Origin of the sequence: Bradyrhizobium sp. SZCCHNS1050 (genome assembly GCF_032484785.1) — a bacterium.
Taxonomy (GTDB): Bacteria; Pseudomonadota; Alphaproteobacteria; order Rhizobiales; family Xanthobacteraceae; genus Bradyrhizobium.
Window position 1 is genome coordinate 114,822 of record NZ_JAUETR010000001.1, and the last position, 57,671, is coordinate 172,492.

49 protein-coding genes and 1 pseudogene (2 of these 50 cut by a window edge) are annotated in these 57,671 nt (G+C 66.8%); 20 read left to right on the top strand and 30 right to left on the bottom strand.

Annotation, left to right across the window (positions count from 1 at the left end; all coding sequences use genetic code 11):
* The 4 genes from QX094_RS00510 to QX094_RS00525 form a co-directional block, all read right to left on the bottom strand.
* Window positions 1-2,245: the 5' portion of a bifunctional [glutamine synthetase] adenylyltransferase/[glutamine synthetase]-adenylyl-L-tyrosine phosphorylase gene (locus QX094_RS00510; RefSeq protein ID WP_316187451.1), read on the bottom strand. The gene continues 713 nt to the left of window position 1, outside the view; the window shows 2,245 of its 2,958 coding nt (coding positions 1-2,245); its start codon is at window positions 2,243-2,245; the stop codon falls past the left edge of the window.
* Entirely contained in the window at window positions 2,242-3,702 is a 1,461-nt protein-coding gene (locus tag QX094_RS00515; RefSeq protein WP_316175916.1) for a sensor histidine kinase, read from the bottom strand. The genes QX094_RS00510 and QX094_RS00515 overlap by 4 nt, the downstream gene beginning before the upstream one ends.
* The gene (locus tag QX094_RS00520) at window positions 3,686-4,366 is read right to left on the bottom strand and encodes a response regulator transcription factor (protein WP_315716199.1); all 681 of its coding nucleotides are present in this window, start codon (window positions 4,364-4,366) and stop codon (window positions 3,686-3,688) included. The genes QX094_RS00515 and QX094_RS00520 overlap by 17 nt, the downstream gene beginning before the upstream one ends.
* A gap of 285 nt (window positions 4,367-4,651) precedes the next feature.
* Complete coding sequence (locus tag QX094_RS00525) at window positions 4,652-6,235, bottom strand: Do family serine endopeptidase (protein ID WP_316171132.1); 1,584 nt, start codon at window positions 6,233-6,235, stop codon at window positions 4,652-4,654.
* Between the two features lie 1,402 nt (window positions 6,236-7,637).
* Between QX094_RS00525 and QX094_RS00530 the strand changes: the two genes are divergently transcribed.
* A complete protein-coding gene (locus QX094_RS00530; RefSeq protein WP_316187454.1) occupies window positions 7,638-8,363 on the top strand; it encodes a hypothetical protein in 726 nt (241 codons plus the stop codon).
* Between the two features lie 86 nt (window positions 8,364-8,449).
* Here QX094_RS00530 and QX094_RS00535 read toward each other — a convergent pair.
* The 11 genes and pseudogenes from QX094_RS00535 to QX094_RS00585 form a co-directional block, all read right to left on the bottom strand.
* Window positions 8,450-10,452: pseudogene (locus QX094_RS00535) on the bottom strand (methyl-accepting chemotaxis protein).
* A gap of 568 nt (window positions 10,453-11,020) precedes the next feature.
* Entirely contained in the window at window positions 11,021-12,364 is a 1,344-nt protein-coding gene (locus QX094_RS00540) for a HAMP domain-containing methyl-accepting chemotaxis protein (RefSeq protein WP_316171134.1), read from the bottom strand.
* A 330-nt stretch (window positions 12,365-12,694) separates the two neighbouring features.
* Window positions 12,695-13,180, bottom strand: a complete 486-nt coding sequence (locus QX094_RS00545) for a cytochrome c-type biogenesis protein (RefSeq protein ID WP_316184532.1) — start codon at window positions 13,178-13,180, stop codon at window positions 12,695-12,697.
* 5 nt (window positions 13,181-13,185) lie between these two features.
* Window positions 13,186-15,165, bottom strand: coding sequence for a heme lyase CcmF/NrfE family subunit (locus tag QX094_RS00550; protein ID WP_316184533.1), 1,980 nt, complete (start codon window positions 15,163-15,165; stop codon window positions 13,186-13,188).
* Window positions 15,162-15,680 carry a cytochrome c maturation protein CcmE gene (gene ccmE, locus QX094_RS00555; protein WP_315753052.1) on the bottom strand — a complete coding sequence of 173 codons (519 nt, stop codon included), beginning with the start codon at window positions 15,678-15,680 and terminating at the stop codon, window positions 15,162-15,164. Before ccmE ends, QX094_RS00550 begins: the two co-directional genes overlap by 4 nt.
* A 31-nt stretch (window positions 15,681-15,711) precedes the next feature.
* Window positions 15,712-16,815: a c-type cytochrome biogenesis protein CcmI gene (gene ccmI, locus QX094_RS00560; RefSeq protein WP_316187456.1), complete on the bottom strand. Its 1,104-nt coding sequence runs from the start codon at window positions 16,813-16,815 to the stop codon at window positions 15,712-15,714.
* A 138-nt stretch (window positions 16,816-16,953) separates the two neighbouring features.
* Complete coding sequence (locus QX094_RS00565; RefSeq protein ID WP_315716145.1) at window positions 16,954-17,223, bottom strand: hypothetical protein; 270 nt, start codon at window positions 17,221-17,223, stop codon at window positions 16,954-16,956.
* A 106-nt stretch (window positions 17,224-17,329) separates the two neighbouring features.
* Window positions 17,330-18,796 (bottom strand): hypothetical protein, encoded by a 1,467-nt coding sequence (locus tag QX094_RS00570; protein ID WP_316187458.1) that lies wholly within the window; start codon window positions 18,794-18,796, stop codon window positions 17,330-17,332.
* Window positions 18,797-18,906: 110 nt separating this feature from the next.
* Window positions 18,907-20,283 (bottom strand): sensor histidine kinase, encoded by a 1,377-nt coding sequence (locus QX094_RS00575; protein ID WP_315716143.1) that lies wholly within the window; start codon window positions 20,281-20,283, stop codon window positions 18,907-18,909.
* Window positions 20,284-20,345: 62 nt separating this feature from the next.
* Window positions 20,346-21,020 carry a response regulator transcription factor gene (locus QX094_RS00580; protein WP_006614547.1) on the bottom strand — a complete coding sequence of 225 codons (675 nt, stop codon included), beginning with the start codon at window positions 21,018-21,020 and terminating at the stop codon, window positions 20,346-20,348.
* Window positions 21,021-21,308: 288 nt separating this feature from the next.
* Window positions 21,309-21,461 carry a hypothetical protein gene (locus tag QX094_RS00585; protein WP_315739841.1) on the bottom strand — a complete coding sequence of 51 codons (153 nt, stop codon included), beginning with the start codon at window positions 21,459-21,461 and terminating at the stop codon, window positions 21,309-21,311.
* A gap of 257 nt (window positions 21,462-21,718) precedes the next feature.
* Here QX094_RS00585 and QX094_RS00590 point away from each other — a divergent pair, with 257 nt between their 5' ends.
* The 4 genes from QX094_RS00590 (at window position 21,719) to QX094_RS00605 (ending at window position 26,066) form a co-directional block, all read left to right on the top strand.
* Complete coding sequence (locus tag QX094_RS00590; RefSeq protein ID WP_316187460.1) at window positions 21,719-22,693, top strand: Ku protein; 975 nt, start codon at window positions 21,719-21,721, stop codon at window positions 22,691-22,693.
* Between the two features lie 467 nt (window positions 22,694-23,160).
* On the top strand, window positions 23,161-24,162 hold the full coding sequence (locus QX094_RS00595; RefSeq protein WP_315716140.1) for a LysR family transcriptional regulator: 1,002 nt from the start codon (window positions 23,161-23,163) through the stop codon (window positions 24,160-24,162).
* 180 nt (window positions 24,163-24,342) lie between these two features.
* A complete protein-coding gene (locus QX094_RS00600; RefSeq protein WP_316171139.1) occupies window positions 24,343-24,573 on the top strand; it encodes a hypothetical protein in 231 nt (76 codons plus the stop codon).
* Entirely contained in the window at window positions 24,570-26,066 is a 1,497-nt protein-coding gene (locus QX094_RS00605; RefSeq protein ID WP_315753059.1) for a porin, read from the top strand. The genes QX094_RS00600 and QX094_RS00605 overlap by 4 nt, the downstream gene beginning before the upstream one ends.
* A 199-nt stretch (window positions 26,067-26,265) precedes the next feature.
* Here the strand turns inward: QX094_RS00605 and QX094_RS00610 are convergent, their stop codons facing one another.
* Window positions 26,266-26,430, bottom strand: coding sequence for a Flp family type IVb pilin (locus QX094_RS00610; RefSeq protein ID WP_315716136.1), 165 nt, complete (start codon window positions 26,428-26,430; stop codon window positions 26,266-26,268).
* 386 nt (window positions 26,431-26,816) lie between these two features.
* Here QX094_RS00610 and QX094_RS00615 point away from each other — a divergent pair, with 386 nt between their 5' ends.
* The 4 genes from QX094_RS00615 to QX094_RS00630 all read left to right on the top strand — a co-directional run bounded on the left by QX094_RS00615 (window position 26,817) and on the right by QX094_RS00630 (window position 34,109).
* Window positions 26,817-28,349, top strand: coding sequence for a thymidine phosphorylase family protein (locus tag QX094_RS00615; RefSeq protein WP_316175907.1), 1,533 nt, complete (start codon window positions 26,817-26,819; stop codon window positions 28,347-28,349).
* A gap of 46 nt (window positions 28,350-28,395) precedes the next feature.
* Window positions 28,396-29,988: an MBL fold metallo-hydrolase gene (locus QX094_RS00620; RefSeq protein WP_316187463.1), complete on the top strand. Its 1,593-nt coding sequence runs from the start codon at window positions 28,396-28,398 to the stop codon at window positions 29,986-29,988.
* 257 nt (window positions 29,989-30,245) lie between these two features.
* Window positions 30,246-32,363 (top strand): OmpA family protein, encoded by a 2,118-nt coding sequence (locus QX094_RS00625; RefSeq protein WP_316187465.1) that lies wholly within the window; start codon window positions 30,246-30,248, stop codon window positions 32,361-32,363.
* Window positions 32,364-32,375: 12 nt separating this feature from the next.
* Window positions 32,376-34,109: a cell envelope biogenesis protein TolA gene (locus QX094_RS00630; protein WP_316187466.1), complete on the top strand. Its 1,734-nt coding sequence runs from the start codon at window positions 32,376-32,378 to the stop codon at window positions 34,107-34,109.
* A gap of 196 nt (window positions 34,110-34,305) precedes the next feature.
* Here the strand turns inward: QX094_RS00630 and QX094_RS00635 are convergent, their stop codons facing one another.
* Together QX094_RS00635 and QX094_RS00640 are read right to left on the bottom strand one after the other, a co-directional pair.
* A complete protein-coding gene (locus QX094_RS00635) occupies window positions 34,306-35,889 on the bottom strand; it encodes an MDR family MFS transporter (protein WP_316187468.1) in 1,584 nt (527 codons plus the stop codon).
* Between the two features lie 168 nt (window positions 35,890-36,057).
* Window positions 36,058-36,570 carry a YcgN family cysteine cluster protein gene (locus QX094_RS00640; RefSeq protein WP_315753066.1) on the bottom strand — a complete coding sequence of 171 codons (513 nt, stop codon included), beginning with the start codon at window positions 36,568-36,570 and terminating at the stop codon, window positions 36,058-36,060.
* A 342-nt stretch (window positions 36,571-36,912) separates the two neighbouring features.
* Here QX094_RS00640 and QX094_RS00645 point away from each other — a divergent pair, with 342 nt between their 5' ends.
* The 5 genes from QX094_RS00645 to QX094_RS00665 all read left to right on the top strand — a co-directional run bounded on the left by QX094_RS00645 (window position 36,913) and on the right by QX094_RS00665 (window position 42,591).
* Window positions 36,913-39,192 (top strand): PBP1A family penicillin-binding protein, encoded by a 2,280-nt coding sequence (locus QX094_RS00645; protein WP_315716129.1) that lies wholly within the window; start codon window positions 36,913-36,915, stop codon window positions 39,190-39,192.
* A 14-nt stretch (window positions 39,193-39,206) separates the two neighbouring features.
* Complete coding sequence (locus QX094_RS00650) at window positions 39,207-39,788, top strand: DUF1214 domain-containing protein (protein WP_315716128.1); 582 nt, start codon at window positions 39,207-39,209, stop codon at window positions 39,786-39,788.
* Entirely contained in the window at window positions 39,785-40,369 is a 585-nt protein-coding gene (locus QX094_RS00655; protein WP_316175904.1) for a DUF1254 domain-containing protein, read from the top strand. The genes QX094_RS00650 and QX094_RS00655 overlap by 4 nt, the downstream gene beginning before the upstream one ends.
* A 119-nt stretch (window positions 40,370-40,488) precedes the next feature.
* Window positions 40,489-40,992: a CYTH domain-containing protein gene (locus QX094_RS00660; protein ID WP_316175903.1), complete on the top strand. Its 504-nt coding sequence runs from the start codon at window positions 40,489-40,491 to the stop codon at window positions 40,990-40,992.
* A gap of 108 nt (window positions 40,993-41,100) precedes the next feature.
* Window positions 41,101-42,591 (top strand): acetyl-CoA hydrolase/transferase family protein, encoded by a 1,491-nt coding sequence (locus tag QX094_RS00665; protein WP_315716125.1) that lies wholly within the window; start codon window positions 41,101-41,103, stop codon window positions 42,589-42,591.
* Here QX094_RS00665 and QX094_RS00670 read toward each other — a convergent pair.
* Window positions 42,578-43,426 carry an MBL fold metallo-hydrolase gene (locus QX094_RS00670; RefSeq protein WP_315716124.1) on the bottom strand — a complete coding sequence of 283 codons (849 nt, stop codon included), beginning with the start codon at window positions 43,424-43,426 and terminating at the stop codon, window positions 42,578-42,580. The two genes, QX094_RS00665 and QX094_RS00670, sit on opposite strands and share 14 nt — an antisense overlap.
* Window positions 43,427-43,523: 97 nt before the next feature.
* Between QX094_RS00670 and QX094_RS00675 the strand changes: the two genes are divergently transcribed.
* Window positions 43,524-44,423 carry a LysR family transcriptional regulator gene (locus QX094_RS00675; RefSeq protein ID WP_316175902.1) on the top strand — a complete coding sequence of 300 codons (900 nt, stop codon included), beginning with the start codon at window positions 43,524-43,526 and terminating at the stop codon, window positions 44,421-44,423.
* Here QX094_RS00675 and QX094_RS00680 read toward each other — a convergent pair.
* On the bottom strand, window positions 44,420-45,181 hold the full coding sequence (locus tag QX094_RS00680) for a hypothetical protein (RefSeq protein WP_315716122.1): 762 nt from the start codon (window positions 45,179-45,181) through the stop codon (window positions 44,420-44,422). The two genes, QX094_RS00675 and QX094_RS00680, sit on opposite strands and share 4 nt — an antisense overlap.
* 19 nt (window positions 45,182-45,200) lie before the next feature.
* Window positions 45,201-45,389 (bottom strand): hypothetical protein, encoded by a 189-nt coding sequence (locus QX094_RS00685; protein WP_315716121.1) that lies wholly within the window; start codon window positions 45,387-45,389, stop codon window positions 45,201-45,203.
* Window positions 45,390-45,787: 398 nt separating this feature from the next.
* Here QX094_RS00685 and QX094_RS00690 point away from each other — a divergent pair, with 398 nt between their 5' ends.
* Window positions 45,788-46,741, top strand: coding sequence for a DUF2336 domain-containing protein (locus tag QX094_RS00690; protein WP_315716120.1), 954 nt, complete (start codon window positions 45,788-45,790; stop codon window positions 46,739-46,741).
* Window positions 46,742-46,773: 32 nt separating this feature from the next.
* Here QX094_RS00690 and QX094_RS00695 read toward each other — a convergent pair whose 3' ends face one another.
* Genes QX094_RS00695 through QX094_RS00705 form a run of 3 tightly spaced genes read right to left on the bottom strand, consistent with a single transcriptional unit; the run spans window position 46,774 to window position 49,617 of the window.
* The gene (locus QX094_RS00695) at window positions 46,774-47,124 is read right to left on the bottom strand and encodes a DUF1491 family protein (protein WP_315716119.1); all 351 of its coding nucleotides are present in this window, start codon (window positions 47,122-47,124) and stop codon (window positions 46,774-46,776) included.
* Window positions 47,125-47,174: 50 nt separating this feature from the next.
* A complete protein-coding gene (locus QX094_RS00700) occupies window positions 47,175-47,861 on the bottom strand; it encodes a peptidoglycan-binding domain-containing protein (RefSeq protein ID WP_315716118.1) in 687 nt (228 codons plus the stop codon).
* Window positions 47,854-49,617, bottom strand: a complete 1,764-nt coding sequence (locus tag QX094_RS00705) for a PAS domain-containing sensor histidine kinase (protein ID WP_315768132.1) — start codon at window positions 49,615-49,617, stop codon at window positions 47,854-47,856. The genes QX094_RS00700 and QX094_RS00705 overlap by 8 nt, the downstream gene beginning before the upstream one ends.
* A 451-nt stretch (window positions 49,618-50,068) precedes the next feature.
* Here QX094_RS00705 and QX094_RS00710 point away from each other — a divergent pair, with 451 nt between their 5' ends.
* Together QX094_RS00710 and QX094_RS00715 are read left to right on the top strand one after the other, a co-directional pair.
* Window positions 50,069-50,530, top strand: coding sequence for a DUF5330 domain-containing protein (locus QX094_RS00710; RefSeq protein WP_315753074.1), 462 nt, complete (start codon window positions 50,069-50,071; stop codon window positions 50,528-50,530).
* Between the two features lie 74 nt (window positions 50,531-50,604).
* Window positions 50,605-51,030, top strand: a complete 426-nt coding sequence (locus tag QX094_RS00715; protein ID WP_315753075.1) for a SufE family protein — start codon at window positions 50,605-50,607, stop codon at window positions 51,028-51,030.
* A 9-nt stretch (window positions 51,031-51,039) separates the two neighbouring features.
* Here the strand turns inward: QX094_RS00715 and QX094_RS00720 are convergent, their stop codons facing one another.
* Both QX094_RS00720 and QX094_RS00725 read right to left on the bottom strand, forming a co-directional pair.
* A complete protein-coding gene (locus QX094_RS00720) occupies window positions 51,040-51,456 on the bottom strand; it encodes a MucR family transcriptional regulator (protein ID WP_315716114.1) in 417 nt (138 codons plus the stop codon).
* A gap of 230 nt (window positions 51,457-51,686) precedes the next feature.
* Window positions 51,687-52,607 (bottom strand): hypothetical protein, encoded by a 921-nt coding sequence (locus tag QX094_RS00725; protein ID WP_315716113.1) that lies wholly within the window; start codon window positions 52,605-52,607, stop codon window positions 51,687-51,689.
* A gap of 441 nt (window positions 52,608-53,048) precedes the next feature.
* Between QX094_RS00725 and QX094_RS00730 the strand changes: the two genes are divergently transcribed.
* Window positions 53,049-54,701, top strand: coding sequence for a glycosyltransferase family 39 protein (locus QX094_RS00730; RefSeq protein WP_315716112.1), 1,653 nt, complete (start codon window positions 53,049-53,051; stop codon window positions 54,699-54,701).
* Window positions 54,702-54,806: 105 nt separating this feature from the next.
* Window positions 54,807-55,586 (top strand): class II aldolase/adducin family protein, encoded by a 780-nt coding sequence (locus tag QX094_RS00735; protein ID WP_315768135.1) that lies wholly within the window; start codon window positions 54,807-54,809, stop codon window positions 55,584-55,586.
* Between the two features lie 108 nt (window positions 55,587-55,694).
* Here QX094_RS00735 and QX094_RS00740 read toward each other — a convergent pair whose 3' ends face one another.
* The 4 genes from QX094_RS00740 to groL all read right to left on the bottom strand — a co-directional run.
* Entirely contained in the window at window positions 55,695-56,228 is a 534-nt protein-coding gene (locus tag QX094_RS00740) for a hypothetical protein (RefSeq protein ID WP_315768137.1), read from the bottom strand.
* A gap of 90 nt (window positions 56,229-56,318) precedes the next feature.
* Window positions 56,319-56,768: an Hsp20 family protein gene (locus QX094_RS00745; protein ID WP_315716109.1), complete on the bottom strand. Its 450-nt coding sequence runs from the start codon at window positions 56,766-56,768 to the stop codon at window positions 56,319-56,321.
* Between the two features lie 251 nt (window positions 56,769-57,019).
* Window positions 57,020-57,250, bottom strand: coding sequence for a hypothetical protein (locus tag QX094_RS00750; protein WP_315716108.1), 231 nt, complete (start codon window positions 57,248-57,250; stop codon window positions 57,020-57,022).
* 261 nt (window positions 57,251-57,511) lie between these two features.
* Window positions 57,512-57,671 carry the 3' portion of a chaperonin GroEL gene (groL, locus tag QX094_RS00755; RefSeq protein ID WP_315716107.1) on the bottom strand. Its footprint extends 1,463 nt past the window's final position, so only the last 160 of its 1,623 coding nucleotides appear in the window; the start codon falls outside the window, past its right edge; the stop codon is at window positions 57,512-57,514.

Sequence of the window (57,671 nt, forward strand, 5' to 3'; positions counted from 1 at the left end):
CGAAGTAGTGCGCGCCCTGCAGCGAGCGCTCGCCGTCGGAATCCGGCGCATCGCCGTCGAAGTCGTAGAGCAGGATCAGGTCGAGATCGGACGAAGCCGTCATTTCGCGCGCGCCGAGCCGCCCCATCGCGACGATCGCGGTCTCCTGGCCCTCGATGCGGCCGTGCTGGGCGGCGAAGCGCTCCGTCACGAGATCATGCACGGTGTGCACGATGCCCTCGGCGACGTCGGCGAACGCGGTGCCGGCCTGCTGCGCCGACACCGTGCCGGAGAGGATGCGCGTGCCGATCAGGAACAGGCTCTCCTGACCGAACAGCCTGAGACGATCGAGAAACTCCTCATAGGTCCCGGCATCCTTTAGCGTCGACGCCAGCCGCTCTGACAATTCGCGCCGGTCGGGAATCGCGCCGAAGAAGCGCGGATCGATCAGGCCGTCCATCAGCCGCGGCTGCCGCGCCAGCATGTCGCCGAGCCGGGGCGCCGCCCCGAGCACGAGCGCGACGAGCGCCACGAGGTCGCGGTTCTGCCCGAGCAGGGTGATCAGGCGGCCGCCGAGTTGCAGCGCCTGCAGGAAGCGGTCGAAGGCCACGACGGCGCGATCCGGCTCGTCGGCATGCGCGAGGCCATCGATCAGCGCGGGCAGGAAATCGGTGAACGCGGTGCGCGTCGCATCCGTGCGGAACACGCGGTACTCGCCCGCCAGCCATTGCTGCAGGGTCTTGGCGACCATCACCGGATCGCGGAAGCCCAATCCGGCAAGATGCTCCATCAGGCGCGGCTCGTCGGGACCGGCGCCGTAGTTCACCGCCGGCAGGCTGACGGTGCCGGTGGGATCGCCCTCGAACAGCCTGGCGTAATGTCCCTGCACGACGTCGAGATGGAACAGCAGATCGGTCGCGAACCGCTCGCGGCTGTCGTAGCCGAAGAAGCATGCGAAGCGGCTCACGCCCTCGACATCGTCGGGCAGGCTGTGGATCTGCTCGTCCGCCATCATCTGCAGCCGATGCTCGACCCTGCGCAGGAACTCATAAGCCGTGGTGAGCTCGTCGCGCGCCTGCTCCGTGATCCACTTGCTGGCGGTGAGCACGTCGAGCGCCTGCAAAGTCGGACGGACGCGCAGCTCGGGATGACGGCCGCCGGCGATCAACTGCTGAGTCTGGGCAAAGAACTCGATCTCGCGGATGCCGCCGCGCCCGACCTTGACGTTGTGGCCTTCGACCGCGATCTCGCTGTGGCCGCGATAGACCTGCATCTGCCGCTTCATGTCGTGGACGTCGGTCAGCGCCTGGAAGTCGAGATGCTTGCGCCATACGAACGGCGACAGCTCCGCCAGCATCGCCTCGCCCGCGACGACGTCGCCGGCACAGACCCGCGCCTTGATCATCGCGGCGCGTTCCCAGGTGCGGCCCTCGCGCTCGTAGTAATGCAGCGCTGCCTCGGTCGACATCGCCACCTGCGTCGAGGCCGGATCCGGCCGCAGCCGGAGATCGACGCGGAATACATAGCCGTCCGCGGTGCGGCTCTGCAGCAGCCGCGCCATCGCTTGCGTCACGCGGACGAAGAACGGCTGCGGCTCGATGTCGCGCGCCAGCGAGTTGATCTCGGGATCGAAGAACACGATCAGGTCGATGTCGCTCGAATAGTTGAGCTCGCCCGCCCCCATCTTGCCCATCGCGAGCACGAACAGGCCGCTGCCCTGCTCCGGATCGTCGGCATCGACGGGCGCGAGCCGGCCGCGCACCGTCTCCAGGCGCAGCAGATACCGCAGCGCCATCTGCACCGAGGACACCGCGACGTCGGTCAGCCCCGCCGTCACCTGCATCACCGGCCAGACGCCGCCGATGTCGCACAGCGCGATCAAGAGCGCCGCCTCGGATTTCAGCCGGCGCAGCAGGCTCATCACCTCGGCTTCGCTGGAAGCGGCAAACACCTCGCGGCCGGTGCGCGCGATCAGCTCGGCGAGATGCGCCTGCGGCTCGCAGCGCAAGAGACGGTCGAGGCGATGGCCGTCGGCGCGGACGAGATCGAACAGATAGGGCGAGCACTCGGCAATCCCGAGCAGGATGGTTCGCGGCCAGCCGTCGGCGAGCAGCTGGTGGAGCGAGGCGGCCAAGGACGGCTCGAGCTCGGCGAGCCACTCGTTGAGGCGCTGTTCGGCTTTGTCGGGCGCACGGACATGTGGGCCGGCAACGAAACGTTCGGCCAGCATCTGCCCGTCCGCGTTTCCCGGCGCGGATGAGATCATGCGGCCTTCTGTGGCACATCCTGCGCCGGCGCCGCAAGCTTCGCGGGCACGCCGGCACCAGCCGGCAGCACCAGCGTCGCGATCAGCCCCGGCCTGGCATCGCCGAGCCGGAGCTCGCCGCCATGCAGGGTCGCGACGGCGGACGCCAAGCTGAGACCGAGGCCGGAACCGGGCAAAGTGCGGCTCGCCTCCAGCCGCACGAAACGCTCGACGGCGCGCTTGCGCTCGGCCTCGGGAATGCCTTCGCCATGATCGGTGACGCTGAGCAGCACCTGTCCGCCCTCGCGCCGCGCCTCGATCAGGATTTCGCGGCTATCAGCGGCGGCGGCGGCATCGAGCGGCAGCGCCGCCGGCTTGCCGTATTTGATCGCGTTCTCGACGAGATTAGCGAGCGCCTGGCTGATCAGCTCGCGATTGCCATGCACCGGCGCCGCCGCAGCCTTGACCCGCAAGGTCATCTCATTGTCCTCGGCCAGCGGCTCGTACAATTCGTGGATGCCGCCGGCGACCTCGGCCGCATCGAACTCGACCATGTCGCCGCGCGCCTGCCCGGACTCCGCCCGCGCGATCATCAAGAGCGCGTTGAAGGTGCGGATCAGGCCGTCGGATTCCTCGATCGTGCGCTCCAGCGCGGCGCGATATTCGTCCTCGGAGCGCGACTTCGCCAGCGCCTCCTCGGCGCGGTTGCGCAATCGCGTCAGCGGCGTCTTGAGATCATGCGCGATGTTGTCGGAGACCTCCTTGAGGCCGGTCATCAGCGCCTCGATGCGCTCCAGCATCGCGTTGAGATTTTCCGCCAGGCGATCGAGCTCGTCGCCGCTGCGCCCGACCGGCAGACGGCCGGAGAGATCGCCATCCATGATCCGCCGCGTCGTGCCGGTCATGGCATCGATCCGGTGCAGCACGCGCCGCGCGACAAAGATGCCGCCGCCGATGCCGAGCACCACCACGACGAGCACCGACCATTGCGCCGCCTTGGCGACGATGCCGAACAGGCGGCGGCGCTCCTCGAGATCGCGGCCGATCAAAAGCCGAAAACCGCTGGAGAGCTGCGTGACATACACCAGCGCGCGATGGCTGTGCTCGGTGCTGTCGTCGAGCCGCCGGTAGAACGTCTCCGACCAGCCGGACGAGCCCATCACGCCCGGCGCCAGCGAGCCGACATTGCCGGCGATCGCCTGCCCGGTCGGCGTGGTGATGAGATAGAGATTGGCGCCCGGCCGCAGCGCGCGGCTCTCGATCGCGCCGACGATTCCGCGCAGGCCCCAGCGGGCGAAGATGTCGGTCATCTCGCTGATCTCGGAGGTGACCGTGGTCGAGATCTGCTCGGTGATGAGCCGGCGGGTGTTCCAGGCGAAATAGCCGAGCAGCGAGGCCGCGAACAGCGCAAACAACAGCAGATAGACCAGCGTCAGCCGGAACGCCGTGGTGCGGATCAGCTTACCGAAGGCCGTCACGGATCATGTACCCCGCGCCGCGGATGGTGTGGAGCAGCGGGCGGTCGAACCCCTTGTCGATCTTGGAGCGCAGCCGCGAGATGTGGACGTCGATCACGTTGGTCTGCGGATCGAAATGATAATCCCAGACGTTCTCCAGGAGCATCGTGCGCGTCACCACCTGGCCGGCATGCTTCATGAGATATTCGAGCAGGCGGAACTCGCGCGGCTGCAGGGTCAGCTCGTCCTTGCCGCGGGCGACGCGGTGCGACAGGCGATCGAGCTCGAGATCGCCGACCTTGTAGGTGGTCTCCTCGGCCGGGCCGCCGTGGCGGCGCGACAGCACCTCGACGCGGGCGAGCAGCTCGGCGAAGGCATAGGGCTTCGGCAGATAATCGTCGCCGCCGGCGCGCAGGCCCTTGATGCGGTCATCGACCTGGCCGAGCGCCGAGAGAATGAGCACCGGGGTGCGGTTGCCCTTGTCGCGCAGCGCGCCGATCAGCGACAGGCCGTCGCGCTTGGGCAGCATGCGGTCGACCACCAGCACGTCGTAATCCCCGCTGTCGGCCATGGCGAGCCCCTCCTCGCCGTCGCTGGCGAGGTCTGCGACATGTCCGACCTCGCGGAACGCCTTGACCAGATAGTCGGCGGACTCGCGGTCGTCTTCGATGATCAGGAGGCGCATTGCGGAAACGGGGGCGGCGGTCACGGTTCGATGTCCATCTACATGGACCGGCCGCCGTTTCCGTGCAAGGCGGCATGGGCCCGGGGTTGATCGGCAGCAAAGTGGGCGGTGAGGCTGGGGGACCTCACCGCCCGAGTTCCTTCCGACGGAGGGGGGCGTTGTCCAACGGAAGGTTTGCGGGAGCGGAACTTTAAGCCCGCCCCCAGGAAGAGCCACCGGCGCGGGGGCACATGCCGGCGGTCTCCCATCTCGTAAGGGCCTTCTCGTGAGGGCCTTGGCCCTCGCTCAGCCCTTGGCCAGCGGCACCGCGACGAAGCGCGACTGCCCGCCGCTCTTCACACGCATCAGCACGCTGTTCTTGTTGTCGGCCTTGGCGGCGTTGATCGCTTCGCGCACGTCACCGGCCGAGGTCACCGACTTGCCCGCGACCTCCAGGATGACGTCGCCTTCCTTGAAGCCGCGATCGGCGGCCGCGCTCTTCGGATCGACCTCGGTGACGACGACGCCGTCCTTGCCGGCGCCGGCGACGCTCGACGCGGGCGCCACGGTCATGCCGAGCTTCGGCACGTCGGCGCCGCGGGTCGGGCTCGAATTGTCGCCGCCGGTGTCGGCCTTGGCCTCGATCGTGTTCGGCAGCTTGCCGAGCGTCAGGTTGATGGTCTTGTCCTCGCCCTTGTGCAGGACGTTGAGCTTGACCGAGGCGCCCGGCGCGATGCCGCCGATGGTGCGGGCGAGCTCACGCGCGTCCTTCACCGGCTCGCCGTTGACCGCGGTGATGACGTCGCCGGACTGGATGCCCGCCTTCGCCGCCGGACCGTTGGCCTGGGGCTCGGCGACCAGCGCGCCCTCTGCCTTCTTCATGCCGAGGCTGTCGGCGATGTCCTGCGTCACCGGCTGGATCTGCACGCCGATCCAGCCGCGGCTGACCGAGCCGTTGTCCTTGAGCTGCGCCACCACGCTCTTCACCGTCGAGGCGGGGATCGAGAACGCGATGCCGACGCTGCCGCCGGAGGGCGAGTAGATCGCGGTGTTGACGCCGACGACGTTGCCGTCGACATCGAACGCCGGACCGCCGGAGTTGCCCTTGTTCACGGGCGCGTCGATCTGGATGAAATCGTCATACGGGCCGTTGCCGATGTCGCGGCCCACCGCCGAGACGATGCCGGCCGTCACCGTGCCGCCGAGGCCGAACGGATTGCCGACCGCCAGCACCCAGTCGCCGATGCGCGGCTTGCCGTCGGCGAGCTTGGCGAACGGGAAGTTCGTGCCGCCCTCGACCTTGATCAGCGCCAGATCCGTGCGCGGGTCGGTGCCGATCACCTTGGCGCTGTAGGTCTTGCCGTCGTCGGTCGTCACCTCGACCTTGTTGGCGCCGTCGACCACGTGGTTGTTGGTCACGGCATAGCCGTCGGCGGAGATGAAGAAGCCGGAGCCCTGCCCGGTCACGGCGCGGCCACCACCGCGGCCGCCGCGACCCGGCATGCCGGGAATGCCGTTCTCACCGCCGAAGCGGCGGAAGAAGCGCTCCATCGGCGAGCCCGGCTGGAACGGCGTATCGTCGTCGCTGTCGTCCTTGGCGACCTTCTCCGCGATGTTGACCTTGACCGAAATCACCGACGGCTTCACCCGCTCCACGATGTCGGCAAAGCCGACCGGGCGCGCGACCTTGCTGACCTCGTTGGCGACCTGCGCGTGCGCCGAGGTCGAGAACAGGTCGAGCGGCGCCCCCTGCGGCGACAGGCCATAGGCGGCGACGCCGAGGCCCGCGACGACGGAGGCCATCAGCGCGAACTTGCGCGCCGAGAACAGGCCGCGCCGGGGCTGGCGATAGGATGGAAGGGAGGACAGGTCGGTCGGACGGTCAGTCATACGGTTTTCTCCGCAAGCGATTTTGATCAAGGTCTAAACTCGGTCCCGGGCTGTGCGCCCCGTTCGCAAGTGAAGATGGGACTTGCCGCCTTACGGCGTGCTGGCTGCGGCGTTAAACTTCTGTAATGGATGGACACACAGACTGCGGCGGAATGGCGCGGATGCCGGACCGCGGATGAAAAGACGTTTGCGCCCAATAACTTGCCAAAGCCTCGGCCGCCCTCTGGCCGCCATCATTTTGGCCGCTCCAACCAAAGTCGCACCCAGCGACGGCCCGACCGGGCCGCTCGGCCGGGCGATGACAGTTAGGCGAAAGCCGCCGCTCCACTCCATCCTGTCATTCCCTGCGAAAGCGGCGAATCCAGCACGCCGAGCCCTCTCGGTTCAACAATGACCGCCGCGGCGTACTGGATCCCCCGCTTTCGCGGAGGATGACAGTGGAGTGTGAGGCACACCGCCTGTCCCAATCTCCGTCATTGCGAGCGCAGCGAAGCAATCCAGGGTGGTGGGCGGGACTCTGGATTGCTTCGCTGCGCTCGCAATGACGCGGAGAGATCTCGATCCACACGATCAAACAGCACTTGGAGAACATAACCGAGAGACGAGCCCCATCACCCTCGCGACGCATCCCGCGCCCGAGTCATGCCCTTGAATTCGCACCCTCGCAGCGAGGGCACAGGGAAGGCCGGGCGCTGGCCGCGCCCGTGGCCCGCCTGCGTCAAAAAATGCAGGCGGCAGGTACCACAGGTCTGGCCGAACACGCCCGGCCCTCCCTGCGCGATGGTGTTAACGCTTATACGTGCTCTCCCCGGGGACCGGCTTCTTGACCCCCGTCGCCGGCGGATCATCACCACCGGCTTGGCCTCAGCACCGGGAGGCCAGGACGACACGATTTCACGTCCGCAGTCAGCCGTTCGTCGGCGAGGCCAAAGCCACGCTGCGGCAACCCGCGTCCATCGCATTCCATCCCGACGTCCGTGACGATCGCGATACGCCCCCTCAGTGGAACGGAACGGACGGAGGATACGGGTGATTTGGGGTGAAAGGCAAGGTGATTTTTGATTTTCAGAATCAGTTGGCAGATTCTGAAGTACGATTGGGTTGAGTGACGCGATCCATTTGCGGAGCTTGGATGCCACTTAGCCGATCGTCATGCGACCATTCAGAATATAGACAACATGCGTACTGAGATCATAGGATGTTTGAACTATATCGATGCCTGCTTCGACGTTTCTCTCGGTATTCTGGCAAACGGAGCGCTTCGTCCGATAGCCATCAATGCGAGGGCCTATGACAGAGAGTGAAAAGAGCGACGTTCTTGGGTGTGTCCATTATTTTGCGATGTTTCAGGACTTCGGGTTTCTGTTGGATTCTGCATGGGTATGCGCGGGGCTTGTGAGCGATGAGCGACGAGACCATCCTTAAATTTCTGGATCCAGCGAACGTGGACGATGTCCTTGTGCGCGGTACAGTTCGGATTTCGACTCTTTCCTACTTCCGAAGCCTTGAGGGATCCCCCGGAATAGGTGATCCGGACGAGGCCACGACGATAGTTGACGCTACGGGAGCTGTGCTTACCGACAAAACGGAACAAGGCGCGTTCGAGCCATGGCGTCCGGAAGGTCACACTGGCATGATCCACACTCGCACGGGTGGAAAGGTCACCATGGGAGCGGGCGTCAGATTCGCATATCCTCATAGCGATAGGTTTATTTTCTGCGCGTCGAAAGGAGAAAGAAGCAAACTAATTCAAGCCATGTGCCGTGATGCTGAAAAGCCGTACGCAGCTTGCGTTCGGTTGATTGTTGCGTTGGATCTCTTCGCTCACCGGCTGTTCTGGAAAGGAAAAGTAGTTGAGATGGATGACAAACCGGTGCGTGAATTCTTCAGTCGCGTGAGTTCCGGTTCTGTGTCTTACGATGCTGTCGAGCGACATTATTCGCAGGGACAGGCAGAGCAGCCATCTCCATTTCGAAAGCATCCAAGCTTCAGCCATCAATCCGAAGTGAGAGTCGTTCTCACCCCTTCCAAAGAGCTGAGCTACAATCGCTTGACTGTAAAGCTTCCCCGTCCCGAAAAATGTTTTGCCGAAGAGTTCCGGGAGATCCAGGACGAGGAGACGAGTTAATTGTAGTCAGTCTCGGTGGACGATGGCGGATTGACTAATGCGCCCTACGCGCCCTCTAGTCGAAGCACCACGTACGCCGGCCGTTCTCACGCGGCCTGCAACGATCCCAAGAACCGGCTGACCTCCCGCTTCAATCGCCCGCTCTCCGCCGACAGCGACCTTGCTGCCGCCAGCACCTGCGACGACGCTGACCCCGTCTCCGACGCGCCGCGCTGCACGTCGTCGATGTTGCGGGAGACGCGCTGGGTGCCGTTGGCGGCGTGCTGGACGTTGCGGGAGATTTCCTGCGTGGCGGCGCCCTGCTCTTCGACGGCGGCGGAGACGGCCGCTGCGATCTCCGACAGGCGGCCGATGGTGCTGCCGATTTCCTTGATCGAGCCGACCGACTCTTCGGTGGCGGCCTGGATGCCGGAGACCTGCTGGGCGATCTCGCCGGTGGCTTTCGCAGTCTGCTCGGCCAGCGCCTTGACCTCGGCCGCGACCACCGCGAAGCCGCGGCCGGCTTCGCCCGCGCGCGCCGCCTCGATGGTGGCGTTGAGCGCCAGCAAATTGGTCTGGCCGGCGATGCTACTGATCAGCTCGAGCACGTCGCCGATGCGGGTCGCGGCCTTCGACAGGGTGCCGACGCGCTCATTGGTGCGGTTGGCCTGCGCCACGGCTTCGCTCGCGATGCGCGCGGATTCCTGCACCTGACGGGAGATCTCGCTGACCGAGGACGACAGCTCCTCGGCGGCGGAGGCCACCGTCTGCACGTTGGATGACGCCTCCTGCGAGGCAGCGGCGACTTCCGTCGACAAATCCTGGCCGCGTGCCGCGGTGCTGGTCAACGTGCCGGCGGAGGCTTCGAGCTCGCTCGAGGCGTGCGACACCGCATCGACGATCTCGCCGACGGCCTGCTCGAACTGGCGGGCGAGCTTCGCCATGTCGTCCCGGCGCTGCTGCTCCTGCCGCGCTTCGGCGTCCGCATGCTCGGCGCGCAGCCGCTCGGTCTCGGCCATGTTGTCCTTGAACACCTGGATCGCCGTCGCCATGGCGCCGATCTCGTCGCGGGCGCCGCGGCCGGGAATTTCGACGGCGACGTCGCCGCTCGCGAGCCGCCCCATCGCCCGCGTCATCGACGCCAGCGGGCCGACGATGCTGCGCGCGATCAGGACCGCGACGAGGCAGCCGAACAGGATGGCGGCGGCGCCGACCAGCATCTGCAGCGAGATGGTGCTGTCGATGGCGCCCTCGGCGCGCGCGCGAGAAGCGTGATAGTCGGCATTCACGCCCGTTTCGGCGGCCTTGAGCGTGTCGATGCTCCGGGCGATCAGCGGCTCGATCGCGGTGGCGTAGATGTCCTCGGACTTCAGTGCGGCGGCGGCGGTGGCCTCGAACGCGGTCTTGTTCAGCTCCAGCGAGGCCTTCACCGGCGCGATCGCGGCCAGCACGCCCGCCGGCGGCGACGCGCCCTCCAGCGTGGCGAGCCGCTGCTCGACATTGTCGACGCCGGCGCGGAAGGCGGAGGCGGACTTGGTGTCGCGCAGCGCCAGGAAGCGCCAGGTCGCGATGCGGACGAGCTGCAGGCGGGCGTCGATGTCCGCGACCGCGGTCATGACCTCCGGCTCCTTGCTGATGCGCGCGGCGATCGACAGCTTGGCGGCCTTGGCGGCGAGGTCCTCGCCGCCCGGCAGCAGCGCGGCGCGGCCGGTCTTCATCTGCTTGACCGCATCCTGCAACTGATCGCGCTGGGTCTTCATCTGCGCGATCTCGCCGGTGAGATCGCCATAGAGCTTGCGCTGCTCCGCCGACAGCCAACCGGCGGTGGCCGCCTGCAGCAGCGCCGTCGCCGCCGCCTCGCGCTCGGCCGCCTCCTTGAGCGCCGGCTCGTTGGCGTCGTGGATGTAGCGCAGGTTGGCGCGCTGGATCGCCTGCAAATGGTTGGAGATCTGCAGGATGCGCGCGGTCGCGTCCGACAGCGCCGACATGCTCGCGACCTGGTCGCGCACCGCCACAGATTCCACACCGCCACGGCCGCCATCACAGCGCCGGCGACGATGAGCGCCGCAAAGCCGGCGTAGAGACGCCCCCTGATCTTCAAGCTCATCATGTCCTCGTCCGCTCCCCCAAGAGCGGCAGGCGGGCGAACTGACGTCGCTACGCGCCTGCCCCGCAGCATCGGCCGCCTGTCCGGCGACTCAGAGCTATGCATGTGCACGATGAGCGGTATTTGCTAATAGCGGGTTAGACGGCCGCGGCTCGCAGCTGCCGGTGTGACGCGAGCGGCCTCCACCAACTCCGATGTCGTCCCTGCGAACGCAGGGACCCATACTCCGCGGCGGTTGTCGTGAAACAAGACTGGTCCGACATCCCGCACAACAGCATCTCCCTGTGGCTATGGGTCCCTGCGTTCGCAGGGACGACAGCGGAGGGCTGGGCGACGGCTTCGCGTCATGGCGGGGACGACGCTCTCGCCGCCGTCATTCCGGGGCGCGCGTGAGCGCGAGCCCGGAATCCATAGCCACGACTCGCAGTTGGTGGAGCAATACGCCGAAACGGCCCGTCGCCACCACAACCGCTCGTGGTTATGGATTCCGGGCTCATTCGCGTGCCGCGAATGCCCCGGAATGACGGCGGAGATGATGGCTGGCTGTTGTCGCGCGGCGCTAGCCGCCCGATCAACTTGCCTTCACGCTCACGATGAACGCATCGACCTCGCGCTTCAGCGTCTCGGCCTGTTGCGACAGCTCGCCGGCGGCGTCGCGGGCCTCAGAGGCGAGGCGGCCGGTTTCGGCGGAGGTGGAGCTGATCTGGGCGATGTGGTTGGAGACGTCGAGGGTGCCGCGGGCGGCTTCCTGGACGCTGCGGGAGATGTCCTGGGTGGCGTTGCGCTGCTGCGAGGTGTCGACCTCGATGCCGGACATGATGGCGCTGATCTCGCTGAGCGTGGTCGAGATGCCGTCGATGGCGCCGCGGGTCTCGGCGGTGATGCCCTGGATGCTGGCGACGTGGGCCGAGATCTCGTCGGTCGCCTTGCTGGTCTGGTTGGCAAGGTTCTTCACCTCCGAGGCGACGACCGAAAAGCCTCGGCCGGCCTCGCCGGCGCGGGCGGCCTCGATGGTGGCGTTCAGCGCCAGCAAATTGGTCTGCGAGGCGATCGCCTGCACCAGCTGGACGACGGCGCCGATCTTCTCGGCGGCGTCCGACAGCGCGTGGATGGTGTTCTTGCTCTTCTCGGCCTGCGAGGCCGCGCCCTCGGCGCGCTGGGTGGCGTCGGAGACGCGGCGGCTGATGGTGCCGATCGAGCTCGTCATCTCCTCGGTCGAGCCGGCCACGGTCTGGACGCTGCGATTGGCGTGGTTGGCGGCGGCCTCGACCGCATTCGCCTTGGCCGAGGTGTCGTTGGCGGCGCGCGACAGGGTCTCGGCATTGCTCTTCAGCCGGATGGCCGAGGACGCCACGCTGCTGACGACGCTGGCGACGAGGTCGTTGAAGGAATGGATGCGGCCGTCGAGAAAGCGCGAGCGCTCGCCCTGGCGCTGCGCCTCCTGCAATTCGCGCGCGGTGAGGCGCTGGCGCTCGATGCCGTTGGTCTTGAACACCTCGAGCGCGCCCGCGAGCTGGCCGATCTCGTTGCTGAGGCCGAGGCCGGGAATCGACGTGTCGTATTTCTGGTCGGCGACGTCGCGCATGGCCGAGACCATCGCGGCGAGCGGGCGCAGGATGCCGTTCTGCACGGCGGCATAGGTCATCAGGCAGACGGCGCTGGCGAACACGGCGATGGCCGCGCAGGCCATCAGGAAGTAGGAGAACGCCGACTGCGCCTGCTGATAGATCAGCATCGCATGATCACGGGCGGGACCGCTGAGATTGGCGAAGTCCGACGACAGGCTGGTGATCTGGTTGTTGAGATAGAGCACCGCGATGAAGCCGGTGCCGCCGCCGATCGCCAACAGCATGAGGAGAGAGGCGACGACGCCTCCCACGAGGAAGCGGATCGTCAGATTGCTGTTGGAGAACATCGGCTTTGCCCGGGTACGTCAGACGGAATGTCAACGCACACTTCCAGACAAAGGTAAAATAAGCTGAAAGCGCGGGTAGGTGCGGAGCACGGGAAAGCACGGGGGTTTTGCGGATCGACGGCGCGTTCTCATTTGCTGCGCACGCTTCTTACTCGCGACAGCCGGCATTCGCACCACGCGCGCTTTCAGCCCGCCTCTCTCCGTCGTCATGGCCGGGCTTGACCCGGCCATCCACGTCGTCCGGCACTCTGGGATCCACGTGGATGCCCGGGTCAAGCCCGGGCATGACGGAGTAACTAACTGGCAGGGGATCGTGGCGTTAGCGGATCATCACGTCGCCGGCGGCTGCTCGGCGGCCATCAGCGCGGCGAGGCGCGCCTCCTCCTCGGCCGTCAGCTTCGGCGTGGCCTCCGGGCCGCGCTGGCCGCGACGGCGGACCTGCCACCACAGCGCCAGGCCGCCGCCGAGCAGCAGCACCGGCGGCAGCAGCCACAGCAGGAGGGTCTGGCGCTCGAAGCGCGGCTTGAGCAGCACGAACTGGCCGTAGCGCGCGACCAGGAAGTCCAGCACCTGATTGTCACTATCACCGGCGGCGAGACGCTCGCGCACCAGCAGGCGCAGGTCGCGCGCCAGCGGCGCATCGGAATCGTCGATCGACTGGTTCTGGCAGACCATGCAGCGCAGCTCGCGCGACAGCGCGCGGGCGCGCTGCTCCTTGGCGGTGTCCGACATGACCTCGTCGGGCTGCACCGCATGCGCCACCGGCGAGCTCAACAGCAGCAGCGCGAGCGCGAGGAAGCCGAGACTGCGTCGCATCCGCCCTACTCCGCCGGCTGCAGCGCGCGCGCGGCGCGCGCCGGCCGCGGCGCGCCGACGCGCAGGCGCCGGTCGGACAGCGACAGCAGGCCGCCGAACGCCATCAGCACCGGACCGAACCAGATCAAGAGCACCAGCGGCTTGTGATAGATGCGCACGGCGAGGCCGCCGTCGGCGGTGGCATCGCCGAGCGAGACGTAGAGCTGGCTGACGCCGCGCGTCATCAGCGCGGCTTCCGTCGTCGACATGCCGCGGGTGGCGAAGCTGCGCTTGCTCGGCGTCAGGACGCTGAGCTGCCTGCCGTCCTCGCTGATGACGAAGGTGCTGACGACCTCGCTGAAGTTCGGGCCCTGGCGCTGGCTCATGCCGTCGAACTTGATCTGGTAGCCGGCGAGATTGCGCACGTCGCCCGGACGCAAGGTGCTGATCAGCTCGCTGTTCCAGGTGGTCTCGCAGACGATGCCGAGCAGCGCTATGCCGAGGCCGGCATGCGCGAACGCCGTGCCCCACACCGAGCGCGGCAGGCCGCGGGTCCGGTGCAGCGCCGTCTTGAACGGCACGCGGGCCACGCCGCTGCGCTCGACCAGATCGACGACCGAGCCGGTGATGACGAACACGCCGAGACCGATGCCGAGCGGCGCCAGCGCGCTGCCGCCGCGCGCCCAGGCCCAGACGATCGCGATCGCCACCAGCGCCGTGACGCCGGCCGCGAGCAGCCGTTGGGCCGCCGCGACGAGGTCGCCGCGCTTCCACGCCAGCATCGGGCCGAACGGCACCATCAGCAGCAAGAGCGCGAACAAGGGGCCGAAGGTGATGTTGTAGAACGGCGCGCCGACCGAGAGCTTGAAGTCGAGCGCCTCCATGATCACCGGGTACAGCGTGCCGAACAGCACGGTGGCGCAGGACACGGTGAGCAGCAGATTGTTCAAGACCAGCGCGCCTTCGCGCGAGATCGGCGCGAACAGCCCGCCCTGCTTCAGCGCGGTGGCGCGGCCGGCGAACAGCGTCAGGCTGCCGCCGATGAACAGCACGAGGATGCCGAGGATGAACACGCCGCGCGTCGGATCGCTGGCGAAGGCGTGCACCGAGGTGATGACGCCGGAGCGCACCAGGAAGGTGCCGAGCAGGGACAGCGAGAAGGTCAGGATCGACAGCAGGATGGTCCAGACCTTGAGCGCGTTGCGCTTCTCCATGACGACAGCGGAGTGCAGCAGCGCGGTGCCGGCGAGCCAGGGCATCAGCGAGGCGTTCTCGACCGGGTCCCAGAACCACCAGCCGCCCCAGCCGAGCTCGTAATAGGCCCAGTACGAGCCCATGGCGATGCCGAGCGTCAGGAAGATCCAGGCCATCAGGGTCCACGGCCGCACCCAGCGCGCCCAGGCGGCATCGATGCGGCCTTCGAGCAGGGCTGCGATTGCGAACGAGAACGAGATCGAGAAGCCGACATAGCCGAGATAGAGCATCGGCGGATGCACGGCGAGGCCGATGTCCTGCAGCACCGGATTGAGATCGCGGCCCTCGATCGGCGGGTTGGCGAGGCGCGCGAACGGATTCGATGTGGTCAGGATGAACAGATAGAACGCGGTCGCCACCCAGGCCTGCACCGCGAGCACGCGGGCGCGCAAGGACAGCGGCAGATTGTTGCCGAAGGCCGCGACCATGGCGCCGAACAGCGCCAGGATCGACACCCACAAGAGCATCGAGCCTTCGTGGTTGCCCCACACGCCGGTGATCTTGTAGAGCAGCGGCTTCATCGAGTGCGAGTTCTCGAACACGTTGGCGACGGAGAAATCCGAGGTCACGTGCAACGTGATCAGCGCGATGAAGGAGAGACCGGCGAACAGCAATTGCGCCAGCGCGGCCGAGCGGCCGACATTCATCAGGGCGACGTCACGCTGATACGCGCCGAGCATCGGCACGGTGGACTGAATCAGCGCCAGCGCAAGCGCCAGCACCAGGGCGTAATGTCCGCTCTCTGCAATCACTGCGTCGCTCCTGCCGCGCTCTTGTCAGTGCCCTCGCGCATCGACACCGGGCCCGGTTTGGCGCCGCCTTTCGGCTTGCCGTAATCGTCCTTCCAATGGCCCTGCTTCTTCAGGGCATCGGCGACTTCCTTCGGCATGTAGGTCTCGTCGTGCTTGGCGAGCACGGTGTCGGCCTTGAACACGCCGTCGGCATCGAGCGCGCCCTCGGCGACGACGCCCTGCCCTTCGCGGAACAGATCCGGCAGGATGCCCTTGTAGGCGACCGGCAGCTTGGCGCCGCCATCGGCGACCTCGAAGCTGACGGCGAGATCGTCGCCGCGCTTCAGCGAGCCCGGCTGCACCAGGCCGCCGAGCCGGAAGCGCTTGCCCGGCCCGATATGTTTCTCTGCGACCATGGTCGGGGTCGAGAAGAACACGATGGAGTCGCGCAGCGCGTTGAGCACCAGCCCTGCGGCGACCGCGAGCACGAACAGCGCCCCGCCGATGATCGTCAAACGCCTCTGCTTGCGTGTCATCCCTTGATCCCGTTGGCGGCGGAAGCGCCGCTCATCCATCCAAGCCGAAAGTCTTCACGCCCTCGTTGAGCTGCCGCAACCGCTCGGCATCGCCGGACACCGCCTGCCGCGCATCCGACAACGCCCCCTTGGCCTTGTCGAGATCGCCCATCACGACGTAGGCGCGCACCAGGCGCAACCAGCCCTCGACGTCGTCGCCATTCTGCTTCAGCCGCGCCGCCAGCCGGTCGACCATGCCGCGGATCATCGTCTCGCGGTCACCGTCGCTCATGCTCTTGGCCGCGGCCATCGCCTCGCTCGGCAGCGCCGGCACCTCGCCGCCGCCGACCCGGCCGAGCGCCGCCGTCACCAGCGGCCGCCACGGCGCATCCGCCGGCGCCTTGCCCAGCATCGCCCGCCAGATGTTGGCCGCATCGTCCTTGCGGCCGTCCTGCTCGGCGGCGAGACCGAGATAGTAGTTCGACTTCGGCTCCTCGGCCTCGAGCGCATGGGCGCGCTCGAACTCCGCCTTGGCCTCGGCGGTGACGACGCCGCCAGCGGCGGCCGTGATCATCTCGCCGAGATCGGCGCGCTTGGCCGCGCCGTCGCCGGCATAGGTGATCATGTTGCGATAGGCCCGAATCGCGTCATCGGTGCGGCCGAGCCGCGCCAGCACCGGGGCGAGCACGGTCCAGCCGCGGCCGTCGGTCGGGTTCTTCTGCAGGTGCTGCTCGACCTGCGCCACCAGCGTTTCCAGCGGCTGCGTCCCGTTGGGCGGCGCCGCGCGTGCGGTGAGCGGGAAATCCGGCAGTTGCGGCGAGCCGAGCGGCAGGTAGACCGCGAGCGCCACGATCGGCACCCCGATCAGCGCCAGCACGGCCGCCGCGCGGCGCAGGCCGAGGCTCGGCTTCCCCGCGGCCTCGCCCTCCTGGTCGGCGGCAGCCAGAAGGCGGCGGCCGATCTCGACCCGCGCGGCTTCCGCCTCGACCTTGCCGATCAGCCCGGTTTCGACGTCGCGCTCGATCTCGGCCAGCTGGTCCTTGTAGACGACGACCTCGCGACCACCAGACGCGGCCCGCGCGCCCAGGCCGAGCGGCAGCAGGACGGCGAAGATCGCCGCGGCCGTCATCACGGCGAACACGAACCAGAGAGTCATCGGACAGAGTTCCAGTCAGCGCCCACCGGCAGGCGCGCCTCGCGCCGCTTTTAACCAGCACCGTTCCCGGCGGCAATTCACATTTGCCGCCGTGGTAGCGCAGCCGTCCGCGCCAAAAAACTCAGGAGGATTACGTAATTAGGGGACCTCGAACTCGGCGCTCTTGGCGAGATAGCTGCCGTGCCCGTTCAGGGCCATAAGGAAATAGGTCCCCGGCCGGACATGGTCGGTGAGCCTGATCCGCAGCGACCCGACCGGGACCGGCGAGGCGATGGTGGTGACGGGATCGGGAAGTGGCGCCCCGCTCGTCTTGTCGACGAGCACGACCTTGGCCTTGATCATGAGGTTGCGATAGGTCGCGCGGACGACGCGGTTCTCGACCTCGACGAAGTTGATGACGGAAATCATGGTCTTGATGAAAATGGATGGAACTTGGCGGAACCTATGCGTGGCCCCGGGGCGAGGTCAACCTGAAATTGCAAAATCAAAAACGTCGACAGACTAGCAGAAAATCTCAACCGGCGCGCGAGGATTTTCGCTCGCCGTTCATCGCGTTCTCGGCCGACCTGCTCATCAATTGGGCGTAGTCGTTGCCGAACAGGACGTGACAGAAGCGGATCGCCGCCGACACCTGCGACTGCCGATAGGCGCGCGCCCGCGCGTCGCCCGAGCGCAGCGACTGCACCAGCGCTTCGGTGGCCTTCTCGACATATTGCTGCAGATCGGAATAGGTCCGCAGCGTCACCTCGTTGATCGCGAGCTCGCTGGCATAGTTGCGGCAGACGGCGACGAACTCGATCAGTGCAGCCACCTCCTCGACCTCGCTGCCATCGACGCCGGCGCCGGCCGGAATGTCCTTGTCGGCGCGCTGGCGCAGGATGCGGCGGACGCGGCCAGGCACGCTGTCGATCTCCGATTGCAGGGCATTGGAGATGTCGGCGCGGATCGCGGTGAGCTGCTTGCCCCAGTTCGATTCCGAGCGCAGGTCGAGCTCGGTGCGCAGGCCGCGAACGCCGTCATGCAGCGTCTTCAGCGTATCGCCGAGATCGGAGAAATGACCGCGCCGGATGTCGGCGCGCAGCACCGAGGCGAGACCGGCGAGATCGTTGAGCGCGATGGTGACGGCGACGCCGAACGGGGTCGCGGCGACCCTGATCTCGTCGTCGGAGGCGGCGATCTTGGTGGCGAGCCGGATGATCTGCCAGGGCGCGGCGAGCCGCTGCATCACCAGCGACAATGCGAACGGCAGCATCGAGGGCGTCTGCAGCGACGGCACGTTGATGGCTTCGGTGACGGAGGCGATCTGCGAATCGCCGAGCACGCGGATGATGCCGGGCAACCGGCCATTGAGGCCGTCGAGCGCCTCGCGGTTCTGCAGCACCAGCGCGATCGGCAGCAGATCCTCGATCACGCTGGGGGCGCCGATGCGGGCCAGCGCGCGCTGGCGGTCGCCGGTCGCGTTGGGGCCGACGAGGTTCATCAGCGCCTCGGCGGCGGCGCGCTGCAGCTTGCGTGCGGCCATCTCGACCTCGCGCGAACTGTCGCCGGAGACCGACATCGCGGCCTCGAATTCGGCGTAGCGCTCCGGCGCGCCTTCGCGACCGAGCCACTGCCAGACCGGCAGCAGCGAGGCACGGCGGATCTGGCCGGGACGGAGAGGACCGGTGGAATCGGTGAGGAACGGGTCGAGCGGCCGGAACAGCCGACGCGGGCCATCGCCGCTCTGGCGGCGCTCGTCGCGGCCTTGCGGACGGGCGACCTCGATGGCGGGTTGGGGCCGGGCCGGGTCGGCTGTTGGAGCGGGAGCCGGCGGCGCGACGGGCCGCACCACCTTGCGCAACTGCTCGAGCACCAGGGTCGCCACGGCGACGTCCTGGCCGCGCTCGATGGCGCGCTCGAATTCGCGCATCAGGAGCGACTGCGCGTTCGGCGGCAGCTGCCCGAGATATTCCCTTAACCGCTCGTGAGCTGTCTGACCCATGCGCCGGCGTGCAAATTTCCACGGCGAGAGCGCACATCGCGCACCCCTGCCCGAACCATAGCGTCCGCGGTATTAAGAACACCTTTAGGATGGCGAAATTCGCCGCCCCGTCAAACGCCGGGAAGTCTCAGCTCCGCCCGCAGTCCCCCGGTCGGGGCATCGCCCAGGGTCAGGCGGCCGCCATAGAGCGCAGCCAGATCGGTGACGATCGACAGCCCGAGCCCCGACCCCGGCTTGGATTCGTCCAGCCGCTGGCCGCGCCGCAGCACCTGGGCGCGCTCGGCCGCCGAGAGGCCGCGGCCATCGTCATCGACCACGATCCGCAGCATCGGCGAGGCCCCGGACTGGGCCGGCGGCTCCACGGTGAGCTCGACCGAGACCCGCGAAGCCGCCCATTTGCAGGCATTGTCGACCAGATTGCCGACCATCTCCTCCAGATCCTGGCGCTCGCCGCGAAACCTCGCGGCGGGATCGGCGGTCGCCTCGACCACGATGCTGCGGTCGCGGTAGATCTTTTCCATGGTGCGGCGCAGCGCCTCGATGGCCGGCGCCACCTCCGTCACGGTGGATACGATGGTGACACGCGCGGCGATCCGCGCCCGCTCGAGGTGGTGGGCGACCTGGTCGCGCATGACGTCCGCCTGCTCCATGACCTTGGCCGCGAACGGGTCCGCCGCATGGGTCGCCGCTTCGTTCACGATGACGGAGAGCGGCGTCTTGATGGCATGGGCGAGATTGCCGACATGCGTGCGCGCCCGCTCGACGATCTCGCGATTGGCATCGATCAGCGCGTTGGTTTCGCGGGCCAGCGGCGCGATCTCCACCGGAAACTCCCCTTCCAGCCGCTCGGCGCGCCCGGACCGGATGTCGGCGATCGATTCGGAGATGCGTTTCAGCGGCGCGAGGCCATAGCGGACCTGGAAGATGGTCGTGAGCAGCAGCACGATCCCGAGCGCGGTGAAGGTGCCGCCGAGGTAGTAGTCGAAGCTGCGGGTCTCGTCGAAGATCTCCGAGGCATCGCCTGCGACGCTGACCAGGAACTTGCCGTCGGAGCCGAGATCCACCGGGCGCTCGACCATGCGCAGGTCCTGGTTCTCCGGCCCTTCGACATAGCCGATCCGGATCCCGGCCGCCGTCAGCTCGATCCCCTGCTCCTCCAGCTTGGGCAGCTTCTTGTCCCACAGCGAGCGCGAGGCCCGTACCTCCGGCTTCTCGGCGTCGGTACGGGTGATCTGCCAGTACCAGCCGGACAGCGGCAGCTCGAACAGCGGCTCGCCCAAGGACTGGAATTGGCGGTCCGGCGGATCGTCGGGGGTGGCGACCTCGGCGATCAGGGTGCGGAGATAGAGGTTGAGCCGGCGATCGAAGGCGCGCTCGGTCGCATTGCGATACACCGAGGACAGCACGATGCCGGTGATGGCGAGGATGACCACGAGCCACGCGGTCGCGGACAGGAACAACCGGGTGGCAAGTGAACTCTGGCGCATGACCGCAAACTAGCGAAACGGCCGGCGCCCGGCCACCTCGAATGGCTGGCTCCGGAAACGGATCAGGCGCCAGCGGCCGGCGGCGGGGTCAGCAGGTAGCCGAGACCGCGCACGGTCTGGATGACGTCGCAGTCGAGCTTTTTCCTGATGCGGCCGACGAACACCTCGATCGTGTTCGAGTCGCGGTCGAAGTCCTGGTCGTAGAGATGCTCGACCAGCTCGCTGCGCGAGACGACGCGGCCGGAATGATGCATCAGATAGGACAGCAGGCGGTATTCGTGTGAGGTCATCTTGACGGGGTTGCCCGACACGCTGACCTTGCCGGTGCGGGTGTCGAGGGTGACCGGCCCGCAGGTCAGCTCGCTCTGGGCGTGGCCGGCCGAGCGGCGCAGCAGCGCGCGGATGCGCGCCAGCACCTCTTCCAGGTGGAAGGGCTTGGCCACGTAGTCGTCGGCGCCGGCGTCGAAGCCCTGGACCTTGTCGCTCCAGCGGTCGCGGGCGGTGAGAATCAAGACCGGCATCGCCCGGCCATTGCGCCGCCACGCCTCCAGCACCGAGATGCCGTCCATCTTGGGCAGGCCGATGTCCAGCACGACAGCGTCGTAGGGCTCGCTGTCGCCCAGATAGTGCCCTTCCTCACCGTCGAACGCACGGTCCACGACGTAGCCGGCGTCGCTCAGGGCCGTGGTGAGCTGACGGTTGAGATCCGGATCGTCCTCGACAACGAGCAGACGCACGCTTGCCTCCAAAGCTGAACTGCACGATTTCCGCCCTCAAGATGAACCGGAAGGCCGTGAACCGTGCATGAACGGAACCCGAGCGACCAGGTTACTTTTTGGTCATCTCGATCGGGACCGCCGGCAGGGGCCGACAGAATTGGGGCGGATATAAGCTCTGAAGGACGGGCATGAGAAGACCCGCCGCACGGATGGCGGGGCTCGAACGCGGACCTGGGGGACGCGGACGGACGTTGCTCCCCCCGTTCCCCTCCCCGGCCACGTAACGGAGCGGATCGAACGGTCGCGTCAGGTGCGGAAGAACACGAACCAGACCAGGCCGAGCACGAGCAGCGCCAGTCCGGTGGAGATGGCCAGGATCGCCAGGACGGACGGTCCAGGCTCACCCTGCCGCGCTTCGGTGGGGGTCTCGACGATCTGCGTCGGTCGCCTGGCTGCCATGGTGCCCTCAGCTCGCTGTTATTCGCATTCCGAGCGGTGAAGAAGCGCTCTGTCACGCACTCCCGTTGGCAACGTCGGCAGCCAGATGATGTTCCGGGCGGCGCCCCCTGCGACGGGTTAACGCCGATCCGAGAATCTGCCGGCCAGCTTGTTGAATCCGCAGCCTCGGGTGTTATCCTCGCGGCTGCCGCGAGAACGACGCCCGCAGCAGTCCGGTTCGGAGCAAGCCGTTAGTTCGGAGTTAAGTGGAGTAGGTCATGGCCCCGCGCGCCAATTGGAAGGGTTTTCTGCGCCTGTCGCTCGTGACCTGTCCGGTCGCGCTCTATCCGGCGACATCGGAGTCCGAGAAGGTCTCCTTCAACCAGATCAACCGCAAGACCGGCCACCGCATCAAATACAGCAGGGTCGATGCCGAGACCGGCGAGGAAGTCGCCAATGACGACATCGTCAAGGGCTACAAGGTCGACACCGACACCTACATCGAGGTCACCAAGGACGAGCTCGAGGACATCGCGCTGGAATCGACGCACACGATCGAGATCGACGAGTTCGTGCCGCGCACCGATATCGACAGCCGCTATCTGATCCGTCCCTATTATCTCGTCCCCGACGGCAAGGTCGGCCACGACGCCTTCGCGGTCATTCGCGAGACCATCCGCAGCATGGACAAGGTCGCGATCGGCCGGGTCGTGCTCACCAATCGCGAGCACATCATCGCGCTGGAGCCGCTCGGCAAGGGCCTGATGGGAACGCTGCTGCGCTACCCTTACGAGGTGCGCAACGAGGAGGAATATTTCGACGACATCCAGGATGTGAAGATCACCAGCGACATGCTGGATCTCGCCAAGCACATCGTCGAGAAGAAATCGGCCGACTTCCAGCCGGAGAACTTCGAGGATCATTACGAGGCCGCGCTGATCGAGCTCATCAACAAGAAGCGCAGCGGCGTGACCATCGCCGCCAAGGCTGCACCGAAGTCGAGCGGCAACGTCATCAACCTGATGGACGCCCTGAAGCGCAGCCTTGCCAGCGAGGGTGACAAGGCGCCCACCGCTGGCGCCCCCGCGCCGAAGGCCAAGGCCAAGAAGCCGAAGAAGCGCGTCGAAGGCCAGCGCGAGATGCTGCTGCCGATCAGCGGCAAGAAGGCCAAGGACGAGCCGAAGAAGGCCGAGGAGCCGAAGAAGTCGGAGAAGCCGGCACGAACCACCGCACGCTCACGCAAGGCCAGTTGAGGCGTCGATACGGCGAACGACCTCCGAACCTTCGCGCGGCGCACGGGTCCTGTGCATAATGGTCGCTCGACCGCGACTCCCGCGAGTTCCAGCTGTTGCCGTGGGCACGCCATCGCGCGTGGTGTTGCGGGTCATCCACCAAGGACACCGCATCGATCGCCCCCCCAATTGGTGGAAAAAATATCTGCCTAGGTCAGGTAAGTCGATCCTGCGATGGTGGTCCGGCGATCAGGCGCGGATTTGTGATCGTTTCGACATCACTTCGATGCTTGCGGAATGATCACGTCGCACCTAGCTCTGCGGCGCGGGATGGTGATCCGGGCGTAAGCTTCCTGATGGAAGATTGATGTGCCTGATCGGTCGGGACGACGCTGGCGAAGTCGTCCCAGCCGCACGACGCGGCGTATCAGGGGGATGTGGATGTTTCAGCACGATGCGGACCAACGCCGGGCGCAGTACGCCTAGCGATGGCACGGGTTCAGCTGTCCGAGCTCTCCGCTTTCGCAGCCGTCGCGGATTCGTTGAGCTTCACCAAGGCGGCCGCTCATCTCGGCTGCTCCTTGCCGACCATCAGCCAGACCATCAAGAGCCTCGAGGAGCGGCTGGACGTCAGGCTGTTCAACCGGACGACGCGCAGCGTGGCCCTCACCGAGGCCGGCGAGCGCCTGCTGGCGGAGATCCAGCCGATTCTCGAACGGGTCGACCAGGCCATCGAGAGCATCAACGCGTTCCGCGACAAGCCGATGGGTACCCTGCGCCTGACCGTATCCCGTGTGTTCGCCGTGAGAGGGCTCGGGCCCCTGATCAGGTCATTCCTGGCCGAATACCCGGACATCCATATCGAACTGGCTGTCGACGACACCAACAGTGACATCGTGCGCAATCGCTTTGATGCCGGCATCAGATCCGGCCACCGGGTGGAGCGCGACATGAAGGTCATCCGCGTCTTCGACGAGTGCAGCTTCGTTGCGGTTGCCGCCCCCGGCTATCTCGCGGCGCATCCCGCGCCGGCCGTGCCCGAGGATCTCCAGGCCCATAATTGCATCCGACATCGGGTCCCTGCCGACGATACGCTGCAGCCCTGGATCTTCGAAAAGGGCGGCGAGCGCACCGAGATTGCCGTGGACGGCTCCCTTATCGTCAACGACTTCGATCTGGCGCTGAATGCCGCGCTCGACGGCATCGGCGTCGCGTATCTCGTCGAGCCGATGATCGAGTCGCATCTGGCCGAGGGACGGCTAATGCGGCTGCTGCCCGGCTGGCGCTACGCGACGCCCGGACTGTTCCTGTACCATCCGAGCCGCCGGCAACCGCCGATGCCGCTGCAGGTCTTTCTCGACTTCGTCAAGCGCTGGCGCAGCGGCGTCACGCTCGAGGCAATGTCGCGCGCGGCGGATTACGACGCACGCGGGTTGGTAGCAGCGACGTCACATCGAACGTCGATTCACGTCGAGCCCAACCGTCGCTGAGATCGCGTTGCGAGGCTGGAGAGGTCAATCGCGCGTCGGCAGCGGCGCTGCGAACGCGCCATGATGTGCGCAGCTTGCGATGTGCACCGGGATTGTTCGGGATTCCCATCTAACCTATTCACGATTATCACCATTAACAAATCGACACCGCGAGGCCAAAACCGCGGCGTGACTGCGTCGATGCTGGTGCGTGCGAGCAGCGTGTTAACGACGATCGAGTGGGCTTCGAACAAAGCAGAGCGCATTCATCAAATTGAAATTGGCTCATGCACACTTCTTTCAACCATTCCGCCGGCCGCGCTGATCGAGCCGTCGTCGGAATCAGAGGTGTGGGAGCGGCAATCTGGCGAAGCCAGAGGCGACACGCGGGGGGCCGTGTGCATCGCCGTCAACCGGAGAAACGGGAAATGAAGACGTTGAGGGGCCTGCTACTCGGAACGGGAGCAGTGATATTGTCCGCCGCGGCGGCGCAGGCTGCGGATCTTCCACTGAAGGCCAAAGCCGTCGAATATGTGAAGGTGTGCTCGCTGTACGGCACGGGCTTCTACTACATTCCCGGTACCGACACCTGCATCAAGCTCGGCGGCTATCTGCGCGCCGAGACCGCGCTGTGGACCAACAGCAACTATGGTGGCGCCTATTCAGGCCAGGCCGGCGCCGATAACCGCCTGAGCAACCGCTATCAGACCCGTTCGCGCCAGGATCTGAACATCGATACGCGCACCGCGACCGAATATGGCGTGGTGCGTACCTATTTCGAGACCGTGCTGAACTGGACCTCGGGCTCCTATGGCGGTGCGGGCGCCGGCGCGACGTCCTACACCGGCGACGCCATCTCGGGCGGCATCGTCGGCGTCTACTACGCCTTCATCCAGTTCGCCGGATTCACGATGGGCAAGGCCGTGTCGACCTTCGACGCGCCCTGGACCAACTATCCTGGCAACAATTTCGACGGCCTGGTCGGCGGCAGCGGCTCCAACAACGGCGTCAACCAGTTCACCTACACCGCCGATTTCGGCCAGGGCATCACCGCCGCGGTCTCGCTGGAAGACCAGACGCAGTTCTTCACCACCAACATCTGGAACACCTCGGGCATCACCGCGGCCGGCGTGCTCGGCGGCAATTATGGCTCGAGCAGCTTCGGCGGGACGGTGTCTCCCGACATCATCGGCATGGTTCGCGTCGACCAGGCGTGGGGCATCTTCCAGGCGTCGTTCGCCGCGCATGACAATCATGCCGCCTATTACGGCGCGTCCGAGACCTCGGGTCATCCCTCCGACAAGTGGGGCTGGGCCGCGCAACTGGCGCTGTCGATCAAGAACATCCCGACCGGTCCGGGCGACGTCGTCAACCTGCAGGCGGTCTACACCGACGGCGCGAGCCGCTACAACTTCCAGAGCCTCGCCAACACGACCTATTCGATGTATGGCAGCACGGGCGTAGCCGGCGCCTATCAGAGCATCGGCTTCGCCGGCGTCGGCGACGCGGTGTTCGGCACCGGCACGGGCCTGTCGACCGTGCAGACCTGGGGCATGCGCGGCGCCTTCACCCACAATTGGGATCCGCGCTGGAATACGGCGCTGTACGGCGCCTATGCCCAGGTGCGCTATGGCCAGACGGGATCGAGCCTCATCTGTGCCGGCATCGCCGCCACCGGGATGCTGACCGCGGGCTCGACCTGCAATCCCGACTTCAATCTCGGACAGATCGGCCTCATCACCCGATGGACGCCGGTCAAGGGCCTCACCTTCTCGGCCGACGTGACCTACAGCCACCTCGACCAGAAATACTCGGGCACGGCGATTGCTCCGGCCGTGACGAGCACGGCGAAGCCGGCCGCGATCTACCAGCTCAAGGACCAGGACACGGTGAGCATGCTGCTGCGCGCCCAGCGCAACTTTTGAAGCTGGGCTGTTGAACCTCTGACTGCTCGACGAGCTTCCGGCGATGCCCCCGCCGGAAGCTTCGTTCGTGGAGACGGGCGGCGCGTTGCGAGGGATGGGGCGAAATGCGGCAGGCGTCGTGCGGATCACGACGCCTGTGACGTGTCGGACGGCGATGATCGTGCGCTGGCTAGATCGCGCGGCGGCGTGACCCAGCCGGCTACTTGATCGAGGTGTTGATCGCGGTGAACTTGCTGCTCAGCCCCGAGCCCAGGCCGTTGACGGCCGCCAGGATCACGATGCTCAATCCACCGGCAATGATGGCGTATTCGATCGAGGTCGCGCCAGCCTGATTCTTCAGGAAGCTCGCAATCAACTGCCGCATCTACCTCTCCGGTCGGGCTCGATCATGGGATCGCGCCGGAACGGCGCGCGCAGGCCGGGACGGACGCCCCAGCGAAAACCCTCGGTCATCCGCTTGAACAATCAGTTAACCCGATCAGGTACCTGGCGGGCCCGCCACTCCGGCCCGGGCCCGGGCCTTGCTCTCTGATCCGGCGCGCAGCCGCGCCGCCGGCTGATCCGCAAACATCTGGATTGATTGAGCTTTATTTTCTGCCCGCACCTTCGGCAGGCAGGCCCGGCGATCGCAGAGCTCGGCCCTTGCCCGGACATATTGAGAAAAAATTCGGCCGGCCCCCGAGCCGGCCGACCGCATGATCTGCGTCAACGGCCATGGCGTGGACGGGCTTAAGGGGTATCCTGGCCACCATGAGCACAATAGATTCCGCCCGTCCGCAGCTCAAGATCCGCAGCGTCGCGCTCGACACCGGCCGCGAGAACGTGGTCGTGATCTCCCGCCGCTCGAAGGCGTTGCGGCCCGAGGTGTTCCGCGGCTTCAGCCGCGTCGAGCTGCGCTGCAACTCGCGGACGCTGCTGGCGACCCTTCTGATCACCGACGACGACGCACTGGTCGGCCCCGACGAGATCGGCCTGTCGGAGCCGGCGATGCGGCGCTTCGCCGAGCCGGCCGGCACGCGGGCGACGGTGTCGCCGGCGACCCCGCCCGAGAGCATGGAAGCGGTGCGCGCCAAGATCCGCGGCGAGACCTTGAGCGACCAGGCGATCGCTGCCGTGATCGAGGACCTCACCCACTACCGCTACTCCGACATGGAGATCGCCGCTTTCCTGATCGGCTCAGCCAGCTTCATGAGCTCCGGCGAGCTGCTGGCGCTGACGCGCGCGATGGCCAATGCCGGCACGCAATTGAAATGGCCCGAGCCGGTGGTGGTCGACAAGCACTGCATCGGCGGCATTCCCGGCAACCGCACCTCGATGGTGGTGGTGCCGATCGTCGCCGCCCACGGCCTGACCATTCCAAAAACCTCCTCGCGCGCGATCACCTCGCCAGCCGGCACCGCCGACACGATGGAGGTGCTGGCGCGGGTGAATGTCGGCGCCGACGAGATGAAATCGATCGTTGCGGCCTGCAATGGCTGCGTGATCTGGGGCGGCCACGTCAATCTGTCGCCGGCCGACGACGTCCTGATCTCGGTCGAGCGCCCGCTCAGCCTCGACACCCGCGAACAGATGGTCGCCTCGATCCTGTCGAAGAAGCTGGCCGCCGGCTCGACGCATCTGCTGCTCGACCTGCCGGTCGGGCCGACCGCCAAGCTCACCAGCGGCGCGGAGGCGATGCGGCTGCGCAAGCTGTTCGAATTCGTCGGCGACCGTTTCGGGCTCAAGGTCGAGGTGATCACGACCGACGGCCGCCAGCCGATCGGCAACGGCATCGGTCCGGTGCTGGAGGCCCGCGACGTGATGGCGGTGCTGGGCAACGAGCCGTCGGCGCCTGCTGACCTGCGCGAGAAGTCGCTGCGACTCGCCGCGCATCTGCTCGAATATGATCCGAAGCTGCGCGGCGGCGCCGGCTATAACAGGGCGCGCGAGCTGCTCGACAGCGGCGCGGCGCTCAAGCAGATGCTGAAGATCATCGATGCGCAGGGCCCGCCGGAATGCCGCAGCGAGCTCGGCGATCTCGCCTTCGACGTCAAGGCGGAGCGCGACGGTGTCGTGTCCGCGATCGATTGCCTGCGGCTCAATCGCCTGGCGCGCACGGCCGGCGCGCCCGTGAACAAGGGCTCCGGGATCATGCTGTTCAAGAAGATCGGCGATCGTGTCGACCAGGGTGAGCCACTCTATCGCGTGTTCACCTGCGATCCGTCGGAGCATGATCTGGCCGCAGCCGCAGCCGCCACCAACCACGGCTATGGCTTCGCCGACGGCGCGAATGGTCGTTCGTGATGAACCGGTATCGAGCATCGATCCATCGTCCTCGGGAGACCGCCGCATGAGTGTGACCGTTCGCTTCTGCGGTGCCGCGCATACCGTCACCGGGTCCTGCTATCTGGTCCAGACCGACAACGGCCAGATGCTGATCGACTGCGGGCTGTTCCAGGGTCCGAAGACGCTGAAGGAGCTCAACTACGGCGACTTCCCATTCCGTCCCGCCGACATCGACGCCGTGCTGCTGACGCATGCGCATATCGACCATAGCGGCCTGCTGCCGAAGCTGGTGCGCATGGGCTTCGACGGCAAGATCTTCGCCACGCGCGGCACCATCGATCTCTGCTCATGGATGCTGCCCGATGCCGGCAACATCCAGGAGCAGGAGGTGCTGGCGCTGAACCGCCGCAGCATCGCGCGCGGCCGCGGCGAGGTCAGCCCGATCTACACCCAGGCCGACGCCATCGCGGCGCTGCAATACTTCCAAGCCGTCCCCTACGAGACCTGGACCGAGATCATTCCAGGCGTTCGCGCCCGCTACTGGAATGCCGGCCATCTGCTGGGCTCCGCCTCGATCGAGATCGAATTCGCAGGACAAGGCGCCGATGGCGGACCGCTGCGGCTGCTTGCCTCCGGCGATGTCGGGCCCGACGCCAAGCTGCTGCAGCCGGACCCGAAAGCGCCGGAGGGCTTCGACTACGTGATCTCGGAGGCGACCTATGGCGACCGCATTCGCGAGCCGACCACGCCGGAGTTGCGCCGCGGCCGTCTGGCCGGCGAGGTGCGCGACGCGGCGGCCGCCAAGGGCGCGCTATTGATCCCGGCCTTCGCGGTCGAGCGGACGCAGGAGCTGATCGTCGATCTGGTCGGCCTGATGGAGCGCGGCGAGATTCCGGCCGCGCCGGTGTTCCTGGATTCGCCGCTGGCGATCCACGCCACCGAGGTGTTTCGCGCGCACACCGAGAGCCTCGACGGCGGCAGCGATGTCGGCCGTCTGTTGTCGTCGCCGCATCTGCGCTTCACCGAGACGGTCGATGAAAGCAAGGCGATCGCCAAGCTGACCGGATTTCACATCGTCATCGCCGCCAGCGGCATGTGCGATGCCGGTCGCATCCGCCATCATCTCAAGCGCTGGCTGTGGAACAACCGCGCCACCGTGCTGCTGGTCGGCTATCAGGCCACCGGCACGCTGGGGCGCTTCCTGCAGGACGGCGTCAAGGCGGTGCGCATCCAGGGCGAGGAGATCAAGGTCGCGGCACGCATCCGCATGATCGACGACTATTCCGGCCACGCCGACGGCGCCGAGATCGCCCGCTGGATCGCGGCCCGCCGCCCGATCGCGCGCGGCCTTTTTCTGTCCCACGGCGAGGATGCCGCGATCGCGGCGCTGGCAGCGCGCGTCGCCGAGCGGATCGTGCCGACCGCGAAAGTGTTCTCCCCCCTGCTCGACGACGTCTACGAGCTGACGAGCGCGGTGCCGACGCCGCTCGACGTCGCGCGCCGGCGGCGGCTGGCACCGGAGGCGGTCACCCGGCTGGACTGGCACAACGACATGTCGGGCCTGCTGCTCGACATCCACGAGCGGATCGAGCAAGCCGCCGACGATCGTGCCCGCGGCGTCATCATCCGCCGCCTGCGCCGGGCGCTGGAAGAGTGATGCGAGCGGCGTAGCCGCGAAGGCCGCGCCTGCGATGTTCGTCGTCGAACGGTCACACTTTGATCGCACCTTGAGGGACCATCAGGTGCGGTGCGAAGCTCGCAGACGGCGACGCTCTCGCAGCTTGTGCATATTGAAACACACAACGTGCCGACGGCTGGTCTCCGAGAGCTGTTCTGATAGGCTCGACACGTGGTTCATGACAACGGAACGATCCGGGTGAACCGGGCGCAGGTGGGGAAACGAGGGGCTCTCACATGCATCAACCATCGAAATGGTGGGCGGGACTGATCGCTGTTGCCGTGCTCTGGCTCGCGGCCGTGAGCTTCAAGACGGCTGATGTCGAGGACGACATTGGGCCGCGGGCACGCGCCGCCGTCGCGGCCGCCGTCCCCGACACAGCCGCGGCCCTCAAGGTCACGGTCGCGGGCCGCGACGTTCGCATCGCAGGGCCGGAGTTCAGTCCCGATCAGGCGACGAAACTGGAGGACGCCGCATCGGTCAGCGGCGTCCGGCTCGTCGAAGGCACCTACGACAAGCTGCCGACACCGAAGCCCTATGCCTTCCGCGCCACGCGAAACGGCGGCCAGCTCGTGCTCGAAGGCGCGGTGCCGACGCCCGCCGTTCGGAATGCCGTGCTCAATGCCGTCCGTTCGTCCGGTGGTGAAGTGGTCGATCGCCTCTCCTATGCGCTGGGAGCTCCGGCCGACTTCGCGGCCATCGCGAGCCATGGATCGGTCCAGGCCGCCAAGCTCAATGGCGGCACGTTCGCGCTCGCGGACAAGGCCTATTCGATCGCGGGTGCCGCCGCCGCATCGGACGTCTATGAGGCTGCCGTCGCGGCGACGCGGCAGCTGCCGGGCGGCGCCGTGCTCGACAAGGTGGCGATCCTGCCGCCGGAGGCAAAGCCGTTCATCTGGAGCGCGGTTCGCGAGGGCAACACGCTGGTGATGTCCGGCGTCGTTCCGAATGACGATATCAGGCGCGCGCTCGAGGCCGCCGCGATCAAGGCCTGGCCCGGCGCGTCGGTGATGCATCACATGCAGATCGCGCGTGGCGCGCCTGCTGGCGATTTTGGCGCCTACACGTCCTATGCGCTGGCGGAGCTTACCAGGCTGAGCACGGGCCGCGTCGTCATCTCCGACGCCACCTACACGATTTCGGGCGAGGCCCCCTCCACCGCCGCCTACGATGAAACGATGGCCGGGATCGGCAAGCTGCCGACCGGGCTGAGCTTGGCGAAAGCCGAGATTCTGCCGCCGGAGATCAAGCCCTATCGCTGGTCGGCGGAGTTCGACGGCACCGGCTTGAGCCTCACAGGTCTCGCGCCGAACGGAGCGGCCCGCGATGCGATGCTGGGCTCCGCCAGTGGACAGTTCGACGGCAAGCCGATCAAGAGCCAGATCGGCATCGCCCGCGGCGCCCCGGATGGCGACCTTGCCAAAGCGAGCGCGAGCCTGCTGCAGCAGCTCGCCAGGCTGTCGCAGGGGCGCGCCGAGATCAACGACACCCAGGTGTCGCTCAGGGGCGTCGGACTCGCCAACGTCACCGGCGCAGCCGTGCGCGAGCAACTGGCCGGCGCCCTGCCCGCGCCGTTCGCGCTCGCGTCCATCGACGTCCGCGACGGCCCGGTCTCGCCTTACGCGTTCGGACTGCAGAAGCAGGACGGCCGTGTCATGCTGAGCGGCTACGTGCCTGATGACGCCGCCCGCCGCGATCTCGTCGAGGCCGCCACAACGACCTTCATCACCGAGACGGTCGAGGACGGTCTGAAGATCGGCGACGGTGCGCCAAAGGATTACGTGCAGTCGCTGAAGGCGACGTTCCCGGCGCTGGCGCGGCTGTGGTCCGGCGCGCTGACGGCGAAGGACGCGGCGATCACGGTCGACGGGCTTGCCATCTACGACAAGTCGGCCGAGCAGGTCCGCAAGGAGCTCGCCGAGGCGGTCGGCAGCGGCTTCAAGCTCGACGACGTCAAGATCGGCGTCAAGCCGGAAAGCCCGCCACTCGCGGTCGCGGAGTGCCAGCCGGCGTTCAACGGGCTGCTCGCCAAGGGCCGCATCCGCTTCAGCACCGGCAGCGCCGAGCTGAGCCGCGCCTCGCTGGCGCTGCTCGATCACCTGGTCGAGGTTGCGCAGCGCTGCAAGGATGCCGAGATCGCGATCGAAGGCCACACCGACAATGTCGGCGACGAAGCTGACAACATGGACCTCTCCAAGCGCCGGGCGGCGGCGGTGGTCGGCTACATCGGCGACGCCGGCATCGACACCACGCGCATGACCTCGGAGGGCTACGGCCAGACCAAGCCGGTCGTCTCCAACGACACGGCCGAAGGCCGCGCGCAGAACCGCCGCATCGAATTCGTCGTCAAGTGAGGCGCTGACATCATGATGTACGACCTTGCGACATTTCCGTTCTGGATCATCCTCGCCGTCGGCATCGGCGGCTTTGTCGGCTGGCGCACCTGGTCGGACGAGCCGCGGCCGGACTGGCTGAGAAGCTGGCTGCTGCCGGCGACGCTCGCCCTCGTCATCGGGATCCTGATGGCGCTGCTGACAGTGCTGCCCGGACGTGCCGGCCTGTGGCTCGAGGTCGGCCTGCTGATGGTCGGCGCCTATGTTCTCGGCTGCCTGATCGGCGGACAGCTCAAGGAATATGTCGGGCTGGGTGACACCAGTGCGATGTCGCCGGGCGGTCCTGGAAACAGCGTCGCGTTCGCCGGCGCAACCGCGGCGGCTCGTCCTTGGGCGGACAGCCCGTCCCCGGCTTCGCAGGCCGCAGCCAGCGTCGAGGCCGATCGCCTTGCCACTGAAGCTGCCGCAAACGCTGAAGCCGAACGTGTTGCGGCCGAAGCCGCTGCAAGGGCGGAGGCCGAGCGTCTAGCCGCCGAAACGGCCGCAAAGGCCGAGGCTGAGCGGCTCGCCGCGGAAGCCGCGGCAAGGGCCGAGGCTGATCGCCTGGCGGCTGAAGCCGCAGCGAAGGCCGAAGCCGAACGTCTCGCTGCCGAGGCGGCGGCGAACGCCGAGTCCGAGCGCCGTGCTGCGGAGGCCGCCGCGAAAGCCGAAGCCGACCGCCTCGCTGCGGAAGCAGCCGCGAAAGCAGAGGCCGATCGTGTTGCGGCAGAAGCGGCTGAAAAGGCCGAAGCCGAACGCTTGGCCGCCGAAGCAGCGGCGAAAGCCGAAGCAGACCGTCTTGCGGCAGAGGCCGTTGCGAAAGCCGAGGCGGAAGCCCGGCGTCTCGCGGCCGAAGCGACCGCCGAGGCCGAGGCCGATCGCCTCGCCGCCGAAGCGGCCGCACGCGCGGAAGCCGATCGCCTGGCCGCCGACGCCGAGGCGGAACGGCTTGCCGCCGAGGTCGCCGCATCATCGGCCCCGGAGAGCCCGGCCTCGGCCGACGACAGACCGCCGGCCCTGCCCGCCCCCGAGGGCGCCGCCGACGATCTCAAGCTGATCAAGGGCATCGGACCCAAGAACGAGCGCGTCCTCAATGACATCGGCGTGCATCATTTCAGCCAGATCGCGGCGTGGACGCCTGACCATGCGCGCTGGGTCGGCCATCACATGGCCTTTCCCGGCCGGATCGAGCGCGAGCACTGGATCGCGCAGGCCAAGCTGCTCGCGGCCGGCCTCGACACCGCGCATTCCAGCGCGGTGAAGTCCGGCGCGATCACCATCGACGAACACGCCGACGCGCCGCTGAGCGAGGACGAGGCGAGCTACCTCCTGGCCCACCTGCCGGCGCTGATGCCGCCCGTCGAGAACGAGGACGTCCACGGCGGCGCCCGCCCGCTCGGGCTCGTCGCGCCGCGCGGCGGCCAGGCCGACGATCTCAAGCTGATCAAGGGCATCGGCAAGCAGAACGAGGCGCGGCTGCACGGCCTCGGCATCTGGCATTTCGCGCAGATCGCGGCCTGGACCGCCGAGCACGCCAAATGGGTCGGCTCGTATCTGGCGTTCGCAGGACGAATCGAGCGCGAGCAATGGATCAGTCAGGCCAAGGAGCTCGCAGGCGGCGCGACCACGGAATTCGCCCGCCGCGTCGAGGCTGGTCTGGTCAAGTCATCCGCCGACGACGGCTCCCGCGGGCAGGACAACGTCGAGATCGTGCAACCACGCGAGTAGCGGCGCCAACTGGAGCATGATCCGGAAAAATGGAAACCGGTTTTCCGAAAAGATCATGCTCAAACAAAGAGATGAGATCACGATGCGATTCCGTGGAATCGCATCATGATCTCAACGAATCGTCGGGTGTGCAAAGGCGCTGACTTGCCCTCTCGTCACGCGCGATGGTGATGGCGCCGTGCCCACCCTGCTTTCCTTACTCGGCGAGCTCGACCGCCTCGCTGCGCGACGGGCCGGCCAGCGGCCGCTCCTCCATCAGCATCATGCAGACGGAGGCGCAGGCCAGCATCGCGGTGGCCGCGGCATAGACGAAGCGGAAGGCATGGATCATGTCGGCTTCCGCGATGCCGCTGACCGCGCCATGGGCGCCCTCCGCCAGCGAAATGTCGGCGCCCAGCGCCATCAGCAGGATGGCGCTGAAGGCCGCGACCGTGAACGAGGACATCATCGAGCGGAAGAAGTTCATGGCGCCGGTGATGGTGCCGATCTGGGAGCGGTCCACCGCGTTCTGCAGCGACACCACCGAGATCGGGAACGCCGTGCCGAGCCCGATGCCGTAGATCGACAGCAGCGCCATCAGCACCCAGAGCGAGGGCGTCGTCACCGTCATGACCGCGGCGGCGATGGTGCCGATGATCGTGCCCACGATGGCGACGCGCTTGTAGTGCTTGACCCGGGCCATGGTGCGGCCGGCAACCGCGGCGCCGAGGGTCGAGATCGCCGCGATCGGAATCAGGCCGAGGCCGGCCTGGCTCGGGGTCAAATGATAGACCAGTTCGTAATAGAGCGGCAGATGGACCGTGAGCCCGATCAGGGCGCCGAGTGCGCAGCCGCTCGCCAGCATGCCGTAGGGCACCACCGTGCCGCCCATCAGCGCCAGCGGCAGGAACGGCTCATCGGCCCGCTTGGCGTGCCAGACGAAAGCCAAGCCGAGCGCCACCGCGCTGCCGATCATCGCCAGCAGGGTCGGCGACAGCCAGGCCAGCTTGTGGCCACCCCAGGTCAGCACCAGCATGAACACGACGGCCGAGGCCATCAGCAGCAGGCCGCCGGCCCAGTCGACCTTGCGCAGCCGGTGATAGACCGGCAGCCGGCCCATCTTGGGCAGCAGCAATGCGAGCGCCGCGATCGCGAGCGGGACATTGATCCAGAAGATCATCGACCAGTGCAGATGGTCGGCGAAGAAGCCGCCGATCACCGGCCCGAGCAGGCCGGCGAGCAGCCAGACCCCGCTGAAATAGGCCTGGTACTGGCCGCGCTCGCGCGGGCTGACGACGTCGGAGATCACGGTCTGGACCACCGGCATGATGCCGCCGCCGCCGAGCCCCTGCAGGCCGCGGGCGAGGATCAGCACCGGCATGTTCGGCGCCAGCGCGCAGACCACCGAGCCGACCACGAACAGGCTGAGCGCGGTGATGATCATCGAGCGGCGGCCATAGATGTCGCAGAGCGTGCCGAACACCGGCGCCACCGCGGTCGACGCCAGCAGGTAGGCGGTGATCACCCAGGAGAGATTGGTGACGTCCTGAAACTCGCGGCCGATGGTCGGCAGCGCGGTCGCCACGATGGTCTGGTCGAGCGCGGCCAGGAACATCGTCAGCAGCAGGCTCATCAGGATGGTGCGCACCTCGGCCTGGGTCAGCGGCACCGGCGGCGCAAGCGACGGCGCATCCTCGATCGCCTGAACCTGCGGCGGAATGGCCGGCAGCTCGGCGGCGATCTCTTCGGGCAGGGATTGGGACGCGGCAGGGTAATGCGTCTGCCGATCAAACTTGTTCATGGGATGAATGCCGTGCCCGGGCGCGACGACGCCGCGCGGATTCGCTGTCTGGCGAACTACTTAAGGCATAATTTTCCCGTGCGGCAGCGGGTCGGGTGCATGGGTGCATTCCGACAGCACGGGAACGGTCGCATCATCGTGACTTGCTGCGGGTGCGAGGTGATCGCGCTATTTCGGCCGTCGCTTCAACTTGGCCCGCTTCGGCAGCAGCACCGGCCACTGCACGATGTGGTCCTCGAGCTGGTCGTCCGGAACGTCGTCCTCGGTGCCCTCGACCCGGCCGCGCACCGAGACGCCGGCTTCATGGACCGTCTGAGGATCGCCCGAGATCAGGGGATGCCACCAGTAGAGATCGCGCCCCTCAGCCACGAGGCGGTAGCCGCAGCTCGGTGGCAGCCAGGTCAGCGTGCGGACGTTCTCAGGTGTCAGGCGAACGCAATCCGACACCTGTTCGGAACGATTCGGGTAGTCCTTGCAGGCACATAGCCCGGCATCCAAGAGCTTGCAGGAAATGTGGGTGAAGTAGATGTCGCCGGTATCCTCGTCTTCCAGCTTCTCCAGGCAGCAGCGCCCGCAGCCATCGCAGAGGCTCTCCCATTCCACCTCGGACATCTCTTCCAAGATCTTGGTTTTCCAGAACATTCCCTCCTGGCCCGAGGGACGTTTGAGCGGTGCGGTCATCGGGCGATTCTCAAAGAGGGCGTGAGGTGGTCGCCATCTAGGTGCCCGGCCCCAAGCCGCGCAAGGGGCTTTGCCGATTACGGCGGCACGTTAGCTTTGTGCATCAAATTGTGAGCGGAACCATTGGTTTGTGACCCCCGCTCGGCTAGATAGATGATTGAGTCACTCCGGCGGCGGCGCCGGCAATGCGGCTTGGGGTCAGGTGCTCGGGTTCGGGCGGCTGACTGTGCAGTGCCATGGGTTTGCCGCAACAATCGCGCAAGACCCTTCGATGGCCCCCAGCCCCACTTGCTGAGTGCTTTCGAAGCCAGCTGACACGCTTTCGAAACGACCAGGGTTCCCGTGCGGCAGATCATTCCAGACGATTGGAAGAAGCGGATCAACAATTTCCGCCTGGATCTCGACGCCCGCTTCGATTCGGCGCTGTTCTCCTCCCTGCGCGGCACCCGCGAGCTGTATGAGCGCTATTCGGCGTTCATGGACCGCTTCTATGTCGGCGGCTGGAAGCGCTGGGTGTTCGTCGAGCCGTTCTCGGAGGCGGCCACGATCGGGCTCGGCGGCCTGGTGCTGATGCTGGCGCTCGCGATCCCCGCCTTCCGGGAAACTGCCGATGAGGACTGGCTGAAGAAGTCCGACCTCGCCGTCACCTTCCTCGACCGCTACGGCAACCCGATCGGCAGCCGCGGCATCAAGCACAATGATTCGATTCCGCTGGAGGACTTCCCGGACAATCTGATCAAGGCGACGCTCGCCACCGAGGACCGCCGCTTCTACGACCATTTCGGCATCGACATTGCCGGCACGGCGCGCGCCCTCGTCACCAACGCCCAGGCCGGCGGCGTCCGCCAGGGCGGCTCCTCGATCAGCCAGCAGCTCGCCAAGAACCTGTTCCTGTCCAACGAGCGCACCATTGAGCGCAAGGTCAACGAGGCGTTCCTGGCGATCTGGCTGGAAACCCGGCTGACCAAGAACGAGATCCTCAAGCTCTATCTCGACCGCGCCTATATGGGCGGCGGCACCTTCGGCGTCGACGGCGCGGCACACTTCTATTTCAACAAGTCGGTGCGCGACATCAACCTCGCCGAAGCCGCGATGCTTGCCGGGCTGTTCAAGGCGCCGACCAAGTTCGCCCCCCACATCAACCTGCCCGCCGCCCGCGCCCGCGCCAACGTCGTGCTCGACAATCTGGTCGATGCCGGGTTCATGACCGAGGGCCAGGTGTTCGGTGCCCGCCGCAACCCGGCCTTCGCGGTCGACCGCCGCGACGAAAGCTCGCCGAACTACTTCCTCGACTACGCCTTCGACGAGATGCGCAAGCTGGTCGACACGTTCCCGAAATCCTACACCGAGCGCGTCTTCGTGGTGCGGACCTCGATCGACATGACCGTGCAGCATGCGGCCGATGAGGCGATCGAGAACCAGTTGCGCCAGTTCGGCCGCGACTATCACGCGACCCAGGCGGCAACCGTCGTCTCCGACCTCGACGGCGGCATCCGCGCCATGGTCGGCGGCCGCGACTATGGTGCCAGCCAGTTCAACCGCGCAGTCGACGCCTACCGGCAACCAGGATCGTCGTTCAAGCCTTACGTCTACACCACCGCACTGCTGAACGGCTTCAAGCCGACCTCGATCGTGGTCGACGGCCCGGTCTGCATCGGCAACTGGTGCCCGCAGAATTATGGCCATTCCTATTCCGGCTCGGTGACGCTGACGCAGGCGATCACCCGCTCGATCAACGTTGTCCCGGTCAAACTGTCGATCGCGCTCGGCGGCAAGGAGGGTCCGAAGGCCGGCCGCGCCAAGATCATCGAGGTCGCGCGGCGCTTCGGCCTCAAGGCGCCGCTGCCCGACACCCCGTCGATGCCGATCGGCTCCGACGAGGTCACGGTGCTGGAGCACGCGGTCGCCTATGCGACCTTCCCGAACAAGGGCAAGGCGGTGACGCCGCATTCCGTACTGGAGGTCCGCACCGGCGCCGGCGATCTGGTCTGGCGCTGGGACCGTGACGGGCCGAAGCCGAAGCAGGCGATCCCGGCCTCGGTTGCTGCCGACATGGCGGGCATGATGAGCCACGTGGTCAGCGAAGGCACCGCACGCCGCGCCGCACTCGACGGCATTCCGACCGCCGGCAAGACCGGCACCACCAACGCCTATCGGGACGCCTGGTTCGTCGGCTACACCGGCAACTTCACCTGCGCGGTCTGGTACGGCAATGACGACTATTCGCCGACCAACCGTATGACCGGCGGCTCGCTGCCGGCGCAGACGTGGCACGACATCATGGTCGCCGCGCATCAGGGCGTCGAGGTCAAGGAGCTGCCCGGCGTCGGCATGGGCGAAAAGCTGCCGCAGTCGGCGTCCGCCGCGATGGCACAGGCCGGCCAGCCGAAGACGCTGGAGATCAAGCCCGGTCCGCCGCCGATCCTGACCCGCCGCGGCGCCGAGGTGCTGGTTCAGGTCGAGAAGATGCTGGACGATGCGGCGCGCCTCGCCGAGAAGGCCGCGCCTGCCGATCCGCGCAAGCCCGGCAAGCCGGTCTCGTCGAGCGCGCTGGCCTTCCCTGAGAATTACGCCGCGGCAACGGCCGACGGCGTCACCACCCCTGCCCTGCGCAAGAACTGACGTCAGCGATCCCCGTGCGGCTGCTCTTCATCACCTTGGTTACGCTCCTGATCGCCACCGGCGTCGGCATCGGCGCGACGTGGATGACGACGACCCGCGGCACCGAGTTCGGTACGCTGACGATCGGCGCCTGGACGGCGCGTCCGAAAACCGGCACGGCCGATGTCGACCCCTATGCGCGCGCGACCATCACCCGCAATGGCGAATTGCCGATCGGCACCGGCGACGGCGTGGCCTTCACCGCCACCACGGACGACAAGAGGAAGCCGCTCGACGGGCGCTGCGACATCCTGGTCAGCGGCGTCACGCCACCCGCCCGGTTCTGGACGCTCACGCTCTACGACCGCAAGGGCCACCTCGTCGCCAACACGCTGCAGCGCTACGGCTTCACCAGCCAGGAGCTGGTACGAGGTGCCGATGGCTCCTTCGAGATTCGTGTCGCCGCGCGCTCGCGCTCCGGCAACTGGCTGCCGACCGGCGGCATCGAGCGCTACGCGCTGATGCTGCGGCTCTACGACACGCCGGTCGGCGTCGCGACCCGCACGCAGCGCGACGCACCGATGCCGTCGATCACGACAGTAGGTTGCCCATCATGACCCGGCTGCTGTTCACGGTCGTGGTCGGCGTGCTGCTCGGCGGCGTGGTCCATCTCGTCAGCGTGCTGGCGCTGCCGCGGATCTCGACCCAGGACGCCTACTCCCGGCTGACGCCGATGACCAAGCTGAACGCCGTGACGCAGTTGCCATTGGCCGATCCCGGCAATTCACCGATGCCGTTCATGGATCCGGCGTTCGCCATGGCGATCTGCCGCTATGATCTGTCCGACGGACCGCTCAAGCTCACGGTTCCGGTGAGCCAGGCCTATACATCGGTGTCGTTCTACACGCGCAACGAGATCGCCTACTACGCCATCAACGACCGCTCCGCCGGCAAGCGCGTGATCGAGCTCAACCTGATGACCGAGGCGCAGCACGAAGACCTGCCCGAGGACGAGGAGATCACGGCCGCCGACCGGCTGATCATCGATTCGCCGACGACGACCGGGTTGATCGTGCTGAAGGCCCTGGCCGCCGAGCCCGGTCTCATGCCGCAGGCGCAGGCCTCCCTTGCAGCGGCAAGCTGCGGCGTACAGACCGAGGCACCGGCCAAGGCCGAGAAGCCGCGCGGCAAACGATAAGTCAATACGACGTCCTGGACGAATTCGACAACACTCTCTTCATCCTTGGTGGCATAGTCGTTGTCGCGCGCCGCTGCTATGATGGATCAGGACGGCGGCGCTTCGCTCAACATCAGGTCATGCCTCTCGAAATCGAACGGAAGTTTCTCGTCAAGTCCGATGCTTGGCGGGATCAGGCGACGCACAGTGAACGCCTTCGCGACGGCCTCGTCGCACGTCAGGACGGCCTCAAGGTCCGCGTTCGCTGCTATGGCAACCGGACGACGCTGTGCGTGAAGAGCGGCCGCCGCGGCCTGACCCGAGATGAATTCGAGTACGATATTCCCGCGGACCACGCCGCGATGCTGTTCGCGCATTGCGACGGACGCATCCTCCAGAAGACGCGTCACTATGTGCCGGCCGAAAGCGGCGTCTGGGAAGTCGACGTCTACCACGACGCGCTCGAAGGCGTCGTCATCGCCGAGATCGAGCTGCCGACCGAAACGACCATCGTGACCCTTCCCGACTGGGTCGGCGACGAGGTCACCGGCGACCCGCGCTACAGCAAGGCCAACATGCTGACGGAGCGCTCGCGGGCGGCGAAAGTCCGGGAGCTGCGGCGCGCGCGCCTTGCAGGGCTGTGATGCACGCACGGGCCGTTGCGGCTTGACCCCTGTCAAATCACCCGTCGAGGGCACACCTTAAACAGCGCGGACTTGGCGGTCTGAACGATCGCGCATGGAGTTTGCACGATGAGTTCATCGCAGGTGATGTCACAGGCGCTGCGCGCCAAGATCATGTCGGCCGACGCGGCGGCCGCGCTGGTCGAGCCCGGCAACCATGTCGGCATGAGCGGCTTCACCGGGTCGGGCTACCCGAAGGCGGTGCCGCTCGCGCTGGCGCGCCGGATCGAAGCCGCGCATGCGCGCGGCGAGCCGTTCCGCGTCGGCGTGTGGACCGGGGCGAGCACCGCGCCCGAGCTCGACGGCGCGCTCGCCCGGGCTGATGGCATCGACCTGCGCCTGCCCTATCAGTCCGATCCAGCGACACGACAGCGCATCAACGCCGGCAGCATCGACTATATCGATCTGCATCTCAGCCATGTCGCACAGTTCGTGTGGTTCGGTTTTCTCGGCCATCTCGACGTCGCCGTGATCGAATGCGCCGGCATCCTGCCGGACGGGCGGCTGATCCCCTCGACCTCGATCGGCAACAACAAGACCTGGCTCGATCTGGCGGACCGCGTCATCATCGAAGTCAATTCGTGGATGAACCCGGCGCTGCTCGGCATGCACGACGTCTATTACGGCACCCGCCTGCCACCGCATCGCAAGCCGATCCCGATCGTGGCGCCCGGCGACCGCATCGGCGAGACCACCTATCGCTGCAATCCGGACAAGGTCATCGCGGTCGTCGAGACCCACGCGCCCGACCGCAACACGAGCTTCGCCGCCCCCGACGACGTCTCCGGCGCGATCGCCGGGCACATCCTGGAGTTCTTCGCGCACGAGGTGAAGCAGGGCCGCCTGCCGCGCAATCTGCTGCCGCTGCAATCGGGCGTCGGCAACGTCGCGAACGCCGTGATGGCCGGGCTCGACGACGGGCCGTTCCCGCATCTCACCGCCTACACCGAGGTGCTGCAGGACGGCATGCTGAACCTGATCCGCTCGGGGCGGATGGATCTCGCCTCCGCGACGGCATTGTCGCTGAGCTCGGAAGCGGCGATCGAATTCAACCGCGAGATCGAGTTCCTGCGCGACCGCATCGTGCTGCGGCCGCAGGAGATCTCCAACCACCCCGAGGTGATCCGCCGGCTCGGCGTCATTGCCATGAACGGCATGATCGAGGCCGACATCTACGGCAACGTCAACTCGACCCACGTGCGCGGCAGCAGCATCATGAACGGCATCGGCGGCTCCGGGGACTTCGCTCGCAACGCCTATCTGTCGATCTTCATGACGCCCTCGACGGCGAAGAATGGGACGATCTCCTGCATCGTGCCGATGGTCACCCATGTCGACCACACCGAGCACGACGTGCAGGTTCTGGTGACCGAGCGCGGCCTCGCCGATCTGCGCGGCCTGTCGCCCAAACAGCGCGCCCGCACCATCATCGATCAGGCGGCGCATCCAAAATTCCGGCCGGCGCTGGCGGATTATTTCGAACGCGCCTGCCGCGATTCGACCGGCAAGCACACGCCGCATCTGCTCGAGGAGGCGTTCCGCCTGCTCAGGCCGGAATGAGCGCTGCGGCCCGATCACCGCAGCGGCACGCCTCGTAGGCGACGGGATCGTGGCTGTTCACGATCGTGACCCGGTCGCCATGGTCGCATTTCAAGCGCCGCAGCCGCTCCTGGTTGGCGACACGCATCGTGCGATCCTGATCGCCCTTGCGCTGGAACAGCCCGAGCAGCAGCGGCATGCGTGGGCGGGCGTCCAGCTGGCCGTGGAAGAAATAGGCATCGCCGGCGTGCAGCAGCCATTTGTCGCCGCGTCGCACGGCGACGCCGCAATGGCCGCGGGTATGGCCCGGCAGCGGAACGATCAGGATGTCGCCGCTGCGATCCACGGCAGCGCGGACACCGCGAAAGCCGAACCAGTCCTCGCCGTCGTCGCCGTAGAACTGCCAGTCGGGACGATGCCGCCATTGGCCGGCGACATAGCGACCGCGGGGCGGCGCCGGAGACCCCTCGACGGCCATCGCATGCTCCCCGCGATGAACGTGCACCTTGGCCTTCGGGAAATCGCCGATGCCGCCGGCGTGGTCCCGGTCGAGATGCGTGAGCAGGATGTGCCTGACGTCGTCGGGCGAGAAGCCCAATGCCTTTACCTGCTGCAGCGCCGTCTCCGACGCATCGAGAAGCGGCGCAGCCTGCCTCACCCAGCGTGCCCCCAATCGTGCGGGCGCGGCGATGTCACCGGTGCCGATGCCGGTGTCGACCAGGACCAGGCCGTCATCGCTTTCGATCAGCAGGCAGTGGCAGACGAGGCGGGCGCGCGCGAACAGGCCGCCGCTGCCGCTCACCAGCCGACCGCCGCGTGGACACATCGTGCCGGTGTTGAGGTGGTGGACGCGCATCGATCTTTTCCTTCATTGCCGATATCGGGCGCATCCTTGCGGGCCGGGCAGAGATAAGTAAAATATTGATCAGTGATACGCATCATAGGCTGCTCCTATGGATATCCGCGAGCTCCGCTATTTCTCCGCCGTGTTCGAGGAACGCAGCCTGACCAGGGCAGCGGCGCGCTGCTTCGTCTCGCAGCCATCGATTTCGCTGGCGATCGCCAACCTCGAGGCCGAGCTCGGCACCGAGCTGTTCCTCCGCCACCGCAAGGGTGTCGTGCCGCTGGAGGCGGCCGAGCGCCTGCAGCCGATCGCGCGCCGGATCGTCGGCGAAGCCGATGCCGCCCGCAACCTGTTCCGGCACGTCGCGCCGAAGCAGGCGCTCAAGCTCGGGCTCATGCGCACCCTCGACGGCCGGCGCGTGACCGCGCTGCTCAAGCCGCTCACGGCGCGCGAGGATCTCAGGCTTCACATCGTCGGTCCGACCGAGCGGGCCGACGGACGCATCGTCTCAAAAAGCCTGGTCGGCGACGGCGAGCATTTCCTGCCGCTGTGGAGCGAGCGCTATGTCGCGGCTTTGCCGCTTGCGCATCCGCTCACGCTGAAGCCGCGCCTGCGCGCGGCCGACCTCGCCGACGTCGCCATGATCGACCGCTGCCATTGCGAGCACAGCGCGCTGGCGCGACGCAGCGGCGGGCCGCGCGAGATCGCCGCCATCGCCGAAACCGAGGATTGGGCCCTGGCGCTGGTCGCAGCCGGCGTCGGCGTCGCGATCGTTCCCGAAGGCGTCGTGCACGGCCGAAGCGACGTTGCGGTCCGCGAGATCGAGATGACGTTGAAGCGCCAGGTCGGACTCGCCTACTCCGCCGCGCGTGCTCCATCCGAGGCGCTGAAGATCTTGATCGCGACGCTGCGCGCGGCAGCGCCGCAGAAGCTCCGTGCGACAGCAGGGCGGCAAAAGGGAGCACCGGCCAAGCCAGGCCGGCGCCGGAGCAAGGTCGCGCCGGGCTAGCCCCGCGTCGTCAGCGGCCGTTCGATCAGGGGCCGCGCGGCGACCGGCGGATTGGCGGTCTGAGCCGCCAGTTCGTGGATCAGGCGATCGGCCTCGGCGGCCATGCCGTCGGGCGCCTGCAGCACCAGGCGCTCCAAGGCCCAGCGGTAGGACGAGACGCGCTGCTCCAGGCTGATCTGCACCCATTGCACGATCAGCGAGTTCTCCTGCATGCGCGCGACGGCATCGGCTTGCTCGCGCGGCGAGAGCTCGGTCATGTATTTCATGCTGGCATCGCGCTTGCGATCGAGATCGATGACGCGGATGGCCGACGCGAAGAACGGCTCGAAGCGGGTGATGTCGTCGCGCACGTCGTCGATCAGCTGGGTGTAGCGCGAGGCGTGCGAGCGGTGCGGCTCGTCGATCAAGGCCCGCCCATAGGCTGTGCGGTCGAACACGACCTTCTGGCGCCACGGCGAGGCCGACGGCTGATAGTCGCCGAACACGCTCTTCCAGGCAGGGCGCGAATGCGGTGGCTCGATCAGCGGATAAGCGAGATCGCGCAGCTGGCGCTCATTGTCGGTCAGTTGGAACTGCGACGGCCTGACGCCGACGCTGGCGGTGGCTTCCGCCCCGATCCATTTGTGCATGTCGTCATTGCGCATGTCGGCGCGGGTGCGGCCGAAATCGCCGCCGCTGCAGGCGCCGAGCAGTCCGCCGACGAGAACGAGTACGAACACCGGCAGCGCGCGCCGGACCGGATTCACGATGGCCGGCATTCCCGTTTCCCCCGACCTGTCAGCGGCGACGGCGACGGCGGCTTGGCGCTGTGCCCTCGCGGGGTCCGCTATCGTCGGTCGTGGTCTCGCGCTCGATCCGAACGACGGGAAGAATCAGGATCGTTCCCATGCCCTCCTGCGGCGCGCCGGTCACGGCAGGCCGCGCGCGACGCGCAACGTCCGCCGGGAATTCAATGATGGTCGCCATGTCCACTCTCTTTCGTGCCCGAAGTTCTTACCCCCTGAAAACTCCCCGTCGCCCGAACTTCGCAGGCAAGAGGGCACGCAGAACTGACGATCACGAATGCCGGCGCATGAAGCTGCACGTTGGCATTCGGCGCGGCGAAGATCAGGCTGGCCGCGTGACGCGGCCAAGGCGAGATCATCGAACGGATCGATTAAGATCAGGACGTGGTTAAGAGGATATTAATGCGCGTGCCGCCCGACACGGATCGCGTGCACCGGCGGGAGAGAAGGCAAGCCAGCGTTGCGCCTTTGTCTCACCGGGTCATTTCGGCCCATCTTCACCGATTGTTTTCCTTAACGCCGTATTAAAACAACTCCGCTCTAATCGGCGCAACGATTGCCGAAGTTGCGTACCCCGACATGACAAGATCATCGCTGTTCCCCGGCTTCGACGGGTTGCTCACGCTCTCGCGCCGCGAGGGCGTCGACATCAAGCCCACTCTGCTGCGCGTGCTGACCGACCTCTATGTCCAGGCGAGCGCGCATTCCGCCGACGAGGAGCGGCAGTTCGTCGAATTGGCCTCCCGTCTGGTCGACGACGTCGACGATGCGACCCGTGCGGCGGTGCGTGCGCGGCTGGCGATCTATCCGGCGACGCCGATCGAGATCCTGAACAAGCTGGGCTTGCGCCCGGCGCAGAGCGAGCCGGCGCCGCCGCTCGCCGGCCCCATTCCCGCATCGCTTCGCTCGTCGCCTCCGATCCCGCCGCGCGACGACGCGGCTTCCGGATTGTCGATGCAGCCGAAGGATGCCGCCGAGCTCAGCGAGATGTTCATGCGCGCCGCCTCGCACGAACGCATCGCCATCCTGCAGAACCTCGCCACCACGCCGCTGAGGCCCGCCGCGCCGACGCCGTTGCACCGCGCGGTGCATGCGATCGAGGCGCTGGAGATGGCCGCGTTCAACGCCGACGTCGAGACGTTCACGATCGAGCTCGGCGAGAGCCTGATCCTGCCCTCACGCATGACCCACGAGGTTGTCAACGATCCCCATGGCGAGCCGCTGGCCTGCGCCGCAAAGGCGCTCGGCATGCCGGCGCCGGTGTTCGAGCGCGTACTGCTGTTCCTCAAGCCCGAGATGGGCCAGTCCGTCCAGACCGTGTTTCGGCTGTCACGCTTCTACGAGCGGCTCAGCGAGCGCGCGGCGCTGATCATGCTGGCGGCCTGGCGCGGCTCCGGGATGGCCGCGATCAGGGCCAAGCATCGCACGGCGCTCTATGACGACGAACGTCAGCACGTCCGTGGCAGCACGGCGCGGGCCGGCACCGCGACGAGGCCGATCGTGCGCACGGGGACCGATGGCTTCAAGCGCTGACGCGCGATCGCTGTCCCGACTCTTAGCGATGATCAGGGACGCTCGCGCACGAGATCGAGAAAATGACGGCCCTGCCTGTCCTCGGTCTCGATGATCCAGGCGTCGGGATCGAAGCGCAGCTCCTTGACGAGCCGCTCCTCGATCTGCGCTTCCGCGATCGGTTGCGGCGATATCGGTACGAAGAAGCGGTCGATCGGCTGGCTGTCGTCATAGACGGTCTGCGGGGCGGGGACATAGAGCTGGGCCGTGCCATCCATCATTGCGACCTTGACGAAGACCGCGCCGGCTTCCTCCGCGCCACGGTGGCGGATCGCGCTGAACGCGCCGGCCGACTGGCAACGCCGCAGATAGGCGCTCACCCAGATGCTGCTCTTCAATCGCATGATGGTTCGATGCAGGTGCAAGCGCGCTGCAAGTCGCAGCCGCCCCTGCTCTATTCGATCGGGTGACCGATGACAATCGCAAGCTCGCGCACCAGGCGGTCCGACACCTGGCCCGTTACCGGCAGCTTGCGCTCGCGCTCGAACTTCTGGATCGCGGCCAGGGTGTCGGAGCCGACCATCCCCGTCGGCTTCAACTGGCCATAGCCGTATTCGGTCAGCGCACGCTGGACCGCGGCGACACGACGGACATTGCCGCCCTGCTGCGTCGGTTGCGGACGCGGCACGTTGCCCTGACCGCCGCTGACCGAGCGGACGAGATCGGCCAGAGGATCGGCATATTTCTGATCCGGACGCGGCTCGGTGGCGCGCTGCTCGACCGCCCTCTGCTCCGCCGCCCTGGTTTCGGCGGGCCGCGTCTCGATCACCTTCGGATCCAACGGCGAGATGTCCATCGGCCGGGGCCGCGGCAGCGGATTGGAGCTCGTCAGATGGGGCGGAATGGTCACAATCGACCCGAACATCGGCGCCGGATGCGGTCCCGATTGCAGGAACAAGGCATTGACGATGATGGCGCTGCCAGCCGCGCAGGCCAGCAGGCCCGCAAACAGATCCTTCGGACTGTACAGCATGGCCCGCAGCAGCCAGCCGCGCCCCTCCGCCACGTCGACGACGGCCGCAGCGGCGCGCTTGCGACGGCGCGGCGGCGCCGGATCATCCTCTGCAGCTCGTCTAGGCACTCTTCTTCACCTGCATGACCTGCCCTGGCTGGGCGGAGCGCGAGGGTGACAGCGGCGTGACGGTGGCGCCCGCAGCGGCCTCGGCCACGAAGTTGATCGGCAGCGCGATCGTGACCGTGGTCCCCTCGTCGATCTTGCTTTCTATCGACATTTCGCCGCCGTGCAAGGTCACGAGGCTCTTGACGATCGAGAGCCCGAGGCCGGTTCCCTCGTGACGGCGCTGGTAGGTCTTGCCGGCCTGGAAGAACGGATCGCCGATGCGCTTGAGATCATCGGCGGCGATGCCGACGCCGGTGTCGGTGATTCGCAGCAGCAGGCGCGCGCCGTCGACGCCCGCCGAGACTGTGACATGGCCGCCGCGCTCGGTGAACTTGATGGCATTGGAGACGAGGTTGAGCACGATCTGCTTGAAGGCGCGCGGATCACCGGTGACCATCGGCAGGTCCTGCGGCACGTCGGCCGACAGATCGACACCGTTCTCGCGCGCCCGCAGCGCCAGCAGGTTGCAGCAATTGATAAGCGCCACTCGCGGCGCAAACGGCTCCGGCGTCAGCTCGAAATTGCCGGACTCCATCTTCGACATGTCGAGGATGCCGTTCACGACCGACAGCAGATGCTGGCCGGAATCATTGATGAGCTGCGCATATTCGCGGCGCCGCGCCGCGTTCAGCACCAGCACCTGCTCCTGCATCAGCATCTCGGAGAAGCCGATGATGGCGTTCAAGGGCGTGCGCAGCTCGTGGCTCATGGTGGCGAGGAATCGCGTCTTCGCGGCGTCGGCGCGCTCGGCGGCGCTGCGCGCCAATTCGAGCGCCTGCTCCTGCAGCTTGCGATCGGTGACGTCGCGCATGACCGCGACCACCTCCTGCTCCGACCCGCCCGGCGCCACGCCGATGCGGTCGAGCGGGCGGCAACGCATTTCGACCCAGATGAAATCGACCGGATGATGAAAGGCGCGGCCCTCGCCCGGCGCATCGCGGCGCAGGCGGAACTCGACACTCGAGGCTTCGCTGCCGCCCGCCGCTTCCGACAGCGCCGTGAGATAGGCCGGCCGGTCGGCGACATGGACCCGTTCGAACAGGCCGTGGCCGTGCAGCTGCGCGACCGGCGCGCCGAGCAGCGTCTCGGCCGCCGGCGAGATGAACATGACCGCGCCGTTGCGGCGGTGACGGGAGATCACGTCGCTCATATTGCGCGCGAGCAGGCGATAGCGCTCCTCCTCCATCGACAGCAGCGTCACGCTGGTGCGCGCGAGCGTGTCGGCGGCAAACGCGAGCACGGCCGCATAGAGCGTGGCTGAGGCGACGCCGAACGCGAGCAGCCCGGTGCGCAAGGCGGGGTTGGTCTCGGGCTTCGGCAGCCAGCCGAAATGACCGATGAGGATCAGCAGCAGCGCGCAGCACAGTGCGAGCCCCGCGGAGAACACGACGACGCGGCGCGAGGCCGAGAACGAGGCTTCCAGGGGGACGACGATCAGCCACACCGCGGCAAAGGATTCGATGCCGCCGGTCTCGATCGACACCGCCATGATCAGCGCCGACAGTGCCAGCGACGACAGCGCGCAGGCGCTCTCGTAGCGGCCGGTGCGCGACAGATACCAGGACAGCAGAATGGGCGCGATCAGCCAGGACAGCGCGCCGACCTCGAGCGCGCTCGGCGCACCGCGCATCGCGAGAAAGGCAGGAAACACGGCGAAGGCGGCGAGGCTGCCCAGCAGGCGCGGCGCGATGAAGGCGCGATGGCGCGCGCGCGTCATCGCATCAGTTCGAGCCGATGGATGCAATAACGCATCGAGACAATCGCGGATGATACTCAACACACTCACGGCTCTCGCGCCTCGGCCTGTCGGTGGTTCTCACAAAGAGAACGCGCCGGGACGCCCCCTGTCGTCGGAAGTCACCGTGTCAGACTCGCATTAAGCGAACGCTAAGGGCCAGACTGCGGTGAGCCCGCCATTCGGCCGGGATGGTGAATGCATCGTTTCCGGCCGGGCCTGCGGTTGCGAAAGCGGCGCGATCTACAGCCGGTTGCACGGCGCGTGCGCCCGGCGCCAATGAAAAATTTACTCCGAAAAAAATCCAGCGCCCGACTTCGCGAAATCTCAACCAATTAAGCCCAATGCAAGCAGTCGCGACATAGAACAATCAGCTGCGATCCCGTTGCGCGACTTGAGCACGCGAGATCAGCAGCACGGTCGGGGTTGCGTGATGTTCTTTCTGCTTCGGATGGCATTCTGGCTCGGACTCGTGCTGGTGCTGCTGCCGCGCGAGAAGAGCCCGGACGCCGACAAGCTGCCGCAGATCAATGCGCACGAAGCCGTGCAGGCCGCGACCGCGGCCGTCTCCGACATGAGCCAGTTCTGCAAGCGCCAGCCGCAGGCCTGCGAGGTCGGCGGCCAGGCCGCGACCGTAATCGGCCACCGCGCCCAGGAAGGCGCGCGCAAGATCTACCAGATCATCACCGACAAGTCCGACGCCGCGGAGAAGCCGGCCGGCGCCGACAAGTTCATCGGCCCGGTGAAGCCGGCCAGTCTCGACAAGCGCGGCAACGATCACACCGGCTCGATCGACGCCCCCGTGCTCGAGGAGATTCCGCCGGGTGACGCGCCGGCCGATACGCTCTCGGCCGACGATCTCGCCGCCGAATGGCATCTGCCGCCGACGCCCTGAAGCGACGGAACCGACTGTCGCTTTCGTCCTCCCGAACGCCTATATGAAGGCCGACATCGGGACCGAAGAGCATCATGACGATCGACGACATCCGCGACAATTTCGCCCTGCTGGACGACTGGGACGACCGCTACCGCTACGTGATCGAGCTCGGCCGCACCCTGGCGCCGATGCCAGAGGACGAGCACTCCGCCGCGAACAAGGTGCAGGGCTGCGCCAGCCAGGTCTGGCTGTCGAAGCACGTCGATCACAGCGGCGCCGTGCCCGTGCTGAACTATCTCGGCGACAGCGACGCCCACATCGTTCGTGGTCTGATCGCAATTCTGCTGACGCTGTATTCCGGGCGGACTCCGCAGGAGATCATGACCATCGATGCGCCCGCGGTGTTCGACGAACTCGGGTTCCGCGAGCATCTGACGCCGCAGCGCTCCAACGGCCTGCGCTCGATGGTCGAGCGCATCCGCGCCGACGCTCGCGAGGCGCTCGCCACGGCGTCCTGATCGGTTCGGCTACTTCTCCCGCTCGGGCCGCTGCTGGCCCAGGCCCATCTTCTTGGCGAGCTGCGAGCGGGTGACCGCGTAGTTCGGTGCCACCATCGGATAGTCCGGCGGCAGGTTCCATTTGTCGCGATATTGTTCCGGCGTCATGTTGTACTGCGTGCGCAGATGTCGCCGCAGCGACTTGAAGCGCTTGCCGTCCTCGAGACAGACCAGATAGTCCGGGTGAATCGATTTCTTCACCGGGACCGCTGGCCGCGCCGGCTCCGGCGCGGGCTCGCTTCGTCCCGCTGCGACCCGCGTCAGCGCCGCATGCACCTGGCTGATCAGAGAGGGAATCTCCGCCGCCGGTGTCGGGTTGTTGCTGAGATAGGCCGACACGATGTCGGCCGTCAGATCGATAAAGCTCTTGCCGACCGCTTCGGTCATCGAACCCTCATCCCGCTCCGCCCTGCGACCGTCGATCGCAAAGTATCCCTCGATCGCAAGTATCACTCGCGCCGAGTGGCAGCGTTGTCTCGCGATTCTGCAAGCAATATGGGCAAATGACTGGCAAAATAACAAGATAGTGAGGACTTCTTCTTGAGAAGTCTGTCACCCGCCAAGTACTGCGTACCGTACGCCAGCCGAATTCAACCTGACCGTGTGATCCGGCCGCGTCAGGTCCGGCCTTCGAGATGGGTGCGCAGCTCGTCGATCGACGCAAAGCGCATCATCCCTTCGGGCATCTGCGCCTCGATCGAGCCGTCGGAATAGAGCGAATAGGCCATCCCATCCACCACACCCGACTTGACGATGCTGACGGCCGGCGCGTCCAGGTCCTTCGGCTCAGGCAGCGGCGGGGTTGGCTCGGGTTCGACGAAGGCCGGCGCGGCCCGCGCCAAGCGCCGCGGGAACGGCGGGCGCAGAGGCTCCGGCGTCCGCTCCGGTCGAGACCAGCCGTCCGACGGGCCCGACTCGGTCGCGGCAGGCTCGTCCAGCGGCATGGGCGGCGGTGCGCCGAGGGGCGGTGACCGGAAATCCGTCGGCAACGGCTCGGCGCCGCGCTTCTCCGCGCGCTCCCGTTCCCGCCGCGACGACGACGCAAACAGCAGGTTGCGCTTGGGCCGCTCGGCGGGTTCGGCTGGCGGCTCGTCCGGCGCCGGCAAGGGCTCGGAGGCGCGCAGCGAGCCTGACAAAGGAGACGAGGACAGAGGCGACGACGACAACCCCGAGGACAGGGGAGACGACAGGTCCGGCATGCGGGGACGCGGACGTGGCGAGCCCCCCTCGCGCCAGACGTCCTCCGTCGGCGGCACCGGGGCGGTCTCAAAGTCGGTCTTGCTGGCGCCGAGCGGGAGCTGCAGAGGCTTGGCCTCGGACTCGGCGCCCGGACCCGACCTCAGCCGGCTCGAAATCACCTTCAGCTCGCTGAGGACGGCCGCCAGTCCGAACAGGATCAGCCCGCTGCAGACGCCAAGGGTCCCCGACAGGATCAGCGTATTGCCGACGCTGAACTCCTTGACCGGAATTCCCCAGGCGATCGCCCCGAGCCCGGCCAACACGGCGAGGGCTCCGGCGGCCAACATTGCACTCATCATCGAACTCATCCCCTAATGCGCCGGTTCCGGACGGTGTCCCGACCGAAATCACATTAGATAGCTGCGGTTGCGCGCGTCCTTGAATCCGGTTTCTAGTCCAAATCCGCGACAATTTGCAGCGGAAGTTCGGCCAATCCTGCTGAAGTTCTCGTCCGCCGTGCAGCCATCGTCATGATGTCGCCACAATATACATCGGCCAACCCTCGGCATTCATTGAGGTTCCTCCCGGGCTCTTCCGGCCCCTGTGGTTCAGCGGGCGTTCATTTGACTGTGCCAATATGGCGCTCAGCAGCCGAAATTCGGGTCCCCGCTGCGCTGCGAGAAGCATACCTTCCCATAATTCCGACACCTCGGAAGCCGGGACGCGCTATACGGAGGCGGGGAACACAGGCCTGAAACGCGGAAGCGGGGTCGCCAGGGGACGCCGGGTCACACTCAGCCATGACAACGATAACCACTTCGGTTCTTGAGACCCCGACGCGGCGGTCCCTCGAGCGGACGTATGACGATCTTGCACTGTTCGTGCTTGCCGCGGTCGCGGTGGTGGCCGGACTGACCTTCCGGGATTACGGCCTCGGCTGGGACGATTACACCCATGCCGAATATGCCGATCTGTTGCTGCGCATGTACGGCTCCGGTTTCAGGGACCAGGCGGCGCTGTCGTTCGCCAACCTGTATATGTACGGTGGCGGCTTCGACATGGTTGCAGCCCTGCTGCACAAGATCCTGCCGCTGGAATTGTTCGAGACGCGCCGGCTGGTCGGGGCCGTCGTCGGGCTGATCGGCCTTGGCGTGACCTGGCGCCTGGCGCGTCGCATCGGCGGTCCGGTGGCCGGCCTCGCCGCGCTGCTGCTGCTGGCGCTGTGCCCGATCTTCTACGGCCACATGTTCATGAACCCGAAGGACGCCCCCTTCGCGGTCGCCATGGTGGTGCTGCTGATGGGTCTCGTGCGCCTTGCCGAGGAGTACCCCTACCCCTCGCCGCGCACCATCCTGATCCTCGGCCTCGGCTCCGGCTTTTCGATCGGCTCCCGCATCCTGGGCGGCATGGCTGTCGTCTATGCGATGGTCGGCTTCATGCCGCTGTTCTTGGAGGAGTACCGCACGCAAGGGCCGCGCGAGACGATCCGCCGCTTCGCCCACGTGCTCTATGTGCTGATCCCCGGCCTGATCCTGGGCTACCTGATCATGGGGCTGATCTGGCCCTGGTCGATCATCGAACCGGCCAACCCGTTCCGGGCCCTGACCTATTTCTCGCACTTCTTCGAGAAGCCGTGGAAGGAGATGTTCGACGGGGCGCTGGTCTCGGTGCCGGACATGCCCTGGTCGTATTTGCCGACGCTGTTCGCGCTGCAACTGCCCGAACTGATGATCGCGCTGTTCGTCGCCGGCGTCGTGGCCTCGATCATGTCGCTGTCGCGGCCCGACGTGCCGGCGCGCCGGAAGAGCATCCTGCTGATGCTGACGCTGGCGGCGACGCTGCCGATCCTGATCGCGATCGTCAAACGCCCGGCGCTCTACAACGGCATCCGCCACTTCGTGTTCGTGATCCCGCCGATGGCGCTGCTCGGCGGCATCGCCTTCTCCTGGCTGCTGTCGTGGCTCAACGCCGACGAACGCCGCAGCTGGCAGCCGGTGGCAATCGCCGCGTTCTGCTTCGGCCTGCTGCTGCCGCTGGCGGAGATGATCCGGCTGCATCCCTATCAGTACACCCACTTCAACTTCATCGCCGGCACCGTGCGCGAGGCCGACACCCGATTCATGCTCGACTATTGGGGGCTGGCGCTGAAGCAGGCCTCCGACGGGCTGAAGGAGCAGCTCGACGAGCGCCAGGAGGTGCCGCCGATCGGGCACAAATGGAAGGTCGCGGTCTGCGGCCCGCAGCGGCCGGCCCAGGTCGCGCTCGGCCCCGATTTCACCATCGGCTGGGACAGCCACGCGGCCGACTTCGCCATGACGCTCGGCGAGTTCTACTGCAAGGGACTGACTGCCCCTGTCATGGTCGAGATCAAGCGCGACGACGTCGTGTTCGCCCGGGTCTACGACATCCGCGGCCGCAGCATCTCCAGCCTGCTGTCGATCCCGGCGCCGTGAGCGGCCTGCTCAGCCGCGCGACATGACTGCTCCCCCTGCCCCGCGCCTTGTCGCGCGGCGGCGGGCCGCCTAGGCTCGGGTCAGCCCTGGAAATCGGAGAATGCCATGTCGCCCGCCGAAGCGCGCCTCAAGGAAGTGCCGTCGAACATGACCGAGGCCGAATGGTCGCAGCGGGTCAATCTCGCCGCCGCCTACCGCCTGGTGGCGCTGTTCGGCTGGGACGACCTGGTGGACACTCATATCTCGGCCCGCGTGCCCGGCCCCGAGCATCACTTCCTGATCAACCCCTACGGCCTGCTGTTCGAGGAGATCACCGCCTCCAGCCTGATCAAGGTCGACCTCTACGGCAATCAGTTGTCCGAGAGCGAGTACAGCATCAATCCCGCCGGCTTCACCATCCATTCCGCGATCCATGAGGTCCGCGAGGATGCCGGCTGCGTGATCCATCTGCACACGCTCGACGGCGTCGCGGTGTCGAGCTGCGCCGACGGCCTGCTGCCACTGAACCAGATTGCGCAATACGTGACCCACGACCTCGCCTATCACGACTACGAGGGCGTGGCGCTGGACCATGACGAGCGGCCGCGGCTGCAGCGCGACCTCGGCAGCAAGAACAACATGCTTTTGCGCAATCACGGCACCCTGACGGTCGGCCGCTCGGTCGCCTCCGCCTTCGAGCGCATGTATCACTTGGAGCGTGCCTGCTCGATCCAGGTCCGCACGCGCACGCTCGGTCCCTCGGCCTATCCCGTGCGCGACGAGGTCATCGACAAGAATGCGAAGCTGTTCGACAACGAGGATCGCGTCGAGCTGCGCTCCACCCAGCTGGTCTGGCCGCCGCTGCTGCGCCGGCTCGATCGCCTCAATCCGGGCTACCGGAATTGATTGTCGCCCGCTGATCGGTTAGTCTGAACCCATCACCCTCTACGCTTTTCGGAATGAAACGCCGCCCAATTCCGGGCGGCGTTTTTATTCGTGCGATGACGTGCCCCGTCAGCAGCATCCTGCCCGAGCCATGCCCTGCCGCTCGGACGGGCCGTGCAGTTGCTGCAATTCCTCGGCCAGCCGCCGCTCGACGAAGCGCCGCTCGTGCTCGGCAAGGCGGGTGGCGAGCAGCTTGCGATAGCGCCGCACATTGGCCTCGCGCGAGAACCGCAGGCGGGCGGCGGGCCGCATCCTGCCGCTCGCGGCGCTGTCCATCGCGGCGCCATCGGCTTCGACATCGACGCGCGGAACGATGCGCATGGCTGCCCCGCCGCGTGGGCGCGGCGGCTGATCCTCGCGGTCGAGCTGACGCAGCGCGCCGAGCACGTCGGCCAAATAAAGCGGCCTGGCGATACCCGGGATCTTGCGCAGGCCCGGCTGCGACTCGACAGCATACATGTCCGACGCCCAGGACGACAGGATCAGCCGCTTCTCGGCCAGTGACAGCTTGCGGTCATTCAGCAGGTCCGCCGGCGACTCGTAGTGCGAGACCGGATGGAATCCGGCACTGCCCGCGGTGATCGAAAAACGGTGCTCGCTCATGGCGTCTCTCCTCTTCCACTCCTTTCACCAGAGACAGATGCTGCTACGGCGCGGGCGACACGTCGCCCGCGCCCTAGCTCGAACAAGGCGTCAGGCCGCCTTCTGCTGCGCGATCTTCTCGACCGGCGCCGTGCCGATGGCGATGCGGCGCGGCTTCATCGCCTCGGGAATCTCGCGCACGAGCTCGATCCGCAGCAGGCCGTTGTCGAACGCCGCGTTGGTCACCTGCACGTAGTCGGCGAGATTGAACTGCCGCTTGAACGGCCGCGACGAGATGCCCTGATAGAGGTATTCGCGGGTCTCCTTGTCGCCCTTGCGTCCTTCCACCGTGAGCACGTTGTGCTCGGCGGTGATGGACAGTTCGTCCGGAGCGAAGCCCGCCAGCGCCAGCGAAATCTGGTAGCGGTCGTCGCCGATCCGCTCGATGTTGTACGGGGGATAGTGGTCCTCGACCGCGCGCTGGGTCTCGTCGAGCAGGTCGAACAGACGGTCGAAGCCGATGGTCGAACGCCACAGCGGAGAGAAGTCGTAGGTCCTCATAGCCAAGTCCTCCTAGGAGCAAGATGGATACGAAGGAGCGCCGAGCCGATGCGGACTTCAAAGTCCCGGAGATGTCCGAGTACCAAGAGACTTCTGAGTACCAGACAACCGGTCAGCGCCCAGATTTCGACCGGGCCCTGATGGCACCCGGCGCCGCCGAAGCGGCAGCAGACGAATTAGAAAAGCCGGCATCCATTTCAAGAGGAACGGATCGATTTTTTTGTCGCAGCCTTTTCGCAGCGCAATACCCGTCAGGCGGCCACGGCGGACAGCCGCTGCAGCCGCATCGTCGCCTCCCGGAGCACGCTGACCAGCCGGTCGCGCTCGCGCTGATCGATGTCGCCACGCGACAACACGGCCTGGCAGTGCGCCACCACGCGTTGCTCGCTCTCGATCAAAAACCGCGTCAAGCGACGGGGATCGCCCATGCTCATGACGGAGGTCGGGTTGGGCGGCGGATGATCGTATTGCCAGGCTGGCATGATCGGGCCTGCGAGCTCGCGCTGCTGATGAGACCGGGCGGCGCGGCAGCGCTCAACCACACCTCCCGTCGACCGTCGGTCCGATCACAGCCGGCTCACTGAACGCAATTGTGGCCGGTTCTGGACGAACTGCGATCGCCAACCTGATTGATAGCTGCCCGTTGTGGCCGATCCACGACCGCACAGGGCAGCGATCAGTTGTTTGTAGATATTTCCTTCAGGCAGCCGGGGCTGGCTGCGGCCAGCCCCGGCTTCATCAGATCAGAAGTCCATCGACGGCGCGGCCGCGGCGGCGTCCGCCTTCTTCGGCTTGTCGGCCACCAGCGCCTCGGTGGTGATCAGCAGCGAGGCGACCGAGGCCGCATCCTGCAGCGCGGTACGGACCACCTTGGCGGGGTCGATCACGCCGGCCTGCACCAGA

Coding starts and splice junctions, on each gene's coding strand:
- QX094_RS00750 (WP_315716108.1), bottom strand. CDS start 57,250: ATGCCAGCCTGGCAATACGATCATCCGCCGCCCAACCCGACCTCCGTC.
- QX094_RS00675 (WP_316175902.1), top strand. CDS start 43,524: ATGGATATCCGCGAGCTCCGCTATTTCTCCGCCGTGTTCGAGGAACGC.
- QX094_RS00655 (WP_316175904.1), top strand. CDS start 39,785: ATGACCCGGCTGCTGTTCACGGTCGTGGTCGGCGTGCTGCTCGGCGGC.
- QX094_RS00565 (WP_315716145.1), bottom strand. CDS start 17,223: ATGATTTCCGTCATCAACTTCGTCGAGGTCGAGAACCGCGTCGTCCGC.
- QX094_RS00605 (WP_315753059.1), top strand. CDS start 24,570: ATGAAGACGTTGAGGGGCCTGCTACTCGGAACGGGAGCAGTGATATTG.
- QX094_RS00620 (WP_316187463.1), top strand. CDS start 28,396: ATGAGTGTGACCGTTCGCTTCTGCGGTGCCGCGCATACCGTCACCGGG.
- QX094_RS00730 (WP_315716112.1), top strand. CDS start 53,049: ATGACAACGATAACCACTTCGGTTCTTGAGACCCCGACGCGGCGGTCC.
- QX094_RS00725 (WP_315716113.1), bottom strand. CDS start 52,607: ATGATGAGTGCAATGTTGGCCGCCGGAGCCCTCGCCGTGTTGGCCGGG.
- QX094_RS00600 (WP_316171139.1), top strand. CDS start 24,343: ATGCTGGTGCGTGCGAGCAGCGTGTTAACGACGATCGAGTGGGCTTCG.
- QX094_RS00685 (WP_315716121.1), bottom strand. CDS start 45,389: ATGGCGACCATCATTGAATTCCCGGCGGACGTTGCGCGTCGCGCGCGG.
- QX094_RS00745 (WP_315716109.1), bottom strand. CDS start 56,768: ATGAGGACCTACGACTTCTCTCCGCTGTGGCGTTCGACCATCGGCTTC.
- ccmI (WP_316187456.1), bottom strand. CDS start 16,815: ATGACTCTCTGGTTCGTGTTCGCCGTGATGACGGCCGCGGCGATCTTC.
- QX094_RS00720 (WP_315716114.1), bottom strand. CDS start 51,456: ATGACCGAAGCGGTCGGCAAGAGCTTTATCGATCTGACGGCCGACATC.
- QX094_RS00570 (WP_316187458.1), bottom strand. CDS start 18,796: ATGGGTCAGACAGCTCACGAGCGGTTAAGGGAATATCTCGGGCAGCTG.
- QX094_RS00660 (WP_316175903.1), top strand. CDS start 40,489: ATGCCTCTCGAAATCGAACGGAAGTTTCTCGTCAAGTCCGATGCTTGG.
- QX094_RS00715 (WP_315753075.1), top strand. CDS start 50,605: ATGACGATCGACGACATCCGCGACAATTTCGCCCTGCTGGACGACTGG.
- QX094_RS00640 (WP_315753066.1), bottom strand. CDS start 36,570: ATGACCGCACCGCTCAAACGTCCCTCGGGCCAGGAGGGAATGTTCTGG.
- QX094_RS00615 (WP_316175907.1), top strand. CDS start 26,817: ATGAGCACAATAGATTCCGCCCGTCCGCAGCTCAAGATCCGCAGCGTC.
- QX094_RS00690 (WP_315716120.1), top strand. CDS start 45,788: ATGACAAGATCATCGCTGTTCCCCGGCTTCGACGGGTTGCTCACGCTC.
- QX094_RS00630 (WP_316187466.1), top strand. CDS start 32,376: ATGATGTACGACCTTGCGACATTTCCGTTCTGGATCATCCTCGCCGTC.
- QX094_RS00710 (WP_315753074.1), top strand. CDS start 50,069: ATGTTCTTTCTGCTTCGGATGGCATTCTGGCTCGGACTCGTGCTGGTG.
- QX094_RS00735 (WP_315768135.1), top strand. CDS start 54,807: ATGTCGCCCGCCGAAGCGCGCCTCAAGGAAGTGCCGTCGAACATGACC.
- QX094_RS00635 (WP_316187468.1), bottom strand. CDS start 35,889: ATGAACAAGTTTGATCGGCAGACGCATTACCCTGCCGCGTCCCAATCC.
- QX094_RS00540 (WP_316171134.1), bottom strand. CDS start 12,364: ATGTTCTCCAACAGCAATCTGACGATCCGCTTCCTCGTGGGAGGCGTC.
- QX094_RS00595 (WP_315716140.1), top strand. CDS start 23,161: ATGGCACGGGTTCAGCTGTCCGAGCTCTCCGCTTTCGCAGCCGTCGCG.
- QX094_RS00625 (WP_316187465.1), top strand. CDS start 30,246: ATGCATCAACCATCGAAATGGTGGGCGGGACTGATCGCTGTTGCCGTG.
- QX094_RS00590 (WP_316187460.1), top strand. CDS start 21,719: ATGGCCCCGCGCGCCAATTGGAAGGGTTTTCTGCGCCTGTCGCTCGTG.
- QX094_RS00680 (WP_315716122.1), bottom strand. CDS start 45,181: ATGCCGGCCATCGTGAATCCGGTCCGGCGCGCGCTGCCGGTGTTCGTA.
- QX094_RS00545 (WP_316184532.1), bottom strand. CDS start 13,180: ATGCGACGCAGTCTCGGCTTCCTCGCGCTCGCGCTGCTGCTGTTGAGC.
- QX094_RS00585 (WP_315739841.1), bottom strand. CDS start 21,461: ATGGCAGCCAGGCGACCGACGCAGATCGTCGAGACCCCCACCGAAGCG.
- QX094_RS00525 (WP_316171132.1), bottom strand. CDS start 6,235: ATGACTGACCGTCCGACCGACCTGTCCTCCCTTCCATCCTATCGCCAG.
- QX094_RS00520 (WP_315716199.1), bottom strand. CDS start 4,366: ATGCGCCTCCTGATCATCGAAGACGACCGCGAGTCCGCCGACTATCTG.
- QX094_RS00705 (WP_315768132.1), bottom strand. CDS start 49,617: ATGACGCGCGCGCGCCATCGCGCCTTCATCGCGCCGCGCCTGCTGGGC.
- QX094_RS00740 (WP_315768137.1), bottom strand. CDS start 56,228: ATGAGCGAGCACCGTTTTTCGATCACCGCGGGCAGTGCCGGATTCCAT.
- ccmE (WP_315753052.1), bottom strand. CDS start 15,680: ATGACACGCAAGCAGAGGCGTTTGACGATCATCGGCGGGGCGCTGTTC.
- QX094_RS00530 (WP_316187454.1), top strand. CDS start 7,638: ATGAGCGACGAGACCATCCTTAAATTTCTGGATCCAGCGAACGTGGAC.
- QX094_RS00670 (WP_315716124.1), bottom strand. CDS start 43,426: ATGCGCGTCCACCACCTCAACACCGGCACGATGTGTCCACGCGGCGGT.
- QX094_RS00575 (WP_315716143.1), bottom strand. CDS start 20,283: ATGCGCCAGAGTTCACTTGCCACCCGGTTGTTCCTGTCCGCGACCGCG.
- QX094_RS00610 (WP_315716136.1), bottom strand. CDS start 26,430: ATGCGGCAGTTGATTGCGAGCTTCCTGAAGAATCAGGCTGGCGCGACC.
- QX094_RS00665 (WP_315716125.1), top strand. CDS start 41,101: ATGAGTTCATCGCAGGTGATGTCACAGGCGCTGCGCGCCAAGATCATG.
- QX094_RS00695 (WP_315716119.1), bottom strand. CDS start 47,124: ATGCGATTGAAGAGCAGCATCTGGGTGAGCGCCTATCTGCGGCGTTGC.